This is a genomic window from Herbaspirillum huttiense (assembly GCF_047300815.1).
Classification (GTDB): domain Bacteria; phylum Pseudomonadota; class Gammaproteobacteria; order Burkholderiales; family Burkholderiaceae_D; genus Herbaspirillum; species Herbaspirillum huttiense_A.
In genome coordinates this window covers 2,158,403-2,211,800 of record NZ_CP178608.1, presented here as the reverse complement: position 1 = coordinate 2,211,800, position 53,398 = coordinate 2,158,403, and the positions used below count along the sequence as shown (strand labels likewise).

Here is a 53,398-nt window from a genome sequence, read left to right as displayed (position 1 = left end):
GCGGGGAACGCATGTTCCTGTCCGCCATGTTCAGCTTCTACAACGCGCGCGAGGGCGGTGCCATGCTCAAGCGCTGCCACTTCCAAGGACTGTCGGACTTCGATGGTCTCGATCTGCAACGTCGCCAGGTGATCGCCGACCTGCTGCTGAACTACAGCGGTTGGTGAGCCGGTCCCTGGCACACCTTCATCACTGCGTTCACGGGACCCCATGAGGGACATGCGCCTCGTTCGAGGCCATGTCCCTCGCGTTTTCTCCCCGCCCAGCGCCATCCGGCATCAGGCGGTTTCCCCTGCGGATGCCATCGTCCGCAAGGGCTGGCTCCGTTCATTCATCGAAAGGAGCCTTCATGGCCAACAACTACTACGAAGCCACCGGCGTTCTCGTGCTCGACCGTGTGACGCCCGTCATCCAGGCGCTGTTCGGCGCCTTCGCGCTGGACGAGAGCCACCCCGGCAACGGGCAGGCCTACATCGCCCAGATCGCCGAGACCACCAATCCGCAATGGCCGGACGTGCTCGATGGCCTGGAAGACCTGGCCACGCAACTCGGTATTCCGATGCCGGACGACGAAGGGCTGTCGATCCCGCCGCTGCTCGAACTGCTCGCCGTGCACTTCCGTGCCGATGAGGACGAAGAGCTGGGGAACTTGATCGACCGTCATTCGTTCGAGGACACCGCCGATCTCGACGCATTGTTTCTGATCGCCACCCGGTTCGATGACGGGCACCACCTGACCGCCATCCAGTTCGAGGGCTGCTGGTACTGCAGCAAGCCGCGGCTGTTCGAGTTCGGCGGCAACGGCTGCTACCTGAGCCGCGAGGTCCGCTTCATCAGCTCCTCCTCCCAGGCCCTCCAGCTCGGCGACCAATTGCGCAAGACCATTGTGGCCGCCGACATCGAAGAGGCTTCGGCCCTGATCGCGCTGGAGACCATCAATCTGCTGGCGGGCGTCAGCGACGAGCCATTCCGCATGAATTTGCGCCGGCGCGTCGCCGAGCGATTGGCCCAAACGCCAACGATCAGCGTCACCTGACGCTGTTTCCTTTCTTTCCACCCACCGGGGTCAATTCCCGGTGGCGGGGATTTGCTCCATCATTATTCTGTTGGAGAAATCCCATGTCCCAGAATCCCAATCCCTTTCTACGCGGCTACTGGAATCTGAAAATCGTCCGCACGCTGTCCATCAGCTACGAGGACGGAAGCCCGCATGTTTGGCGAAACATCCACCCGAGCCAGCAGCACCTCTGCGACGCGGCGCTGGTTTCTTCTCCTTGCATCATCACCAGCGACTTCGCGGTGGTCAGGACTGGCACCGAACCTGTCGGCGCCGCACTGATCGCCGAATGCGACGCGGCTGAAGGGGGCAGCGGCGAAGGCATGGTGGGTGCCGTGGTGTACGCGATCCACGGCGACGACTTCGACGGCCGCCCCGTCCACATTGGCGACACCTATTCGGCCGAGGCCGCACGGGAAGTCGTGCAGCGGTTGAGCTTCGAGACCGGCTACTACAGCCGGTGCTGGGAAATCAGCAGCGCGCACATCAGCCGCGAAACCGGCCAGTACCTGGCCAACCTGGCTGACCTCGCGACGCCGGAGGCCTTTTTGTTCATCGCGTTCCGGATTCCCTACAGCCCGGCGATCGGCGTCAAGCTGATCTCCACGCCCTGGACGGACCAGCACCTGCAGGACGTCGAGGGGATCGCCGCCGAGCAGCTTCGGCAGGAGCACCGCAGCAAGGGCATGCCGGACGAGCTGGCACAGATCCTTGAACTGGCCGGCCAGGCCGACGTGCGCATCCTCATCCTCGATGCCGACGCACCCGTGTTGCCGGGCCTATCGCTGGCCGGCGAATAGCTGCCACACACATCCCCGGCCTTCCTTGTCCTCACCGCATGCCGGCCCGGTCTCCCGCCAGAGAGCCGGGCCGGCGCACTTTCACAGGAGCGATCCCATGTTCCCCGACCTCATCACACCCGCATCCGACTTCGAGCACCAACTCGGAGCCTGCGTCAACGCCATGAGCCAGGAAGATGCCATCGGCCAGATCCTGGTATTCGAGCGCATGAGCGGCACGCTGCACATGCGCCATATCGCCAGCGCCGACCTGGTGGACACCGACGTGGACGACTACGAAATGGTCGTCTTCGACGGTGGCAACACAAGCGGCGACACGTGGAAACACGTGTTCTTTCCGCGTCAGCGCGAGCACTACTTCGTGTACCAAGCCTGATTCCTCCAGCCCCTTTCGAGGGGCTTTTTCTTGCCCGCAGCACAGGAAAACGGTTGTGGTGCGGTGCCGTTTCCTGCGGGCAGGCAGACCGCCCCAGGGCCATGCTTGCCCCATGTTCGTCGGCGTTGCCGGCACATGCCCAGGCAGTCGAGACCTTCGAGGCTGCAAGCGCGGGAAACCGTGCTGGTCGTTTCTTCCTACGGACCTACCGCGTCCATCCACGCCACCCACAAGGGACCTCTCCCTTGCGGGCGGGGAATCCCTTGTTTTTCCTCAAGGAGTTTCCCCATGGATCGTTCCCTCATCAAATCCATGATGCCTTCGCTGGTCGCAGGCCATGTGCCCCGCAACGTGCGGTCGTTCAAGTACCGCGTGTTCGATGATCAGCCGCTGTCCTCAACGCTGGGCTTCGCCATCGACCCCCAACCCTTCGACGGCAAGGTGGTCGCCGCGACCGACGATGCCATCGTCGTCAAGCTCAAGCCTTCCGAGTTCGCGGTGCTCGATCCCAGCCTGGTGACCACGGTTCCTGCCGAAGGCGCCAAGGTGCATGTCCAACCCTATGCCCGTCGTCGCTTCGACGGACTGCGCGCGGACACGCCGGAGGTCATCACCGAGGAGACTTCGGACGGCACGCCGTACACCATCACGAGGCACATCCTCGGCTCGGCGCCGGCCAAGCTGCCCATTCCCACGCCGCAGTGCATGGAGTTGGGCCAGCTCATCGAGCAGTTGGAGGAGATGCCGGCCCCCGATCGCTTCCGGCGCATCACCCACATGCTGGTGGATGCCGGTGCCCGCGACTTCACCTGGGTCGATCCCACGCCCTCCAAGATCATCGAGACCCCGCCGGCGATCAGCTTCACGGTCTCGACCGCGAAGTTCGAGGGCCGGGTGACGATCCTCTACGACCGCGGCGGAGACACCTACGTGGTGGAACTGCACCGTCAGAACGGTGAATCGGTCGAACTGGTCGATCGGCACGACGAGGTGTATTTCGACATGCTCGGCGAAGTGCTGGAGAGGCTCATCGACGACGGGCGCTGGCGCCAGATCGACGTGAGCATCCTCGACGCGAAAGCGGCCCGCAAGCGCCAGGCCGTCCCGGCATGACGCCCCGCAGCGAAACCGGGCGGTCCTGCGGCTGACCCGAGGCATCCGCCACGGCGTTCCAGCCGTTCCGGCCGCGTGCACTACAGGCCCTTCATCCCATCGGATGGAGGCCTTTCTCATTCTTCCACACAGGAGATTTCATCCATGTCACTGCGATTCAAAGGCGCTGACCTGCGCCCCGTGCTGACCGAAGCCATCGCCAATCAGGGGTCGTCTCAGAAAACGGAAAAAAATCGTACGCTAAGAGCCGAAGTGGGCCCTTTAGCAGCAATGCAAAGCTGCGATCAACGGGCAGGAAACATTGCCATGGTGCGCGTTGCACTCTCTCACTAGCGTCGACAGGGCCTCTTCCATCCGCGTGAGGTCCGCCATGCGTGCGCGCACATCGGCCAGCCGGTGAGCAGCCAGTTCGGCCGCCTCGCTGCAATGGGTGCCGTCCTCCAGTTTCAGGAGCTGGCCGACTTCATCCAGGCTGAATCCCAGGCGCTGGGCTGACTTCACGAACTTCACCCGCGCCACGTCCGCCTGCCCGTAGCGGCGGATGCGACCGTAGGGCCGCTCCGGCTGGGGTAGCAAGCCCTTGAGCTGATAGAAGCGGATCGTCTCCACGTTGACCCGGGCTGCCTTGGCGAAGGCCCCGATGGTCAGATTCTCTTGAGCGTTCTCCATGGCGCTTGACTCCGTAGTTGACTACGGAAGTAACGTTACAGCATCAAGCGAAGTCCCGGAAGGAGAACCTTATGTCGGAACCCAAGAACGGCTGCGGCGCACTGGCGACCGGCGGCGTCGCGGCCGTCCTCGCCTCGGCCTGCTGCCTCGGCCCCCTTGTCCTGGTCGCGCTCGGCTTCTCTGGCGCGTGGATCGGCAACCTGACCGTGCTGGAGCCGTATCGGCCGATCTTCATCGGCGCAGCGCTCATCGCGCTGTTCTTCGCCTGGCGCAGCATCTTCCGACCAGCCCATGCCTGCAAGCCCGGCGACGTTTGCGCCGTGCCCCAAGTGCGGACTGCCTACAAGGTGATCTTCTGGATCGTGGCCGCCCTGGTTCTGGTTGCCCTCGCGTTTCCCTACGTCCTGCCGCTGTTCTACTGAAAGGAGATCACCATGAAGAAACTCACCACCCTCACCACCCTCATCGCCCTGGCCGCCGCTCTAAGCGCGCCCGCCTGGGCTGCCACCAAGACCGTCACCCTGTCGGTGCCCGGCATGACCTGCGCCGCGTGCCCGATCACGGTCAAGACGGCTCTGTCCAAGGTCGCCGGCGTCGAGAAGGCCGAAGTCAGCTTCGAGAAGCGGGAGGCCGTCGTCACCTTCGACGAGGCCAAGACCAATGCCGACGCCTTGACCAAGGCCACCGCAAACGCGGGTTACCCGTCCAGCGTCAAGCAGTGAGGGCGTAATCATGGCCGAGGCGATCACCCTCCACATCGAAGGCATGACCTGCACGTCGTGCGCCGAGCACGTCCAGCAGGCTTTGACGAACGTGCCCGGCGTGCGCGCGGCCTCGGTGTCCTATCCGCAGCGGCAGGCCGAAATCGAGGCGGATGCAGGCGTGAGCGTGGCCCCGCTGGTTGCCGCAGTGGCCACGCTCGGCTATCGCGCACGGCTTACCGACACGCCGAACAAGCCTGCCGGCCTGCTAGACAAGGCGCTGGGCTGGCTCGGTGGCGAAACGAAGCATGTTGGCGGTGAACAAGCGCTGCACGTGGCTGTGATAGGCAGCGGCGGCGCGGCGATGGCGGCTGCCTTGAAGGCCGTGGAGCAAGGCGCCCGCGTCACGCTGATCGAGCGCGGCACCATCGGCGGCACCTGCGTCAATGTCGGCTGCGTGCCGTCCAAGATCATGATCCGCGCCGCGCACATCGTCCACCTGCGCCGCGAAAGCCCGTTCGATGCTGGCCTGCCGGCCGCAGCGCCCGCTGTACTGCGCGAGCGGCTGCTGGCCCAGCAACAAGGCCGCGTCGAGGAGCTGCGCCATGCCAAGTACGAAGGCATCCTGGCAAGCACTCCGGCCATCACCGTGCTGCGCGGCGAGGCCCGGTTCAGGGACACGCGCACGCTGACCGTGGCGACCGCTGACGGCGGCACGCACGAGGTGAACTTCGACCGCTGCCTGATTGCCACCGGCGCGAGCCCGGCGCTTCCGCCAATCCCGGGCCTTGCGGACACACCCCACTGGACCTCCACCGAGGCGCTGGAAAGCAGCTCGCTCCCCGAGCGGCTGGCCGTGATTGGTTCCTCCGTGGTGGCGGTCGAGTTGGCGCAAGCCTTCGCCCGGCTGGGCAGCCAGGTCACGATCCTGGCGCGCAGCACGCTGTTCTTCCGAGAAGACCCGGCCATCGGGGAAGCCGTAACAGACGCCTTCCGCGCCGAGGGCATCGAGGTGCTGGACCACACCCAGGCGAGCCACGTTGCCTATGCGGGCGGGGAATTCGTGCTCACCACCGGGCAGGGGGAAGTGCGCGCCGACAAGCTGCTGGTCGCCACCGGTCGCGCGCCGAACACGCGCAGCCTGAACCTTGAAGCGGCAGGCGTCGAAGTCAATGCGCAGGGAGCCATCGTCATCGACCGCGCCATGCGCACGAGCGCACCGCACATCTTTGCTGCCGGCGACTGCACCGACCAGCCGCAGTTCGTCTATGTGGCGGCGGCGGCCGGCACGCGCGCCGCGATCAACATGACCGGCGGCGACGCGGCGCTGGACCTGACGGCGATGCCGGCGGTGGTGTTCACCGATCCGCAGGTGGCGACCGTGGGCTACAGCGAGGCGGAAGCGCACCACGACGGCATCGAGACCGACAGCCGGCTGCTGACGCTCGACAACGTGCCGAGGGCGCTCGCCAACTTCGACACGCGCGGCTTCATCAAGCTGGTGGCGGAAGCTGGCTCAGGGCGGCTGATCGGCGTACAGGCGGTCGCGCCGGAAGCGGGCGAACTGATCCAGACGGCCGCGCTGGCGATCCGCCACCGGATGACCGTGCAGGAGCTGGCCGACCAGTTGTTCCCCTACCTGACCATGGTCGAGGGACTGAAGCTCGCGGCGCAGACCTTCAACAAGGACGTGAAGCAACTGTCCTGTTGCGCCGGATGAGGAAAAGGGAGGTGTTCGATGAACGCCTACAGCCGCGCCAACCGCCGCATCTACGCGGCCTTGTCCGATCCCCTGTCGGCCACCCACCGGCACCGCCTCGACGATCTGCTCAAGCGCCACGACAACGGCAAGACGACCTGGCTGGCCTGGCTGCGCCAGTCGCCCGTCAAGCCGAACTCGCGCCACATACTCGAACACATCGAGCGCCTCAAAGCCTGGCAGGCGCTCGACCTGCCTTCCGGCATCGAGCGGTCGGTGCACCAGAACCGCCTGCTCAAGATCGCCCGCGAAGGCGGCCAGATGACGCCCGCCGATCTGGCCAAGTTCGAGGCACAGCGCCGCTACGCGACCCTGGTGCGCTCGCCATCGAGGGCATGGCCACCGTCACCGACGAAATCATCGACCTGCACGACCGCATCCTGGGCAAGCTGTTCAACGCTGCCAAGCACAAGCATCAGCAGCAGTTCCAGGCGTCCGGCAAGGCGATCAACGCCAAGGTGCGGCTGGCCACCTCGATCAAGCAGGGCACGGTGACGGCCTCGCTGATGCTCAGGAAACTCGGCAGCTACCCGCGCCAGAACGGCCTGGCCGTGGCGCTGCGCGAGCTGGGCCGCATCGAGCGAACGCTGTTCATCCTGGACTGGCTGCAAAGCGTCGAGCTGCGCCGCCGCGTGCATGCCGGACTGAACAAGGGCGAAGCCCGCAACGCGCTAGCCCGCGCCGTGTTCTTCAACCGGCTGGGCGAAATCCGCGACCGCAGTTTCGAGCAGCAGCGCTACCGGGCCAGCGGCCTCAACCTGGTGACGGCGGCCATAGTGTTGTGGAACACGGTCTATCTGGAACGGGCCTCAAACGCCTTACGCGGTCACGGCCAGACTGTCGATGACGCCCTGTTGCAGTACCTGTCGCCGCTGGGCTGGGAGCACATCAACCTGACCGGCGATTACCTCTGGCGCAGCAGCGCCAAGATCGGCGCGGGCAAGTTCAGGCCGCTACGACCGCTGCAACCGGCTTAGCGTACGATTTTTTCCGTTTTCTGAGACGTCCCCAATCAGTGCCGCATTGTCCTGGTCAAGGATCAGGGCGTGTACTTCCTCGCCGAGCGTGGGGAGCGTCGCCCGGATGGGCGCCAGGCACTGCTCGCCTACGCCGTCGGATGCAACCCGGACACCGACCCGTTCGATGACTGGTGGCACCTCGCCGGCCGCGAGCTGGGCGGCGATGACTTCGCGGAGTATTTCGACCCGAAGGACGGCCTGTTCACGCGCCTCCAGCACTCGGCGGACGATCTCGTGCTTTCCGCCACCGCCACGCACCTGTCCTTAGCAGTGGTGCCTCCCGCCTGACGCGGCAACCGCCTCGCAGCCCCCGCATCGGGGGCCTTCTTTTGTTCGCACCGCCGCCATCGCCGCGCGTGCGCGTTTGTCTCCAGCCGCCGAGGCACGCCCCGCCGGCCACAACGCCGGCATGCCACCGGAGACAACCGCATGAACACGCCATCGACCTCGCCGAGGCTGCACCTCCTACCGGTGTCGCTGCGCACGGCCAATGCATTCGTTCTGTCGCACCATCGCCACCACCGCCCGGTCCAGGGCGCGAAGTTCGCCCTGGCCGTCACGCTGAGCGACAGCGACCTGATCCACGGCGTGGCCATTGTCGGCCGCCCGGTCGCGCGGCACCTGGACGCTGGAAGTCACGCGGCTGTGCACCGACGGCACACCCAGCGCCTGCAGCAAGCTCTACGGCGCGGCCTGGCAGGCGGCAAGGGCGCTGGGCTACATACGCCTGCTCACCTACACCATGCCCGACGAAGGTGGCGCCAGCCTGCGCGCCGCCGGCTGGCGGCTGATCGGCGCGCGCGGTGGCGGCGCCTGGAGCCGTCCCGGCCGTCCGCGCGCCGATACCCCCGAGCACCTGCGCGGCGCCAAGTGCCTGTGACAGGCGCCGGGTGGCGCGGACAAAGGGAAGCGCCCGGGTGCCGATTGATTGCTGCCGCGCGCGCGAGGCCCCGCCATGCTGGCCCCATGCCTGCTGACGTCGTCAGCGACATGCCAGGCAACCATCGGTCTTCGAGGTTGCGGCGCAGTTCCCACTGCGTGACCGAGCCAGCTCGCACCGCATCCTTCCGCGAGCGGCCACCAGCCTCTGGTGGCGGATGCTTTCGCCTTATCAACCCACCGCGGGGTCACGCACCTTCCCCGCATGCGTGGGCCGGTGTGTCTCCGCTTCATCCCAATGGAGATTCACCATGAACACCACGTCCAACGAGAAATCGTATTTCGACCTCCACACCTCGGGCATCGGCTACATCCAGCGTGTCCGTGAAGTGCCCGTCCGGGGCGGCCGCCGTGCGCAGCCTTTCCTGGCATGCACCATCGCCGCGCTGGTCGGCCCCGCCCGGGACCCCAGCTACCGCTACTTCGACGTCAAGGTCTCGGGTGCCGAGGCCAAGAAGCTCGTTCAGCGCTACATCGGCGTTGACGATCCCAAGCAGCGCCCGCTGGTGCGCTTTCGCCTCGGTGACCTGTGGGGCGATGTGTACATCCGCGACAAGGGTGAGCAGAAGGGTCAGGCCGCCGCGTCCCTCAAGGCGCGACTGCTCAAGGCCGAACTGATCGACCGGGCCGAACTGGCTTCGATCGAGCAGCACGAGTTGATCACCCGCGGCATCGGCTATCTCAATCGTGTGAAGGACGTCACCCCAAAAGCTGGCGACTCGTTCCTCTCTTGCACCGTCGCGGCACTGGCCGGGCCTGTCGATGAACCGGAGTATCGGTACTTCGACACCATCGTCGCCACCCCGGAAGCCGAGCACCTGGTTCGCCGGTGCGTTCAGGCCGTCGAGGGTGACCGCAAGGTGCTGATCGCCTTCCGTCTGAACGACATGAAGATCGATCCGTACATCCGCACCAAGGGTGAGCACGCCGGGGAACCGGCCGCCAGCCTGGAATCGACGCTGGTCCACATCGGTCTCATCAAGATCGACGGCACCCAGGTCTATCCGACGAGCCAGGCGCAAGCCGAGGCGCCGCCGGCCGAAGACGCATCCGCGTCCGAAGCCGACGATGCCATCGACACGGCCACCGAGCCCGCCGAGCGCGAGCCCGAGGCGCAAGTCCAGGAGCAGGAGCCGGCATTGGCTGCTTCGTTCTGATCCGGCACGGCCTCTCACGGGGCCTTGTCGCTTTTCCTCCCCACGTACGCCGCGTCCCCAGGACGCGTGCTTGCGCATTTCATCCCCCGAGTTCCGCGTGGTCTCACGGCCACGCGGTTGTCGAATTTCTCAAAGGAGATCAGCCATGTCTCTGGTATCCCGCTTTGCTCCGCAATCCCCGATCCTGCGCTCTGATCGCCCACTCTCGGACGACCGCATTCGTGCCGTCGTTCCGTCGATCTTCGCCGACGCTCCACATGGGAGCCGGTCCGATCGGTATGCCTACATACCGACCTCGACCGTGCTGACCAAGCTGCGCCAGGAGGGCTTCGAGCCCTTCATGGTGTGTCAGACGCGCGTGCGCAACGAAGACCGGCGCGAGTACACGAAGCACCTCATCCGACTTCGCCATGCAAGCCAGATCAACGGCGACGAGGCGAACGAGATCATCCTGCTCAACAGCCATGACGGCACGAGCAGCTATCAGATGCTCGCCGGCATGTTCCGGTTCGTCTGCCACAACGGCCTGGTTTGCGGTGACACCACCGCAGACATCCGCGTTCCCCACAAGGGCGACGTGGCCAGCCAGGTGATCGAAGGTGCCTACGGAGTCCTCGAAGGTTTCGAGCGCGTGCATAACGCGCGCGATGCGATGCGCACCATCACCCTCGATGAGGGCGAAGCGGAGGTCTTTGCGAACTCTGCGCTCGCACTCAAGTACGACGATCCGGCCAAGTCCACGCCTGTCACCGAGAGCCAACTGCTGGCCCCTCGGCGATGGGACGACCGCAAGAACGACCTGTGGGCCGTCTTCAACCGCGTCCAGGAGAACCTAGTCAAAGGGGGCCTGAACGGACGCACGGCCAACGGCCGCAATCAGCGCACCCGTCCGGTGCAAGGCATCGACCAGAACCTGCGCCTGAACCGGGCGTTGTGGCTGCTGGCCGAAGGCATGCGCCAGCTCAAGGCGTGATGCCACGCGGACCTCGCCCACCTCGGGCGAGGCCATTTCCTCTCATCCACCGGGTGCCGTCGGCGGCCCGTCATTCATCATCAGGAGAACCATCATGGCAACCCCATCGGCTTCCGAGAAATCTGTTGCGCCCATCGTCGTCCCCGGCCAGCTCACGCTGCGTACCATCCGCGGCAAGAACGGCCCGTTCACGGTTGGCCGCCTCGCGACGCACCTCGGTACTTTCGAGGTCAAAGACCCGGAGCTGGAGCAGTACCCCGAAGGCAAGTACGACGGGGAATTCATCATCAGGTACATCTTCCCGAAGTCCTATCCGGTCGGCGGCGGCATGCGGTTCGAGATCCGTGCCAGCCTCGACGGCATGACGCTCAACGGCATCGACAAACTCAGCCGCGACGAAGCCCGCAGCTTCGCCACCCAGGACGTCGATCCGCTCGATGAAGAGCAAGGGGCGCAGCCTGCGGCAACGCCGGCCAAGCCCACCAAAGCGTCCAGGCCCGCCAAGCCCGCACCCGTGCAGGCGTCCGCGGACCCGCTGGTCGATACCACGCCCTTCGGCGTGGATGCGCCACCGCCTGCTACGGCCGCTGCCCCCGGCAGCACCGAAGACGGTGACGCCGCGCTCTTCGGCCTGCTGTGGCCGCTGGGCGAGTCCGTGAAACTGGATTCGACCATCGACCGCCGCACCCTGCGCGCGCAGATCGCCCGCCTGGGCGAGCTGGGCTACGCGCTGGACTTCAAGACGCAGGAGTGGAGCCGCCAGGCCGAACCAAAACCTGCGTGATCGCAGACGCCGCATGCGCGGTGTTCTTCATCCACCCGCCGGGGTTCCTTTCCCATGCGGGGGAGGCCCTGGCCATTTTCTGGAGGTCTCCATCATGTCCACCATCGCTTGCGATACCCCGCGTTCAACGCTGGATGAACCCGCGTGGCGGGACCTTTGCAAAGCGGCCGCCGCACACGCCCAGCGCGGTTGCGGCTTGTCCTACGACCACTACGTGACGCTCTTCAGTTCGGCGATCGACGCACAGGCCAATCGTTTGCCGGATGAGCAACGTGCTCAGGCTCTCGAAATCGCGGCCCAGGAATGGGACTACGCAACACCTGCCGAACGGCAGGAAACCCAGGACTGGAATGCGGAGCATGGCTATTGCTCGCACGGGATCGAGTTCGGCTACTGCCCGGCCGGTTGTGATCGAGACGATGACGACTGGGATTGAGGGCGACGCATAGGTTCCTTCGCCGCAGATGCGGCATTCCATCACCCGCTGGGGGTTCTTCCCCACGGGGAGGCCTTCAGCTCAACTTTTCGAGGAGGCCTCTCATGGGCTGGTATTTCTCAAACCAATCGCGGTCCGAACTGATCGCGGAACTGATCGCACCGCAAGAGACCGAGCGCGCCAGCGTCAAGGTCATCGCTCACACCCTGCGCGGCAACGTGCTGTGGTCCGTCGCCGAAGTGACCGCCAAGGTCGAAGGCGTGCATCGTGATCTCGCACCGGGCCAGTCCCTGCGCTACATCCGCTGCGATCTGCTTGAACGAAGCGGCGGCCAGTGGGGCTACAAGTCCTTGGACGAGTCCATGCACCCGTACTACTACACGTGCCCGCTGTCCTATCTGGACCTCGCACCGGAGCAGTCCGCCGACTGGCGTGCAGGCGTTCGCGCCTACCACGCCCGGCGGCGCACACCCACGGCATCCGCGGCATCCGCCGCGGCGTCGATGGCCTGAGCCAGGAGGAACCGACATGGACCCGATCCTGGCAACGCTTCCGCCCTCGTTGCTGGCACTCGTTGAAGGGAGTTTGTCCAACGACGAAGTGTCCTCCGACGAGGAAATGCTGGCGTACTTCATCGACAACGGCCTCACCGAGGACCAGGCACGGCAGGCACTGACCTACCGCGACCAGTACCTCAACAACATCTACCTGGAAGGCTTCACGCCGATCACTTCGGCGGACGAGCCGCTTCACTTCAACCCGCACACCCGGCAGTTCGAGCCGGACTGAGCGGTTTTCTTCCACCCCCTGGGGCAGTACTTGCCCCAGCGGGCGGTGCTGTTCCCGTTCATCCGAGGACACCACCATGCCCGCAAACACTTCTTCCACGCTGTACCGCATCGACGAATGCCCGGACGTGATGGCCGACGCCTGCGTCGGCGATGACCAGGGCAACCTGATCTTCCTGTCCATCTGGGCGCGGGACACCGCCGTCCAGCAGTTCCTCGCTCGCCTGACCCTCGGGCGCGACGAGCAGGGACTGGACCAGTTCCACGTCATCACCGACCAGGGCGGCAGCGTCCCGGTATTCATCGGCAACGTCGATCGCCTGGAAAAGCGCATCACGCGCGCGTACCGGCGGACGCTGTTCGGCTCGCTGTCCAACGTGTGGCTGTTCGACCGGCGCTGCGTCAAGCCCGACAAGGCCAACGCCAGCGCATTGGCACTGCTGCCACGCGACAGCGCCCACAGGCTTGACCGCCTGTGGATGCTGGTGCGGGACACCTGCCCGTTGCCGCTGCTCGATCACTGGCGCGAGACCGTGCTGGAACTGCTGCAAACCCGCGAGATGCTGGCCCGCCTTCCGTTCGCCCTCGGGCCGCTGGAAGGCCATCGGCTCGCCATCGACGTGCCGGCGCTGACCCTGGCGCTCGGCTCCCTGATCCGCAGCGACGCGCTCACCGCCTATCCGTATCCGGCCAAGATTTGGACGCCGGAAGCGGTAGCGGCTTGACCCACCCTCGGAGGCACGCCTTGGCGTACTTCCGTGTTTCATCCCCGCCAACCAGGAGACTTCCATGGCCCTCATGTTCCCGCGGCTCGCCCGCAATTTCGTCAAGAACGGATATTTCCCGACCGACGAACCCACGCTCGAAAGAGCGCTCAACGCACTGATGCCCAGCGACGGGCCGATGTGCATCCTCGATCCCTGCGCCGGCGAAGGCGTGGCGATCGCCGAAGCCGCCCATGCCCTCGGGCGCGAGCAGGCAAAGGCGTTCGCCGTCGAGTTCGACGCGGAGCGGGCGCGCCATGCCCGCGGCCTGGTCGATCACTGCCTGCACGCGGACCTGATGGACACGATGGTCTCCAAGCAGTCCTTCGGGCTGCTCTGGCTCAACCCGCCGTATGGGGACCTGTCCAAGGACGTCAACGGCAACATCGGCTATCAGGGCCAGGGCCGTGCCCGCCTTGAAAAGCTGTTCTACCAGCGCACGCTCTCGCTGCTGCAATACGGCGGCGTGCTGGTTTTCATCGTCCCCGGCTACGTGCTCGACGCGGAGTTGGTCGGCTGGCTGACGCGCCACTACACGGACCTGCGCATCTACCGAGCGGTGGAGACGCAGTTCAAGCAGGTGGTGATCTTCGGACGCCGGGTGCGCCAGCGCGAGCAGGTGCCCGATGGCGTCAAGGCCGTGCGCAATCTGCTGTTGCAGGTAGGGCAAGGCGAAGTCGAAGCCGAGGAACTGCCGAGCGAGTGGCCGTTCCTGCCGTACATCGTCCCCGCCAGCCCGGCCGAGCCAGAGCATTTCTTCCGCGTGACGATGGAGCCCGAGCAGTTCGCCGATGAGGTTGGCAGGCTGCAAGGCTTGTGGCCATCGCAGGACACGCACCTGGGGGCTGCGCAGCAATCGCTGCGTCCACCGGCGCGGGCCTTGTCCCGCTGGCATCTCGCCCTGGCTCTGGCCGCGGGTGCGATCTCGGGGGTTGTGCGCTCCAAGACCGGGCGCGTGCTCGTCGTCAAAGGTGACACCCACAAGGACAAGACGCTCCAGCGGGAGTTCACCGAACGCGAAGACGGCTCCATCGCCGAGACCCGCATCCTCACCGACAAGTTCGTTCCCGTCATCCGCGCGTGGGACATGACACCTGGCTCCGCGACACGGGGCGAGGTGTTGACCATTCGCTGATCCACCGGACGCGCTGCCGTCCTGCTGTACCAACTCGAAGGAGAAACACCATGATCCCCAATCCGTTCAAGCGGCCTGCGCCGCACAAGCAACCGTTGTTCGCACCGAGTACGTTGAAGTTGAGCGAGAAGGTGCATTGGCTGGCCCGGCGAGGCCTGATCGACCCCTTGGCCTATGTCCAGCGCCATGTGCGCGGGGACTGGGGCGAGATCGATGAGGCCACACGCCAAGCCAACGACGTGGCGATCCAACAGGACAACCTAATGATCTCGCAGTTCAGGATCACGCCGGACCTGGCGCTGATCGTCAAGACCAGCGAGGACCACCAGACCACGGTGGTCCAGCTTCCCGAAGAGCGGGACCTGATCTGAGGCCCCACATCGTCATCCTCATCCACCTGACGGAGCCACTTCACTCCGGCAGGGGTGTCGTGGCTCAATGACTCATCAAGGAGGAGCCCATGGCATCGCATCGCATCGAAACCTACTGCCAGCGGCTGGCGTTCCCCATCGGGGCGCTCATCTTCAGCAGAGGTGTAGACCGCCTGGTCCGCGCGGGTCGCCTGGACCCGATCCCGTACTTCAGGCGCCACACCCGTGGCGACTGGGGCGACGTCAACATCCAGCAATGGCAGACGAACAGCAGCGCGCTTCAATCGGGCGCGTCGCTGGAATCGCACTACGTGATCCATCCGGGGCTCGCCATTCGCATCGTCACCGATTCGCAGCGCTGCGCAACCGTCATCGTGCTTCCGTCCGAAGACTGAGCACGGTTCACCTGCGGGCCGCCCAGGCCAGCACCTTCAACCACCCTCAGCCACGCGTCGATTCTCTTCCCACCACGGGGCATGCCATTGCCCCGCTGGGGGTGGTGCATGCCCCATTTTTCTTTGGAGCATCACCATGTCCCTCGATCTCGAAACCACTGCCGCTGAATCCGCGCCCGTACAGGGCGAACTGCTCGACGCGGAATCTTCCCCTCTGACCCTGAGCCTTCAGGATTTTGTCGGCGAGTTCGGCGACGAACTACTCGACGCCCTCAACAGCGCTAATCCGCCGGTCTATACCGGCCAACCGCAGGCGCACCGGCAACTGGTGGTCGCCAGCCTCAAGCGCAAGCTGTTCCCAGCCCAGGCCGAAGTCGTCCACGCCGCCGCCGAGCTGCTGATCGACCGTGGCGAACGTGCTGCGATCGTCAATGGCGAGATGGGCTGCGGCAAGACGACCGTCGGCATTGCCACGGCCGCCGTGCTCAACGCCGAAGGCTATCGCCGCACTCTGGTGCTGTCGCCGCCCCACCTGGTTTACAAGTGGCGGCGCGAGATCCAGGAGACGGTGGCCGGTGCCAAGGTGTGGGTACTCAACGGGCCGGATACGCTCGTCAAGCTCATCAAGCTGCGCGAGCAGTTGGGCGTGCAGCCCACGGGCCAGGAGTTCTTCGTCCTGGGGCGCGTCAGGATGCGGATGGGCTTTCACTGGAAGCCTGTCTTCACCACGCGGCGCACCCGCCACGGCGACGTGGCGGCCTGCCCGGACTGCGGCACGGTCATCACCGACCTCGACGGCGAGCCGGTCAACCCGATCGCGCTCCAAGCCGAGGAGTGCCGCAGGAAGTGCGGCCACTGCGCCGCGCCCCTGTGGACACTGATCCGCCCGCGCAGTCTGTCCGGCAGCGACCAGTCCTCGGCCGTGCTCAAAGCCTTAAAGCGCATACCGACCATCGGAGAGGTCACCGCGCAGAAGCTGATGCAAAAGTTCGGTGACGGGTTCCTGGCGTCGATGCTCGGCGACAACATCCATGAGTTCATCAACCTCATGGATGGCAACGGCGAGCTGGTGTTTTCCGACCGTCAGGCCACGCGCATGGAACGTGCGATGGCCAACATGGAGTTCGGCTTTGGCGAGGGCGGCTATCAGCCGTCCGAGTTCATCAAACGCTACCTGCCGCAAGGCACGTTCGACCTGCTCATCGCCGATGAGGCACATGAGTACAAGAACGGGGGCAGTGCCCAGGGCCAGGCCATGGGCGTGCTGGCGGCGAAGGCTCGCAAGACCTTGCTGCTGACCGGCACGTTGATGGGCGGCTACGGGGACGACCTGTTCCACCTGCTGTTCCGAGCCCTTCCGGGGCGGATGATCGAAGACGGCTACCGCCCGACCACGAGCGGCAGCATGACCTCGGCTGCGATGGCGTTCATGCGCGATCACGGGGTGTTGAAGGACATCTACTCCGAGAGCACCGGCACGGCGCACAAGACGGCCAAGGGCACCAAGGTATCGGTGCGCACGGTCAAGGCCCCGGGGTTTGGCCCCAAGGGCGTGCTGCGCTGCATCCTGCCGTTCACGATCTTTCTCAAGCTCAAGGACATCGGTGGCAACGTCCTGCCGCCGTATGACGAGGAGTTCCGTGAAGTCGCGATGGACACGGCGCAAGCCGCGGCCTACCGCGATCTGGCGGGTCGGCTGACCGCGGAGCTGAAACAGGCTCTGGCGCGACGCGATACGACCTTGCTGGGTGTGGTCCTCAACGTGCTGCTGGCCTGGCCGGATTGCTGCTTCCGGTCGGAGACCGTGGTGCATCCGCGCACGCGCAACACCTTGGCGTTTGTCCCGGCTCAGTTCAACGAGTTCGAGATCAGCCCCAAGGAGCGTGAGCTGATCGACATCTGCAAAGAGGAGAAGGCGCAGGGCCGCAAGGTCCTGGCCTACACGGTCTATACCGGCACGCGCGACACCACGTCGCGCCTGAAGGTGTTGCTGGAGCAGGAAGGCTTCAAGGTGGCGGTGCTGCGCGCGAGCGTGGATGCCAGCCGCCGCGAAGACTGGATCGCCGAGCAACTGGACCGTGGCATCGACGTGCTCATCACCAACCCCGAGTTGGTCAAGACGGGGCTGGACCTGTTGGAGTTCCCGACGATCGTGTTCATGCAGTCGGGCTACAACGTGTACTCGCTCCAGCAGGCGGCACGCCGCTCCTGGCGCATCGGGCAGAAGCAGCCCGTGCGTGTGATCTACCTCGGCTACGCCGGTTCCTCGCAGATGACCTGCCTGGAGCTGATGGCCAAGAAGATCATGGTCTCGCAGTCCACCTCGGGCGACGTGCCCGAATCCGGGCTCGATGTCCTGAACCAGGACGGTGATTCCGTCGAGGTCGCACTGGCCCGGCAGCTTGTCGCCGCATGACACGTTCCACTTACGGCCCTTCGGGGCCGTTTTTTTTGCCGCTCCCGGTAAATCGGACGCTGCCTGGTTCGCATTGTTTGCTGCCGCTCGCGGCCTGAGCGGCGATGGTGAGGGCTGGATGTTTCAGGACGCCGAGCTATGTGCCCCTCTCCACCGTGGTTTCACTATCCCGAACGCCGCCTTCTGGCGGGATTTCTCGGCCTGCTGTGGTCGGTGCTGGCCGGTGGCTGCGCGACGACGACTGCGCCGGTCGCGCCCGACACCATCGCGGAAGTCTTGGCCGCGCCTGAACCCGAGGCTTCCGAGTACATCCCGGTCGTGCGCTACGCCCGCTACACACTGGTCGAACTGGCACCCATGGCGGCGCAGCGCGACCTGTTGTTGCAGACCATCGACGTGTCCATGCCCGAGGATGCCCGCGCCACGGTCGGGGATGGGCTTCGGCACGTGCTCAAACGCAGCGGCTATGGCCTGTGCCAGACCGCGCATGCCGTGATCGAGCTGTACGCGCTGCCGTTGCCGGCGGTACACCTGCACCTCGGCCCCATGACCTTGCGCGATGCGCTGCTCACGCTGGCTGGCCCGGCCTGGGAACTGCACGCGGATGACCGCGCACGGCAAATCTGCTTCGAGCGGCCCGGCGATCGCGCGGTCGCCGAGTCCCCATCCGAGCCACCCGCCACCGAGGCGGTGCAGACGTTCCCGCTGGCACCCATGGTTTCGGGAGGCCAGCCATGAACGCCCCGCAACCTGCCCAGCGATCGACCGCCGCCGTGGTGGTGCAGAGCCTGATGTGGCTCTGGTTGATCTTCCTCAGCGTCTTGGCGGCCCTGGGCTACCAGGCCCTCAGCGACCAGGCCGACCAGGAGCGGCTGGATTCCCGCCTGCAACGCCTGGAAGCGCAGGCAACTGGCTTGGCCGAGACGATCGAGGCCATCCAGCAGCGCCCGGCCGTCGCGACGGACGCTGACCTCAAAGACACCCGCCAGATTCTGGAAGCACGCGCGGCCCAGGTCGAGAAATCTCTCAGTGGCTACGCAGCGGCCGACGACCTCCAGGCGCTGCGCGCGGAGGTCGAGCAGATCAAGGCGCGCCAAGCCGCCGCGCGTGCCACCGCACCCGCCCAGCGGCGCGCATCGCGCACGTCCGCCGCCTCCAAGACCGAGCTGCCGCCGCTGCCATTCCGCGTCGTCGGCGCCGAACTGCGCGCCGGCCAGCGCAGCGTGTCCGTCGCGCCGAGCATCGGGGACTTCACGCCCGCCCAACTTCAGGTGCTGCTGCCCGGGGATGCGGTCGGCCCGTGGCGCCTGCAGGCGATCGAGGGCAACACCGCAGTGTTCCAGGCCGGCAACCAGACCCGCCGCGTGGCGATTCCCTGACCGGAGCACCCCATGAAGCCGTCGATCCTCCTTTTCGCGGTCCTGGTGGCGTCGTCGCAATGGCCCGCCTGGGCGCAGCAGCCCGCAACGACCTCGGCGCGCAACGCACAGAGCCAGGAGCGCCCGCTGGCCGCCCGCGTGCTGGACGACCGGGTGGCAACCGAATGGGGCTTGCAGCCACAAGAATGGGCACGCTACCGCGAGCTGATGGATGGGCCGCTGGGTATCTACTCGCCCAACCTGGACCCGCTGTCCGCCCTGGGCATCGAAGCTCGCACGGACGAAGAACGGCGCCGCTATGCGGAACTGCAGGTGCAGGTGGAAGCGCGCCGCGTCGAGAAGCTGCTCGCCTACCAGCGCGCCTACGACGAGGCCTGGCAGCGCCTGAATCCGGGGATGCAGCGCGTGAACCTGCCCGACGACAAGCCGGGCGCCGGCCCATCCAGCAGTCCCTTGCGCGGCAGCGGCCGCATGGCGGTGTTCGTCAAGGACGGCTGCGCAGCCTGCGGACAGCTCGTGCAGCGCCTGCAATCCTCGGGCGCGGAGTTCGACCTGTACATGGTGGGCAGCCGCCAGGATGACGCGCGCATCCGCGACTGGGCCAAGCGCGCGCAGATCGACCCGGCGCGCGTGCGCGCCGGCAGCATCACGCTCAACCACGACGGCGGCCGCTGGCTGTCACTGGGCCTGCCCGGCGATCTGCCCGCCGCCGTGCGCGAAGTGAACGGCCAATGGCAGCGCCAGCCGTAGCCATGCCCCTGCGCGCACTGGTGCTCACTGCCGGCCTGTATGCCGTTGCCGCCCTGGCCCAGGAGGTTCCGCCACCGGCTTACCAGCTTGCCGCCCAGCGCGCAGGCATCCCCTCGACCGTGCTCTACGCCGTGGCCTTGCAGGAGAGCGGCATCCGGCGCAACGGGCGCCTGGTGCCGTGGCCGTGGTCCCTCAACGTCGCCGGCCAGTCGCGCCGCTTCGCCACGCGCGCCGACGCCTGCGCTGGCCTGCAGCAGGCGATGCGCGCCACGCCGCACACGCGCATTGATGCGGGCCTGGGCCAGATCAACCTCGGCTACCACAAGCACCGCTTTACCGGCGCGTGCGACCTGCTGGATCCGTATCGCAACCTGGCCGTTGCCGCCGAGATCCTGAAGGAGCAGCACACCCCCGGCGAGGACTGGCTGCTGGCGATCGGCCGCTACCACCGCCCCGCAGGCGGCGAGCCCGCCGCCCGCTATCGGCGCAGCGTGTCGCGCCACCTTGCCCGCGTGCAGGGCACGCGACCAGCCGCCGCGGTCCTCGCGGCGCGCCAGGAGACCTCCCCATGACGAAACCCCATCCCGCCCATCTCGCGTTCACGGGCCTACTCATGCTGCTGTCAGGCCTGCCGCTGGCCTCGCGTGCCGGCGAGCCACTGATCGTTGTCGAGGACCGTGGCGGCACGTCGGCATTGCCGTACTACGAAGCCCTGAATCTCCAGCCGCGCGCCAACGCACCGGCGCGGCCGTCCATCCCGACGCCCCAGGTTCCTGCCACACGGGCGGACGAAGCCGCGATGCTGCCGGTGCGCAGCGCCAAGCTCACGCCCGGCACCGTCGCGCGACGGGTGATCGAAGCGCCCGGCCTGCGGCCGTTCGTGGTCATCGGCGACGACGAGGCTTCCCGGGCCTGGTTGCAGCGCCGCGCCGCCGCTTTGCGCGAACGTGGCGCGGTCGGCCTGGTCGTCAACGTCGAGACCGCGCAGGGCCTGGCGCGGCTGCGCGCCCTGGTGCCGGGCGTGCCGCTCGCGCCCGTGGCCGGCGACGACCTGGCCGATCGCCTGGGCCTGCGGCACTACCCGGCGCTGATCACGGCCACCGGCATCGAGCAATGAAGCCATGTCGGGCAAACAGCCGGTCGAGGTTCTGCTACGCCCAGCGGTGGAGCTATACACCGTCGCGGCGTGTGCAGGCGCCGCGTTTCTGTGCCTGGTGGCCCCATGGTCGCTCGCGCTGAGCCCGGCCATGGGCATCGGCAGCGCCTTGGCGTTCGGCGCCTACGGCGCGATCCGCTACCGCGATGCCCGCATCATCCTGCGCTACCGGCGCAACATCCGCCGTCTGCCGCGTTACGTGATGACCAGCAAGGACGTGCCGGTCAGCCAGCAGCGCCTATTCGTGGGGCGCGGCTTTCTCTGGGAGCAGAAGCACACGCATCGGCTGATGCAGACGTACCGGCCCGAGTTCCGCCGCTACGTCGAGCCGACGCCGGCCTACCGGCTGACCAGGCGCCTGGAGGAACGGCTGGAGTTCGCGCCATTGCCGCTCTCGCGCCTGCCGAAGCTCACCGGCTGGGACGCGCCTTTCAACCCCGTGCGCCCGTTGCCGCCTGTCGGCGGCCTGCCAAGGCTGCACGGCATCGAGCCCGACGAAGTGGACGTCAGCCTGCCGCTGGGCGAGCGCGTCGGGCACTCGCTGGTGCTGGGCACCACGCGGGTGGGCAAGACGCGCCTGGCCGAGTTGTTCGTCACGCAGGACATCCGTCGCAGGAATGCTGCCGGCGAGCATGAGGTCGTCATCGTCATCGACCCCAAGGGGGATGCCGATCTCTTGAAACGGATGTACGTCGAAGCCCAGCGCGCTGGCCGCGAAGGCGAGTTCTACATCTTCCACTTGGGCTGGCCGGAAATCAGCGCCCGCTACAACGCCGTGGGCCGCTTCGGTCGGATCTCGGAAGTGGCGACACGCATCGCGGGGCAGCTCTCCGGCGAAGGCAACAGCGCGGCGTTCCGCGAGTTCGCATGGCGCTTCGTGAACATCATCGCCCGCGCCCTGGTGGAACTGGGGCAGCGCCCGGACTACATGCTGATCCAGCGCCACGTCATCAACATCGACGCGCTGTTCATTGAGTACGCCCAGCACTACTTTGCCAAGACGGAGCCCAAGGCCTGGGAGGTGATCGTCCAGATCGAGGCCAAGCTCAACGAGAAGAACATCCCAAGGAACATGATCGGGCGCGAGAAGCGTGTGGTGGCGCTGGAGCAATACCTCTCCCAGGCGCGCAACTACGACCCTGTGCTCGATGGCCTGCGCTCGGCGGTGCGCTACGACAAGACCTACTTCGACAAGATCGTTGCATCGCTGCTGCCGCTGCTGGAAAAGCTCACGAGCGGCAAGATCGCCCAGCTCCTGGCGCCGAACTACTCCGACCTGGCCGACCCGCGCCCGATCTTCGACTGGATGCAGGTGATCAGGAAGCGCGCCGTCGTCTATGTCGGCTTGGACGCGCTGTCCGATGCGGAGGTCGCCGCAGCGGTCGGCAACTCGATGTTCAGCGATCTCGTCTCGGTGGCTGGGCACATCTACAAGCACGGAATCGACGATGGCCTGCCGGGCGCATCGGCTGGTGCGCGCGTGCCGATCAACGTGCATGCGGACGAGTTCAATGAATTGATGGGTGACGAGTTCATTCCGCTCATCAACAAGGGCGGTGGCGCGGGCCTGCAAGTCACCGCCTACACGCAAACGCTTTCGGACATCGAGGCCCGCATCGGCAACCGCGCGAAGGCCGGCCAAGTGATCGGGAATTTCAACAATTTATTCATGTTGCGCGTGCGCGAGACGGCCACCGCGGAACTGCTGACGAGGCAGTTGCCGAAGGTCGAGGTCTATACGACCACCATCGTCTCGGGCGCGACGGACAGCTCAGACATCCGCGGCGCGACGGACTTCACGTCGAACACCCAGGACCGCATCAGCATGGCCAGCGTGCCGATGATCGAGCCGTCACACGTCGTCGGTCTGCCCAAGGGCCAATGCTTCGCGCTGCTGCAGGGCGGCCAGCTTTGGAAGGTGCGCATGCCGCTTCCGGCGCCAGACCCCGATGAAGTGATGCCGACGGACTTGCAGCAACTGGCCGGGTATATGCGCCAGAGCTACAGCGAGGCCACGCAGTGGTGGGAGTTCACCAGTTCCGCAGCCTTGCCGCATGCAGCCTTGCCCGACGACCTGCTGGATGACGCCGCTCCAGCCGAGCCTGACGCGGTGGCCACCGGCGCCGACGACAGCACCGGCGAGGCCGCACCATGAAGGATGCCGCCTCGACCGCGCAGCGGGAGCAGAACCAGCGCCAGGGGCTGATCGTCGGCACCATCACCTTGCCGTTCCGGCTGCTCGGGGTGCTCATCGGCTCGCTGCTGTTCTCGATCGTGGTGGAGTGCGTCGGCATGCACCTGTTCTGGAAGGACCAGGGCTGGCGCCACTCCCAGCAGATGCTGCAGTACGAACTCGGGCACCTGTCCAACCACTTCACGCGCAGCGTGGTGGTGCAGGAGCCCGGGCGCACGGCGCACGAGCTGGTGGATACCGGGTACGAGTGGGTGTTCGTGCGCTCGGGGTTGCTGGAGCGCATGAGCCAGACCGCCGAGCGCGCCCGCGCGGCCAGCCACGGGCAGAGCCGCAACTTCCGCTACTACATCAGCCAAGTCTATGTCTGGGCCGAAAGCTACCTGATCGCTGCGGCCTTCACGACGCTCACCTTCCTGGTGCGCCTGCTGGTCCTGGTACTCACGCTGCCGCTGATCCTCACTGCAGCATTCGTCGGCCTGATCGACGGCCTGGTGCGACGGGATGTGCGCCGGTTCGGCGCGGGCCGCGAATCCGGCTTCATCTACCACCGCGCGAAGGCCAGCCTGATGCCGTTGGCCGTGCTGCCTTGGGTCACCTATCTCGCACTGCCCATAGCGGTGCATCCTCTGGTCATCCTGCTGCCCAGCGCGGCGTTGCTGGGGATGGCAGTCAGCCTGACCGCAGGCAGCTTCAAGAAGTACTTATGAGGTGACACGGGCGGCACTGCTCTGCAAAGCCGTGTGCCGTTCATCGGTTCTGCAGGGTATCAAGAGCAGCATCCAACGCCGTAACCGCCTCGACGACCGTTCTTACCGTCGCCCGATCGAACTCATGATCGCGCTGAGCGTCGTGCACACCGCTATTGAGGTAACCCCATTCAATACTCGTACCGCTGACATTGAGCAGCCTGACCAACGCCCCTACGGCATCCGGCGCACCCGCATGTTGCGCCGCGATACGCTCGACGGCCGACCGCAACTTGGTGCATTTATTGTTCAGCTCCCAAGGCGCGCGGGGCCCGCTCAGCTTGATGTCGATCCGGCCGTCCGCCCGCCGACCCAGCCACGTCCACAGGCGGTCCGTCAGACTCTCCAGCGCCGGCCGGGCCTGGCGCAGTGCCTCGCGTTTCTCGTCAGCCGCCAACGCCTGCTGGGCCAGAAGAACATAGTTCTTCGCTGGCGGGTCGCTGTCGACCCGCAGTTCGTGCTCTCCCTGATGCGGGAGAAACTTGTAGCGCTTGATGGCCGCGGCGCGGCGCACGCCCAACTCCTGCTGGATGCGGTGCAGGAACTCCTCTGCGTGCGAGGTGAGGATAACCTGCTTGCCGTGGAGCAAACCGTCCTCGAAGAAGGTACGCCAGATGCCATCGCGATGGTCGTCGTCTATCGCATTGACGACGTCATCGAAGATGACCACGGGGCAGCCCTGCGCGAGGTTCTTGGCAAGCAGAATCGCCAGACCCAAGCATTTGATGTGCCCTTCGCTGAAGACGATCAACGCGTCGTAGCGCACGCCCGGCTCGCCGGCGAACTCCACCTCGATCTTGCCGTTCTCGGCCACGGGCAACCACAGCGCGTGCAGCAGATCGCCGGGCGGATCGGCCCGGTTGAATGCGTTGTAGAGATGGCGGGCTTGGTCTCCCAGCCCCTGTAGCAGAACCCCCGGCAGAGCGGTCAGGTATGCCTGAATCTCGGGTAGGAAGCCGTCGTAGGCGGCCTTGACCCGCTGATGGTGCACCACCACCGGCATTTCGTCCGTGGCCGCCTGGATCAGGCCGCGGTTCGCGTCGTCGAATTGGGCCACGGTTTGGCGGGCGGCCGCCAGCTCCTGATCCGCAGTCGTGCGCATGGTCCGCAGCCGTTCGATCTCCAGCTGATGCTGTTGCAGGCGGTCCCGCTCCTGGGCCATCGCGCCGCGCTGGGCATGCACGTCGCGCGCCTGCGCGTCGAAGCCTTCGATGATCTGTGCGATCCGTAAGAGGGCTTGCCAGGCGCGCTGGTCCCCATTCACCCAGCCGCCGAGCCAATTGCCCGCCGACGTGGGAGGCAGCAGTGGCAGGCCCGCGGCCTGCGATTCGGCAGGACAAGCGACCCCAGCCGCCGCCACCACGCGGCGCATTTCGTCCCACAGCGCTCGGACCGCCTCGCTCAACTGCGTCCGATGCCCGGCCTCTTGCTGCTGCAGGACGGCCAGTTGCGCGAGCTGCTCCAGGCCCATTCGCGCCCTGGCGAACGGGTCCTGTGCCACAGCGGCCAGTCCGGTTCCACATGCCGGACACGCGGTCGCCCCGTCCGCCAACGCTTGCACGGCCTCGTAGAGCTTCGCGTACGACACCTCGCCCGCGCGGGCCGCGAGTTGCGCGGAAGACGCTTGCCACAGTCCCTGGACGCGGTAGGCCTCTGCCAGCAACGCTTGCAGGCGGGCCTGGGTCACCTCGTGAATGGCAGGCGGGTTGGCGTCCAGCTGAGCCTGGACATACGGTAGCCGTCCTTGCTGCTGCGGCGTACCCAGCAGCCAGTCCACGCAGGCTTGATAGGTCGCGCCAGGTGACATGCGCTGCGCCAAAGCTTGTTCCAGGCCCTCGACCGCTGCGATCTTCTGCGGGTAGGCGGCGATGGTCTGTTCGGAGTTCGCCAACCGCAGGCGACGCTGCGCCAGCTGCGCCGCCTGCACGCCGGCAAGCATCAGGTCCTGATCGAGCGAGGGGTTGAAGCCGCGCACGAACTCGCTGAACTGGTCCACGCCGAACAGGGTGGCGATGAGCTGGCGCTGATCGCTCGGGGTCCGCGCGGCGATTCGGGCGAAATCGTCGAGGCGGTTCTTCTCGATGAAGCAGAAGCGATACTCAGCTTCGTCGGGCTGGACGGCCTGCGCTTCGCCCGCCGCCGTAGACGACAGGACTGGCGCGACGTGGCGGCGCAGGCGAGCGTTGTTGCAGTACGTCCGCTGGTCGACCCGCTTGGCCTGCGCTTCGCTGATCGAACCGAGCATCGCCACTTCCAAGGCTTCGCAGAAGCTGCTCTTGCCGGTGCCGTTGGCACCGTAGACCAAGGTGATGTCATGGCTGAGGTCGAACGTCTCCTGCCGCATGAATCCTCGAAACGGCCCGACTTCGAGCTGGTGCAGTCGCCCGAGCGCCGGCCCGTTTTCGGGGCCGCGCGCGTCCCCGTCGTAGGCGACAGGCATCTGCGCCAGATGCGCGATGGCCAGCGGCGCCAAGCGCGTGGAGCGCCCCCGGCGTGCAGCACCGACCTCGGCCAGTGGCTGCAGGTGATCGAGCACCAGGTGCGCCAGCCGGCGCACGTCGTCGTGCACGTGCCGCTGCGCCAAGTGCGCCAGGAACCGGTGGTACTCCGAACGTATGCTTGCCACAGCGCCCCCTCACTTGGTCAACCACTGACCGTAAGCCTCCACATCGATCATGGGGACCGTTCCACTGAACTGAAGCTGCGCGATCAGCTTGAAAAGAAACGCGGTCGCCGGCTTGTTTTCGTTGGTGTAGCTGTACGCGCCGCTGGCTTGGTCATAGAAAAAGTGCCCGTGGGCGGCAACGCATCCGATGTCCAGACGCCCCTCGGTGAGGTTTGCGTTCAGCGCCTTGTCCATGGATGGACCCAATGCAGGACTCCATTCGCTCTCGAAGGTGAGCAAGCCACCCAGAATCGGAATCAACGGCTTCGCTGGGTAGGTCCCGCCAGCGTGCGGGATCGGCAGGCTCGTGCGGTGCAGCCTGCGCACACTGGCGACCTTCTCCTGGGCATAGGCCACAAGCCCCGCGTCAGCCGTCTGCTTGGCCTCGAAAACGGCGTACACGCTTTCGGCTGGAATGATCGTCTCGTTCTCGTAGGTGAAGATAAAAGGCGAATATTGCCGATCAAACACCACCACATCGATCTGCTGGCTGAAGTTCCCCAGGCTGTCCACCACATGCGCCTTGGCCGCCTGGTACCGTTTGGGCAGATAGGTATCCAGCATGTCGATCCAGACGTTCTCGCTCGCATCCCCCTTCGTACCCGGGTGACCGAAGGTCTTGCGTACTACGGACAAGCGCTGCTGGATGTCCTCATGCAGGGACGACAGGAGCTGGGAAAGCGACCACTGGGACATGCTGTACCTCGATGGGACGTGTATGGAAGCCGATGGAATCAGGACAGTGGGAACTTGGGGCCAAACAGTGCGCGCCAGGCGCGAAGCGCTTCGATATTGCGACCACGACGCGCGTGGTCGATGGCGATGCTTGCGTCTTGGCTCGCCTGGAACAGCAGCTGCTGCGCGCGCTGCTTGCGCGCGGCATCCATATCGTTGCTGATCGCCGGGCCAAGTCCGGCGGGATCCGGCCACTCGTCATGAACTCGATCGGCAAGCGTGGCAAAGAACGACTGGATCTCGCGATCGAACGATCCTCCCCAGCCGCCGTAAAGACACTCAAGGGCCATTACCTCGATCAGGAACGAGGGCTTCACCGGCTTCAGATCGCCGTGCTTGGGATTGTTGTTCCAGTACTTCACCATGCGCACGAGACCTTTCCACTCATTGCCATAGGCTTGGTGCGCTGCGGTCGCCTTGTCCTTATGGATCTCCGGGTCCGTCTTGATCCACTTTCCGGACGCCGTATCGGGGATCTCATACTGGTCGCCGGTATCGAATGCGGGCACCGCATCCACGCTGACCACCCGGTAGTCCGTGTTGTCCTCCGCGTCGATGTGAACACCGAAATCCACGTTGATCGAGCGCGCCTGTTTGCGCACGGCCGCCGAACCGTATTTCTCCACCAATGCAGAGTGGAAATCATCCAGCACTACCGATGCGGCCTTGCCGTGGTAATGCTTCTCCGAGTCCTTCAGCACGAAGAAGATGTCGATATCCTTGAGCGGCTTCGTCTTCGTGTATCGAGCATAGGAACCGGTCAGGAAGCTGCGCGCAATGCCGAACTTGGTCTGCAGGTAGTCCCGCACTTCGTTCTGGCGTTGCGAGGCATTCTTCTGTTCGCGTTCGTTGAGTTCCAGACGCGACTTGAACTTGCGAAAAGCTTCATCGATCGACAGCATCAGCGTTGCCTCCAATATCCGGCCTGACCCGCCAGGCCGCTGTGTTCGACAGTCGAGCCTAGGCTCTGCTTGACCATTCCATCCGTCGAGCGATAACTTCCTTTGCTCCATCCCTCCACATCAGGTCGCCCTGGCTTTGTATCGAGCATTAACTTGTACTTGGCCTGCGATGGCAGCAGCCCAGCTTTCTTGATCGCGTACTTCAACTGCTCGGTATCTGTCCAGAAGCTGCCGTCGCCATCGGACCACCCATACACGATGTCGATATCCCATCGGGTCACGAGCTTGTCGGTTGCCGGGTTGTAGATCTCCAGAATCACCTTGCGCAGATCACCGGTCCCGAGCCACGTCTTGATGGCTCGGGTATTGCTCTCCCAGCGATCCGCAAAGTGCTCAGGGTCCAGCCCACTGAGCAGGATGATGTCTTTCAAGCTCTTGAGGATGTTGTCGGTCACATAGGTAACCGAGTGCGTGTACGAGTAGGTGGCGACGGTGCTCATGACTTGAGGAAACCTCCGAGGTCGAGCGACAGCGCTTGCCCAGCATCGGCCTGCGCCTGCGTGGCAATTCCTTGGCTCAAGTCCCGTGCAATGATGCGAGAACTGTGCTTTTTGAGCGCGCTTTGCACCCAGCCGAGCTGCTCCTTCGGACACGGCAGCGAGACTCCCCAGTCTCCCTTCAACGGCTCGAACCCCAAGACTTCTTCGTTGGCATCATCACCATAGATCGCGTCTTCGTCGAAGAGGCAGTAGATCCTGGTCCGTGGTCCATCGCATGTCGCAACGATGGGCGCGCTCTTGGGTGCCTGGTCGGCGATCAAGCTGGCGGCCACGCCCGTCACGGCCCTGAGTTCAGAGCGAGCCGTGCCGTCCTTGCCCTGAGTGAGCAGTTCGACAATGGCATCCCATGTCTGCAACGCATCGCGGTGCGGCGAGCTGCGAAACGTCCGGCTGACAACGGTGGTCATTTTTGCTTCCCTCCTTGAAGGCGCATTTGCTTTGCCTGTCGTATCGCACTGCGCAAGTGCTCTACGGAAAGCTTGTTCGGATCGATAGCCACTTGCGGGTCGGCCGCGAGGGCGTTGGCTACGACCTTGCGAATGGCCCGACCATCCAATCCGACGCACTCGCCAGCGCACGCGTCGAACTGGTGAGCCGAGGAAAGCTTGCCAATCCCCGGAAATGTCTTTGCCAGGCCATTCAGGCAGTCCACTAGGATCTGCTTGCAGGCATCCTTGCCGGGCAGTGGCACCTCCATCACCATGTCGCAACGAGATAGGAAGGCACTGTCGACGGCCTGTGGGAAGTTGCTGGTGGCCACGAACAGCAGATGCGGGTTGCGTTCGGCCAACATGTCCAACTGCACCAACACCGCGTCGGTGGCCCGGTGCACATCAACCGGGTTGGCTTCCAGGCTGAGCTTCGCTCGATCAGCCGCAAGCGTTTCGACCTCGTCCAGAAGGACGATCGTCGGGCCCGCCGCTGCGGATTCTGCGATCGATTGCGAGAACAGGTCTGCCACGGCGCGTTGAGTCTTTCCCATTGCAGAGCTCGTCAGCGTGTGAGGCTCCACTTCCAGCAATCGAAACTTCGCAGAAGAAAAAGATTCGGCCACACGATGCGCCAAGCCCCGTGCCAAGGAGGTCTTCCCAGTCCCCGGCGGGCCGACCAACAAGATCACGCCGTGCAGGGGGAGTACCGTGCGCTCCACCTTGGGGCGCACCGTGAAGTTGACGATCGCTTGTGACAGCAACTGTTTTTTGATGGCTTCGTCCATCACGATCGAATCCCACAAGTCACCCAGCGACTTATCCGGCAGCTTCCAGCTTCGATGGATGCCTTTCGGCAAAGTGGCGTCTGATGAAGGATTCTTGGTCATCCGTGGCTCTCGGCGGGTCAGAGAATGGTGCGATAGGTCGCCAGCACCTTGGTCGTTTGCACAAGGCCTTGGCGCAGCAGGATTTCGAGATAGCGGTCCACATCGATCGGCGGATGCTTGAGTTGGGCACGCTGGCGCTGCGCAGCCGACACTACGGCGGCCGCATCCAGATCCAGCAGGTTGTCCACAAACTCATCGGGGTGCTGCGATTCGATGCCGTACGGAGCCAGCAGATCGTTCGGGAAATCACGTTCGTTGAACGTCACAATCACGCTCGCACCGCAGCGAATCGCCGCAGCCAGGACGTGCCGATCGTTCGGATCGGGTAATGTCAGGCCTGCCACGAGCGCTTCGTAGCCCTCCACCAAGCCGTCCGGAATGGCCCTGTCCATGAGATCCGACGTCCTGTCGACCTGAACCCGGGTGAGATCGGGGCGGTTGATCAACAGATTGCGTTTCCACTCCTCATGAATGGCTTGGCTCCACCGCGCCCGGAAGCGGCCAGACAGGCCGAGCCACATCAGGAAATCCCGCAGTGGCGCGGGATATAGAACGCACGCGTCGTAGACGGCGGTGAATGGGGAATGCCTCATTCGTATCCCATTCCCAACTCTTGCGACTGCTGAGCGAGTTCGGCCATCGCCTGCTCACTGGCGCGCTCGCGCGCTTCCTTGTACTGCATCAGATCGGCGAACCTCACCCTGCGGTGCTTGCCGGTGCGATGAAATGCCAACACCCCATCTTCTAGCAGCTTGACGAAATGGGGACGGGACACGTTGAGCAAGTCCGCCGCCTCTTGGGTCGTCAGCTCTGCATGGACGGGCACCACCTTTACTGCATTGCCATCGGCCAACTCGGCCAGGATGTCGACCAGCAGGCGTAAAGCCGAGGTAGGCAGTTCCACCTGATGAGCCTGTTTGTGGTCATCAAAGATCTGGATGTGCTGCGTCTCGAACTGGGTTGCGAGGTAAGCCGCCAAGGCACGTTGACCCTGGACGGCTGCCTTAACCTCTCCCGCGGCGGGAAGGGTCATCTTGGATTGGGCAGTGGCGGTGGTCATGGGTAGCTCCTAAGCGAAAACGGTTGCAGAGCCGATCATATTCGAAACACTCGAAAAACGCAATAATCGAAACTCCACCCGGGCTTTTGTAGGTTCGCTCGCGGTATGCCCAATCCGGTCGTCCGCCAGTTCCTATTGTTTGCGGCCTAAAACAGCCCTGATCTCCACGATCACCCCATTGCTGATCACACAGGAATGGCGCGATGGTGGCTTCGATCTGGCTGCGCGCCGCGCATCGCGGCGTGCCCACTTTTCTCGTGACGGCCCTCCTGCTGGGTCAGTCCCAGATGGCCTTGGCCGAGTCTCCGGCACAGCGCCAGGAGCTGGTCGCCGCACTGCGCCAGCTCGACGCGCTGGAGCGCACCGTCGCGGACAGCGCCGCGCATGCCCCCATCCAGCCGGGCGAGCGCTACCACTTCGACTACCCGCGGCTGCTGGCTGACCTGGCGCGCGTTCGCGCCGGCATCCAGTTTCACCTGACGCCATCGCGCGCTCAGCCGCGCGACCCCTCCGAACTGGCCGGCGACTACCGCACCGAGCGGGCGGCCGAGCCGCTGCCGGCGACGACTGCGGGGGGCAAGCAATGAACGGCGCCCAGGTCTCGGCATTTCAAGCCAACAGCGGCATCGCGCCTTCCGCAATGGCGACCGTCCTGGTCGGCGTCGTGTTCGCGGTCCTGCTCGTGTGGGGCGTCTGGGCCATCCGAACGGCCTACGTGGGGTGGTCCGAGAGCCGCCTCAACCAGCGCCAGTTCCTCGGCGTCTGCATCCGCTTCGTCGCGATGTACCTCGTCCTGAGTTTCTTCCTTCTGTCCTGACCTGAAAGGCCCGACCATGCACAACCGCATCCTCACTTCCCGTCTCGCCCAGCGCGCCGCCATGGCCCTGGGCGCCGCCGCGCTGCCCGCGCTGTCGTTCGCGCAAGGCCTGCCGCAGTTGGAGAACCCGACCCGCGGCACCGGCAACGGCATCATGGAAACGATCAGGAACTACGGCTACGACATCATCATGCTCGTAGCCCTCCTGGTCGTGGCGTCGATGTTCATCGGCGTCTGCTACCACGCCTACGGCACCTACGCGGAAATCCACACCGGCCGCAAGACCTGGGGCCAGTTTGGCCTCACCGTCGCGATCGGTGCCGTGCTGCTCGTGATCGGCATCTGGCTGCTCACCGAAGCCACCGGCATCCTGTAAGGCGAGGCCGGTATGTCCGAGCAGCAGCACGTCCGTGCGGACGGGACGGTCACGTTCCTTCCGCATCGGCTCAACCGCCACCCTGTTGTCGTGCGCGGCCTCACCGCCGACGAACTGTGGATCTGCTGCGGCCTGTCCGGCGCCGCCGGCCTGCTGGTCGGCGCGCCGCTGTCCTGGGTGTTCCGCACGATCGCCATCGCGCCGACGTTCGTCGTCCTGGGCGTGGCCCTGGGCGTCTTCATCGGCGGCGGCATCCTGCGCCGGCTCAAGCGCGGGCGCCCCGACACCTGGCTGTACCGGCAACTGCAATGGCGCATCGCCACGCGCCATCCACTGATGGCGGGATGGGTAGGCGGCCACGTGCTGATCTCGCGCTCCGGCTTCTGGTCCACCCGAAGGTCCGTTGCAAGGGGGGCACGATGAGCCGCTTCAAGAACGAGATCACCCACCTGCAGGCGCACATCAAGACCTTGCGCCTGGGCGCGGGCGCGCTGGTCATTGTCGCCCTGGTCATGGGCGGCGGCTGGTGGAGCGCGCCGCGCGACCTGACCATCCACGTCCCGCCCGACCTGCGCTCTGGCAGTACCCGCAAGTGGTGGGAAGTGCCGCCCGAATCGGTCTATGCGTTCACGTTCTACGTGTTCCAGACGCTGAACCGCTGGCCGACCAATGGCGAAGAAGACTACTCGCGCAACCTCCACACGCTCTCGCCGTACCTCACCCCGTCCTGCCAGGCCTTCCTTCGCGCGGACTACGACTACCGCCGCTCCACCGGCGAGCTACGCCAGCGCGTGCGCGGCATCTACGAGATTCCCGGCCGCGGCTATGGCGACGACCCCACGGCGCGCGTGCGCACCGTGTCCGATCGCGACTGGGTGGTGACGCTGGACATCACGGCGGACGAGTACTACGGCGCCGAGCAGGTCAAGCGCGCCCTGGTGCGTTATCCGATCAAGGTCACGCGGGTGGACGTCGATCCCGCCCGCAACCCGTTCGGCCTGGCGCTGGACTGCTACGAAGGCGCGCCCCAGCGCATCAGTGCACCGGAGCCGGCGCGCCCGGCGTCGAGTGGCCTGTCTCCGCAAGCGCCTCAAGGAGGAAACACCCCATGAAGCATCCTGTACTCGCGCTGCTGGGGCTACTGGCCGTGGCCGCGGCACCCGTCGCCCAGGCGGTGGAGATCCTGCGTTGGGAACGCATGCCACTGGCAGTGCCGCTGAAGGTCGGTCAGGAACGCATCGTGTTCATCGACCGGAACGTGCGCGTGGGCGTGCCCGCGGGCGTGGGCGAACGCCTGCGCGTGCAGAGTGCGGGTGGCGCGGTGTACCTGCGCGCCAGCGAGCCGATCGAGCCCACGCGGTTGCAACTGCAGGACGCCGACACGGGCGCGCTGATCCTGCTGGACATCGCAGCCGAACCGCCCAAGGACGGGGAAGCCGAGCTGGAGCCGGTGCGCATCGTCGAGGGTGACAGCGCACCGGGACGCTATGGCGAGCAGGCCGACAGTGCCGAGGCCCCGGCACGCGCCCAGGGCCAGGCAGGTGCGCGGACCGCGCGGCGCGAAACTCCGGTCCCTGTCGTGCTGACGCGCTTCGCCGCGCAGAACCTCTACGCACCGCTGCGCACCGTCGAGCCGCTTCCGGGCGTCATGCGGGTCAACCTGCCCCGCGACCTCGACCTGGACACACTGATGCCAACGCTGCCGGTGCGCGCGGTCGCGCTCGCGTCGTGGCGCCTGGAAGACCAATGGGTGACTGCCGTGCGCCTTACCAACACCGGCGCCGACTGGGTCGCGCTCGACCCGCGCGTGCTGCAAGGCGATTTCCTCACCGCCACCTTCCAGCACGAGGCGCTGGGCCCGCGCGGCACGCCCGAGGACACGACCGTCCTCTACCTGGTCACGGGCGGCCGCGGCCTCGCGCAGTCGCTGCTGCCGGCGATTCACCGCTTCGACCCTGCCGTGCATCTGCCGCAGCCGGACGGCGACGAGAACGCCAAGGAGGCCCGCCATGCGCAGTAACGGCCTGCTCAAGTGGCTGATGATCCCTGTCGCCATCCTGGTGCTGTTCGTCGGTATCCGGCTGTTCTCGGGTGGAGGCAGCACGGCGCCACCCGCGGCGGACAACGGCGCCCAGCTCACGCCCGAGGAAATGAAGGCGCTGGGCATCGAAGGCGACACCCCGCGCGACACCGTGGCGACGCTCGTTGCCCAAGTGAAGCAGTTGCGCACCGAGCTTCAGACCGCGCTCTCGGACAACAAGTCGCAGCGTGAAGAGAACCAGCGACTGCGCCAGCGCGAGAACTCCATCGACCAGCGCATCAACTCGGCGCTCGAATCCGAGCGGTCCAACCTGCGCCGCGACCAGGAGCAGGCGGCCAGCGCGCGCCAGCAGACCGAAGGGCTGCTCGCCGACCTGCAGCGGCGCCTGGACAGCATCGGCGGGCGCGGCGGCGGCCATGCGGACCTGCCCGTGGGCCTGGGGCTGCAGGGCGGCGACGAGGCCGGCATGGAGGGCGGCGTGCGGTGGGTCGAGCCGGACGACGCAAAGCCCGCCGAGGGGCGCAACGGCGGTCGTGGCGCGAGCGGCGGAATGAGCTTCCCCACGAGCTTCGGCCCGGCGCAGAGCACGCTCGAAACCACCGCGGAAACCGTGGCCAACGCGGGCGCCCGCGCCTCTGGGGTCAAGAGTGCCAAGCCGGTCTATACCGTGCCGACCAACTCCACGCTCATGGGTTCGGTCGCCATGACCGCGCTGATCGGCCGCGTGCCGATCGACGGCACGGTCAACGATCCCTATCCGTTCAAAGTCCTGGTCGGGCCGGACAACCTGACCGCCAATGGCATCGACATTCCCGACGTGGCCGGCGCCGTGTTCAGCGGCACCGCATCGGGCGACTGGACGCTTTCGTGCGTGCGCGGCCAGGTGCGCAGCATCACGTTCGTCTTCAACGACGGCACGATCCGCACGATCCCCGAAGACCGCGAGGGCAACCAGCAGAACAACCAGCAACGCGACGGCTTGGGCTGGATCAGCGACCCGCACGGCATCCCCTGCGTCAGCGGCGAGCGGCGCAGCAACGCCCAGCAGTACCTCGGCTCGCAGGCCCTGATCACCGCGGCCGGTGCCGGCGTGGCCTCGCTCATCGAGAGCGACAGCGGCCGCATGTCCTATGTCGGCTCGGACGGCTCCATCGGCACCGTGGGCATCACCGGCCAGGAAGCGGTCGGCCAGATTCTCGCGGGCGGTGTCCGGGACATGTCGGCCTGGGTCAACAAGCTCTACGGCCAGGCGTTCGCCGCCGTCTATGTGCAGCCCGGCGCCAAGGTCGCCGTCCACCTCGAAAAACCGCTCGCCATCGACTTCGATCCCGAAGGCCGCAAGGTCGATCACCGCGCAGGAGAAAGCCATGCTCTCGAACTCGATTAAGGGCCTGGTGCTGGCCCTCGCCGTCGCGGTGCTCGGCGGCTGCGCCACCAGCAAGGAAAAGCTGCTGACCCACGGTGACCGCACGATGATGGACATCTGGCAGCAGGAGGCCGGCGACGGCGGTGGCGCAGCCGGACGGAACGCCGGCCGCCAGCTGCTCGATGCGCGCCAGAGCCTGCGTCGGCCCCTGACCGACGCCGACGTGCAGGCCGCACCTGTCGAGCAGATGCGCTACACGCGCACCGCGCGCAATGAGGTCCACCGCCAGTTCCAGCGCCTGCCCAATCCCGATCTCGTGATGTACGTGTACCCGCATCTGGCCGGCACCGATCCCGTGCCGGTGCCCGGCTACACGACCGTCTTCCCGCTCTACCAGCGCATCCAGTACGCGATGCCGGGCGAGCGCGTGGAGGACTACTGATGCGGTGGAAACTCCCATGGCCGAAGCTGGCCGGCGCCGGCTCCAGTAGCCCGGCTAGCGATGAGCAGCCGGACAGCTGGCAGCGCCACGTCGAGGCCTTGCGCCAGGCCGGCATCCCCGAACCCGGTTCGGCAGTCCACGGCCGCAAGCCAGCGACCGTGGCCGACGAGCAGGCGCTGTACGACGTTGCGCCGTCCTTCGTGGAACTGCTGCCCTGGGTGGAGTTCTTGCCCGGGTCGAAATCGATGCTCCTGGAGGATGGCCAATCGGTGGCGGCGTTCTACGAACTGGTGCCGCTGGGCACCGAAGGCCGGGAACCCGGCTGGCTCGCGCATGCCCGCGACGCCCTGGAAAACGCGCTTCAGGACAGTTTCGATGAACTGGACGAGAACCCGTGGGTGCTCCAGCTCTATGCCCAGGACGAACCGAGCTTCGACCAGTACATGCAGACCTTGCGCGATTACGTGCAGCCACGTGCGCGCGGCTCGGCGTTCACCGAGTTCTACTTGCGCTTCTTCGGCCACCACCTGCGCGCTGTGGCCAAGCCCGGCGGCCTGTTCGAGGACACGGTGGTCACGCGGCTGCGCTGGCGCGGCCAGACGCGGCGGGTGCGCATGGTGATCTATCGCCGTGCAACTGGGCAGGCAAGCCGCCGCGGCCAGACGCCCGAGCAGATGCTGAACATCGTCTGCGACCGCCTGTGCGGCGGCCTGGCGAACGCCGGCATCCAGGCACGGCGCATGGTCGCAGCCGACGTCCACGACTGGCTGCTGCGGTGGTTCAATCCGCGCCCGGCGATGCTTGGACCGAGTGCAGAGGACCGGGAGCGCTTCTACGCGCTGGCGCGCTACCCCGACAGCACCGAAGAAAGCGAGGCCGGCGAAATCGAGCTGGCGAGCGGGCGGGATTTCAGCCAGCGGCTGTTCTTCGGCCAGCCACGCTCCGACGTGGAGCACGGCACCTGGTATTTCGACGGCATGCCGCACCGCGTGCTGATCACCGACCGGCTGCGCATGCCGCCCGGCACCGGACACCTGACCGGCGAGACCCGCAAAGGGGATGCCATCAACACGCTGTTCGACCAGATGCCGGAAGACACCTTGCTGTGTCTCACGATGGTCGCCACGCCGCAGGATGTCCTGGAAGCGGATCTCAACCACCTGGCGAAGAAGGCCGTGGGCGAGACGCTGGCGTCGGAGCAGACGTTGAAGGACGTGCAGGAAGCCCGCTCCCTCATCGGCAGCGCACACAAGCTCTACCGGGGGACGCTGGCATTCTACCTGCGCGGACGCGACGAAGCGGAACTGGACCGGCGCGGCCTGGACCTGGCGAACGTGATGCTCAATGCTGGCTTGCAGCCGGTGCGCGAGGACGACGAGGTGGCGCCGCTCAACAGCTACTTGCGGTGGCTGCCATGCTGCTACAACCCCGGCCAGGATCGGCGCAAGTGGTACACCCAACTGATGTTCGCTCAGCACGCGGCGAACCTGTCGCCGGTGTGGGGCCGCGCTCAAGGTACGGGGCACCCGGGCATCACGATGTTCAACCGCGGTGGCGGGCCGATCACCTTCGACCCGCTCAGCCGCCTGGATCGGCAGATGAACGCCCATCTGTTCCTGTTCGGCCCCACCGGCTCCGGCAAGAGCGCCACGCTCAACAACCTCTTGAATCAGGTCACGGCCATCTACCGACCGCGGCTGTTCATCGTGGAGGCTGGCAACAGCTTCGGCCTGTTCAGCGACTTCGCACGCATGCTCGGGCTGACGGTAAACCGGGTCAAGCTGGCCCCAGGTTCGGGCATCAGCCTCGCGCCATTCGCAGACGCGCGTCGGCTGATCGAGACGCCCAGCGACGTGCAGACGCTCGACGCCGACGCGCTGGATGAAGACCCGCCACCAGATGCCTCGGCCATGGAGGCGGACGAGCAGCGCGACGTGCTCGGCGAACTGGAGATCACGGCGCGGCTGATGATCACGGGCGGAGAGGACAAGGAGGAAGCCCGGATGACGCGGGCTGACCGCTCGCTGATCCGTCAGTGCATCCTCGACGCCGCCGAGCACTGCGTGGCCGACAAACGCACGGTGCTTACGCGCGACGTGCGCAACGCGTTGCGCGCCCGCGGCCAGGACCCGACGCTGCCCGAAATGCGCCGCGTGCGGCTGCTGGAGATGGCGGATGCGATGGACATGTTCTGTCAAGGCACGGACGGCGAAATGTTCGACCGCGACGGCACGCCGTGGCCCGAAGCCGACATCACCTTGGTTGACCTCGCGACATACGCCCGCGAGGGCTACAACGCGCAGCTCTCCATCGCTTACATCAGCCTGATCAGCACGGTGAACAACATCGCCGAGCGCGACCAATACCTGGGACGCCCGATCATCAACGTCACCGACGAAGGCCACATCATCACGAAGAACCCGCTGCTCGCGCCCTACGTCGTGAAAATTACAAAGATGTGGAGGAAATTGGGGGCCTGGTTCTGGCTCGCGACGCAGAACATCGACGACCTGCCGCGCGCCGCGGAGCCCATGCTCAACATGATCGAGTGGTGGATCTGTCTCAGCATGCCGCCCGATGAAGTTGAGAAGATCGCGCGGTTCCGCGAACTCTCGCCCGCGCAGAAGGCGCTGATGCTTTCGGCGCGCAAGGAAGCGGGGAAATTCACCGAAGGCGTCATCCTCTCCAAGAGCATGGAAGTGCTGTTCCGCGCCGTGCCGCCGTCCCTGTACCTCGCCCTCGCGCAGACAGAACCCGAGGAGAAGGCCGAACGCTACCAGCTCATGCAGCAGTACGGCTGCACCGAACTGGAAGCGGCTTTCAAGGTGGCCGAGAAGATCGACCAGGCCCGCGGCATCGAGTCGCCGGCCCTGGAACTGTCGTAAACCGGAGAACGCCATGGAACAGAAACGTCCTTCCATTCCGATGCAGGTCCAGGCGTTCCGCCGTCGCCGCTGGCGGCCTCGCTGGCCCTGGGTATTGGCTGCTGCGCTGGTCGCGCTGCTGCTGATCTGGCTGGTGTCCCGGACGCCCGGCGAATCCTCAGCGCCGTCGCGCGCGCCGGTCAGCACGGCGCAGGTCGCTGGGCCACCCTGGCAGATGGGCAACCCGGAAGGCCGTTTCACGCTGACGCTCTATGCCGACCTGGAATGCCCGTTCTGCCGGGAGTATTTCCCGCAGCTCAAGCGCTGGGTCGGCAACAACACCGACGTGGCGCTGCAATGGCATCACCAGCCGCTGGCCGCGCACGAGCCTGCCGCGTCGGCCGAGGCACGTCTGGCCGAGTGCGCCGCCGAAGCGGGCGGGCATGCGGCGTTCTGGCAGGCGGTCGAATGGGTCTATGCCCACACGCGCAGCGACGGCCAGGGCTTGCCCGATGGCTTGCGTTACCCCGAAACAACGTCAGCCATCGAACAGTGCATGGCTAGCGAGCGCCCCAACGTGGCCATCCGCGCGCAGGCCGCGGAAGCCACCAAGAGCGGCGTGACCGCCACGCCGTCGCTGCGACTGCTCGATCGCCAGACGGGCCAGGCCATCCTGTTGCAGGGGCCGATCGAGGGCGATGCCTTGCTCTCGGCCATGGACCTGCTGGCGGCCGGGGAAATGGCCAGCGACGCGCCGGGTTCGCCCGCCACCCCCACATCCGAAATGCCTGCCGACGTTGTCGGCGACATGCCCAGGTAGCCCTCGGTCTTGAAGGCTACGGCGCGGCTCGCCGCGCTGACCGCTACCCGTTCGCTTTCGCATCCTGGCCGCGAACAATCACCGCCGCGCGGTGATGGATGCACCTTGTTCCGCTGTTTCCATCCCCAGGAGGGCTTGCCCTCCCAGGGTGGCGCCCTCCGCTCACTTTCTGGAGGTCCGCCATGTCTCTCGTCGCCAACGACTCCTGCGTGGAGCCACGTTTTGCCCCCATGTCCCAATCCGATGACTGGATCATCCGGCAAGCCATCGCGCTGCTGGAGCAGCGGGTCTTCAAGAAGGGGCCATCCCTGGAGAGGCCTGCCGCCGTCAAGGACTACCTGCGCCTGAAACTGGCCGCCGAGCCCAATGAAGTCTTCGCCATCGTGTTCCTCAACAGCATGCACGAGGTGCTGGCCTACGAGCCGATGTTCAGAGGCACGATCCATTCGACCTCGGTGCATGCGCGTCCGATCGTGCAGCGTGCCTTGGAACTGAATGCGGCAGCGGTCATTTTTTCTCACCAACACCCTTCGGGCTGCACGGAGCCGTCGAGCGCGGACCGTGCGTTGACCCAAACGCTGAGGGCCGCGTTGTCGCTGATCGACGTGAGGGTGCTGGATCACCTCATCGTCGGCCAGGGCACGCCGTACTCGTTCGCGGAATCCGGCCTGCTGTAGCGACGGCATCGGCTCCCTGATCCACGCGGAGGCTTCGGCCTCCGCTTTTTCATGGGCGCGAGACAAGCAGGTATGCGGGCAGTGCGCGATGCGCATTGTTTGTTGGGGCCGCGTCGGCTTCGCGTTTGACTACTGCTCTGATCAACTTCAAGGGCACGCGACATGACAGCATCCCTTTCCAGGTTCGCGCCGGGCTGGCGAACCCTCGGCCGGGCCGTGGCGCTGCCGGCAGCCCTGGCCGTTTTCAGCCCGGCCACCTTCGCCGCCGACGTGGTGGTCGTCACCGACAGCCGCCACCCGGTCAAGACCATGGGCGGCGAGCGGCTGATCGAGCTGGACGAAGCCCACAGGATTGAAGCGGAGCTTTCCGCGGGACTGCCCACCGACCCCGAACAGGCGACGGCCATCGTCAAGCGCCGGCTGAATGGCGGCGGTGCCGATCTGCAGCGACGCATCGCTTCCGCATACCAAGGCGTTACCGACGCATGGAGCCTCGGCATCACCAGCCTCCCGGCCGTGGTGGTGGACAGGCGCTATGTGGTCTATGGCGAGCCGGATGTGGCTCGCGCTGTCGCGCGCATCGAGCAGCACCGGAGGACCCAGCCGTGACCCGACCATTCGACCTGATGCGCCGCCTGCGCGCTGGCGTGGCTTCGTTGCTGCTGCTCAGCGCCACGGGCAGCTACGCCCTCAATACAGCGACCATCATCGGCTCGGTGGCATCGCCCGATTGCCTCGAATACCGCGTCGTCGGCATCTGCTACTGGCTCTACTGCACATGGACGGGCTGCACCGTGCGCACGTCGATCAAGGTGCGCCACTACATCCCCGATGCAGTGGTGTCGTCGTACTCGAATACCGGAGAAAACCCCTGGGTCGAAGTCCAGGCAATGAGCACGCCCAACCCGTCCGCCCAAGCTGGCGGCGACGGAACGACGAACGAGGATCACGAAAACAGCCTCGCCAAATTCAAGAACGCGGATGTCATCGGTCACCCCGGCGCAGAGGTGTTCAACCAGTTCGTCTCTTCGTCAGGCTACTTCTGTGAGGGCGCGGGCACGGCGTTTATGCCGTACTTGCTCAGCACCCTGGATACGCTGGCCTGGCGCTACAACGTGCCCGAGATGGCCTACCCGGAAGCGCTGATTCCGGGCCGGCGCGAAGTCGGTGCCCGTACCACGATGAATCTCTGGGGCAACGTGTATCCCCGTGGCGGCTTCCTGCACCAGACCGACGACTTCAAGGCCGGCGCAGTGGTGGCCCAGCGTGCGGGCGATGTGGTCACGCGCCGCGGGCAGATCCACGTCTATCAGCCGTTGCTTGCCAACTCCCGTGACGGCTACTGGCCGGCCGGCGCGCTGATGGAGGGCGATGCCTCGACCGGCAAGTGGCAAGAACTCACGCCCGTCCTGTCCTCGTCCTGCACGGTCTTCCCGCGCAGCGGCTTCCTTACCCAGGCCCAGCAAGGCGACTACGCATGGGCGCTGTGGCGGCCGTATGCCTGCTGCGAGCGCCGGGGCCAGGTGTTCCTGGGCAGCGTCGATTTCCTCTGAGGGGGTGCCATGAAGTTCCGTCCTGCATTCAATCCGTTCTCCCGCCGGGTACGTCGCACGGAGATCGTCCTGGCACTGGCCGGCGCGCTCGCGCTGGGCAGCGGCGTGGCCTGGGGTCAACTGGGATACCAGACCAGCGGCAGCGTCATCGGCGATGACGTCATGTACTCGATCGGTGGCGGCAACGCCGTGTCGATGGGACGTGCAGCCGGCATGCGCTCCATCGGTGTCGGCGTGGGTTGGAACAGCAACTTGATCTGCGGCGACATGAGCATCCAGACCACGTTGAAGAACCAACTTAACGGCATTACCAACGGCTTCCAGCAAATCATGTCGTCGGTGATCCAGAGTGCCACCAGTGCGGTGGCATCGTTGCCCGCACTGATCATCCAGCGGGCCGATCCCGGTCTGTACAACCTGCTCACCAATGGCGTGCTGCAGGCGCGGCTGGATTTCGACCGCAGCAAGCTGACGTGCCGTGCCATGGCCGAGAAGATGGCCGAAACGGCGGGCGGCCAACTCGGCTGGAGCCAGATGGCCGAAGGGCTGGCGCTGCGCGATGCCGTGTCGAGCACGGATGCGGTCTCGGCCATCGAGCAGGCCGAGACGCGCCGCGGCAATGACGGCGTGCCGTGGGTCGGGGGCAGCAACGCGGGCGGCTCCGGCCAGCCCGCGATCAAGGTCGTCGGCGATGTCACCCGCGCTGGCTACAACCTGGTCAACGGCCGCGGCGTGACCGACACCTCGTCCATTGCGCCGGCCAGTTGCAGCAGTCTCTCGTGCCAGACCTGGACCTCGCCGCAGGCTGCCGTCGAGTGGGCCACGCGCGTGCTCGGCGAGAAGGAGCAGCGCACGTGCGATGCCTGCACCAAGACCGAGACGACGCCGGGCGTCGGGCTCACGCCGCTGATCCAGGAGGAGTACGACGCCAAGCTGCAGGCGCTCCAGGACCTGGTAACCAAGGCCAAGAACACGACGCCGGAGAACCTGCGCGAAGCTGGCAGTGCGTCGCTGCCGATCACGCGCGGCGTGATCGAGGCGCTGCGCGACGAGCCCGACCAGCACCTGCTGTCGCAGCGCCTCGCGTCCGAGGTCGCGCTGGCATCCGTGCTGGAGAAAGCGCTGCTGCTGCAGCGCACGCTGCTCACGGGCAAGAAGGAGCCCAACGTCGCGGCGAACGAACTTGCCGTGGAGGCGGTGAACCACGAGAGCGACACGCTCGACCGTGAGATTCGCAACCTCAAGACCGAACTGGAGCTGCGGCGCGAACTGGCGAACAACTCGCCCATGGCGATCATCCAGCGCCACGGCGCGCGCGCGGCCGGTTCGCGCGGCATCTACGAGGGCGATCCTGTGCCGGACCGTCTCGACCAGCTCCAGAAGGGCAATCCGGGGAGTCGGCCATGAGCCCGGCGCGCATGGCCTGGCGGCCGCTGCGCTGGTTGTTCAGCCGGCGCGCGGCGAAGACGCTGCTGTGGCTGGTGCTTATCGTTGCCGCCGCAGTGGGGGCGAACGTCGCGGGCATCAACCTGGTCGGCAGCGTTGCAGGCTGGGAACGGTGGCTGGCGGCCTCCGCAGGGTATTTCTTCATCTGGCGGCTGTGCGTGTACGCGGCAACGGCCTATGGATGGTTCTGGATGCGCCGCCGGGTGCTGGCCCGCGAAGACCAAAGCGGGACAGATGGGCAGGCGCGGCGCCGGCTGATCCGTACCGAGGTCGCCGGCGTCGTCGCCATCGTCGCGCTGGAAGCCAGCCTGTTGATGCAGGCCGCTTGAGGGGAGATCGGGGCCATGACGCTCTTCACGACCGACTATCTGGAGTACTACCTCACCCTCGTGTCCTGGATCGTCAACAACGGTATCTGGGCCGTGCTGGTGTCCAGCGGGGTGTTCGCGCTGCCTTTCGTCGCCATCGTCGTGCAGGAGTGGCTGAAGGCCCGCGCGGAAGGCGCTGACGAGGGCAACAAAGGCGTTCTGAGTGCCGCCCGTATCGAGAACCGGGTGTTCGTCGCGATCGTGGTGGTGATGTTCGCGGGCATTCCGTTCATCGACGTGGACCTCAGCACCATCCAGTACGACAGCTCGCGCTCGGCGCAGTGCCAGGTCAGCGTGCCGCAGCCCACGGAAACCGGCTGGTCGCAGTCCTTCAGCACCATCAACAACCAGTCGGCGAAGGTGCCGGTCTGGTGGGCTTTCATGCACGCGCTCTCGCGCGCCGTCACGAGCGCCTCGGTAGCGGCGATCCCGTGCGGTACGGACCTGCGGCAGATGAGGATGGAGATCGACGCGACCCGCATTGACGACCCGGTACTGGCTCAGGAGGTCGCGGACTTCTCGCGGGATTGCTATGGGCCTGCGCGGGCCAAATTGTTCATGCAGCGCCCGGATCTCGATGAGCAGCAGATGCACGACGTAACCTGGATCGGCTCGCGCTTTTTCACGGACACGGGTGGCTACTACGACAGCTACCGCTCCAGCACGGCGCGCGAGGCATGGCCCTATGACGACACCCGCGATGCAGGCCTCGCGCAGGTTGCCAATGGTGGCGGCTACCCGACCTGCAGGCAGTGGTGGTCAGACGGCAGCAACGGCCTGCGCGCGCGGCTGCTGGGGCAAGTGGACCCGACCCTGCTGAATCGCCTGGCGGGCTGGGCCGGGTTCCTCAGCCGGGCCGAGGTGGACGATTCGGTGATCCGCGCCATCGCGTCACCGCGGCAGCAGAAACTGAACCAGGGCAGCGTCTATACGGACTACAGCGGCCAGATCGACAAGACCCTGCCGAACATCGTGACGCGCGCCACGGGCGACGTGGGGATGGCAGTCGGCGCGATTGCCGCGTTTCCTGCCATGGATGTCGTGCGCCAATCCCTGCCCATGATCCTCGCCTTACTGAAGATGGCGCTGGTCATCTGCATCCCGCTCGTGCTGGTTGTGGGCACCTACGACCTGAAGACGGTCGTCACCGTCAGCGTCGTGCAGTTCGCGCTGTTCTTCACGGACTTCTGGTTCCAGCTCGCACGCTGGATCGATTCAACGATTCTGGACGCGCTTTATGGCTGGGGCTTTGGCTGGAACCGGCCGCACACCAACTTTGACCCGCTGGTAGGGTTGAACAACGCCTTCGGCGACATGCTCCTGATGTTCGTCATGGGCACGATGTTCCTGGTTCTGCCGGGATTCTGGCTGGCGAGCCTTACCTGGGTTGGGATTCGGGCCGGGCACGTCATCCAGGGACTTTCCGATGGCAGCAAGAGCGCCGGCCAAGCTGGCGGCAAGGGTGCCGGGGCGCTCACCGGAGGAAAACTGAAATAGCGCGAGGCCGGTCAGTCGTCGGTGTACAACTCGTGCGACGTGTCGTTGTACAGGTTGGGATCGTAGCCCGGCGTCTTGCGCAGCTCGGTGAGGTCGGTGAAAGGCCACTCGTCCTCATCCGAAGTATTTGCAGCAGCAGCCCATCCCGCCGCCGCAACGCCCAGCATCACGAGTGCAAACCAAAACGCAACGTAGAGCAGCACCCCCAGTACAGCCAGCTTGGCTACCCACACGAGCGCGGTAGCGCCAGCTCGCGGCATGCCCTTGGACACCAACCAGTTCGACGCCCGCCGTTCGCGTCGCGCATAGGCACGCCATCCGCGGCCAAAGGCGCGGCCGAGGCGTTCTGCGGTGCTGGTGCGGGTCGTCGTGTTCATGGTCGTCTCCTGCTGTTGAGGAATGCCTATTCCAGTTTGCTCCACTTCATTCGGTTTGCGGCTTCAATGTGTTTTCTTGCTGCTTCAGGACGCTTCGTCATCCGGCCCCACCGGGCCGGGGTCGGGTTCAACGCCGATGCGGTAGGTAACAACGAAACGCGGCCAGTCCACATGGTCCACCAGGTCGATGTCCTCGATGACGCCAACCTTCGCTCCCGCACGCTCGAACAGGGCGATGCTCTTGGCGGGATAGTTGTTGCGCGACGGATAGAGCACCCCGTCGAACAGCGCCTGGCCATCATCTCCGAGCATCGCATGCACCTGGGCGGACACCCGCTGCGTGTGCGTGTAGTCGCGGCTGGCCAACTGCTCCAGGTTCAGGCCGAAGTAGCCCGCCATGACGCCCTGCGCCGTGAGATCGGCCAGAAACACGTCGTCCATCACGCCTACTGCGCGCACCATCCGGGCTTGGACTTCTTTCAGCGCGATCGAGCGTTGCGTGTCCGCAAGCCACTGGTGCTTGTGAAACACCGACTCCATCAGCGCCGTGGGCAGGTCGCGCCCCAGGTAGAGCACGCCGTAGGCCCCCGCTGGGTCATCGTAGCGATTCGTGCTGCTGCGGCCATAGTACAGCGGGCTGCCCCGATAGACGACGCGGCTCACATGCTGGAGCAGTTCACCGGCATCGATCAGGAACGAAGGCAGCTCGTGGCTCATGGCGGTCTCGCTTCAATGCACCTGGACGCCCAGCACGTTGAACACGGCCTCGGCCACGTCATCGATCGTGCCATGCGTCACCGCATCCACGGGCGAGCGACCACCCAGGCCTTCGAGGGGTTCGGACAGCGCGCGGTAGATCGTCCAGTGGTCGATGCCCTCGACCTCCTGGAGCACGGTTTGGGTCAACTGCTGCTTCACCGGGTCGAGCTGCCAGTCGGGCAGCTTCTGGCCGCGCGGCCCCACGTTCAGCGCCAGCAGCCGACGGGCGAGGATGTCCTTGTAGATTTGCTGGCGCGACTTGTCCGCCAGCTTGGCGAACTCGGCAGGCGGCAGGTTGTCCGGCTGGTTGAAGGCTTCCAGCAGCAAGGCGCGGCCTCGCTGGACATCGGTTTCAGCCGGTGTCCAGCGCGTGTCGGAGCGCAACGCGGCCGCCTTGCGCTGCAAGGCCTGCGCCACCGTTTCACCTTCCAGGTTGGCGGGCAGCGTCACCGCCTCCACGCGCTCGTGGATGAACGCCTGCAACTCAGCCGCGAACGCCGGTGCATCCCGGATTTCGACGGTATCGGCGAAGCGTCGCACATCCTCCACCGTGACTCGCGGCAGCCGGTCGGCAATGAATTCGATCGCAGTGGGCATGGTCAGCTCCCAGGTAGGTTTGAGACAGGATTCACTCTAGTCTCCTTTGTCGCATTTGTCAACTTAGTCGCCCGGGTGGGAGCCTACCTGGCGGTGTTGCGCCCCGGCAGCATAGGCCGGGGCCCAGCGCCAGGTCGCCGTCTAATCCATTCGTGCGGGTTCCGCATTGACGCTGGAGCCGCAGCCCAGGCCCCGCTATACCGAAACGGTTAAAGGCCAAAGGGTCGAAACGGCAAGGGAATGGGGTGCAAGGGGAAAGGCCCTACCTTGAAAAGGCCAAAAGGCCTCCCGCCCGGCCCGCCATCAGGACACCGACATGCTCTCCCTGTTCCAGCGAAAACGGCCCCCGGTCGCTGCCGCGCCGTCGCCAGCACCCGCCACCGACCTCCCGAAAGGGTTGATGCGGCCGGAGTCGGCCGCATCGTTGCTCGCCACCCCGCGCCGGCAGAAGCTGCTGGAACACATCTGGCAGCGCACCTCGCTTTCGCGCAAGCAGTTCGCCTCCCTGTACCGCGCGCCGCTGGAGCGCTACGCCGAGCTGGTCCAGGCCTTCCCGGCTTCCGAAGCGCATCACCATGCCTACCCGGGCGGCATGCTCGACCATGGCCTCGAAATCGTCGCCTACAGCCTAAAGCTGCGGCAGTCCCATCTGCTGCCCATCGGGGCCAGCCCCGAAGACCAGGCGGCGCAGGCCGAAGCCTGGACTGCGGCCGTCGCCTATGCCGCACTGCTCCATGACATCGGCAAGGTGGCCGTCGATCTGCACGTCGAGCTGGCCGACGGCAGCACCTGGCACCCATGGCACGGCCCGCTGCGCCAACCGTACCGCTTCCGCTACCGCGACGACCGCGAGTACCGGCTTCATAGCGCCGCGACAGGCTTGCTGTACCAGCAATTGCTCAATCGCGATCTGCTGGACTGGCTCAGTGGCTATCCATCCTTGTGGGCGCCGCTGCTCTACGTCTTGGCTGGGCAGTACGAGCACGCCGGGGTTCTGGGCGAGCTTGTCGTGCAGGCCGACCGCGCCTCCGTCGCCCAGGAGCTGGGCGGCGATCCCGCGCGCGCCATGGCCGCGCCCAAGCACTCGCTCCAACGCAAGCTGGTCAACGGGCTGCGCTACCTGCTCAAGGAAGAGCTGAAACTGAACCAGCCGGAGGCCTCCGATGGCTGGCTCACCGAGGACGCGCTGTGGCTGGTGAGCAAGACAGTCTCGGACAAGCTGCGCGCGCACCTGCTGTCCCAGGGGGTCGATGGCATCCCCGCGAACAACACGGCCGTGTTCAACGTGCTACAGGATCATGCCATGTTGCAGCCCACCGCCTCCGGCAAGGCCATCTGGCGCGCAACTATTACCAGTGAGAGTGGCTGGTCCCATGCCTTCACGCTCCTGCGCCTGGCCCCGGCGCTGATCTGGGAGCCCTCGGAGCGACCCAGCCCATTTGCGGGAACCGTGACCGTGGACAACGCCGGCGAGGCCGAGGACGGGCCGCGCCCGTCCGCACCCGACGCTGCATTGCTACCTGGAGCAGCGGTGGCAACGGAGAAGGAGCCCGCAGCAAGCAGCCGTCCAGATCAGTCGGGCGGAAGTCACGCCATACCTCCCAGCACGCAGCGCAATCCGGCCGACCCACTGGAAAGCATGCTGGCGATGTTCGAGACAACGCCTGAGCCGGAGCAGTCCGTCGAAGCCCCGCCAGAGGGTGCCGACGATGCAGCGGTGCCGCTCGACCCTCCCGCATCGGCCCCAGGTCCTTCGGCGCCGACCGCCGCGCCTGCGCCGCACGATTTCGCCTCATTTACCGGGCGGCCATCGGGCGAGCATTTCATGGCCTGGCTGAAACAGGCCGTCCAGACCCGCAAGCTCATCATCAATGACGCCAAGGCCCTGGTACATACCGTGTCCGACACGGTTTACCTGATCAGCCCTGGTGTTTTCCAGCGCTACGCACAAGAGCATCCAACCATTGGGCCGCTTGCGAAGGACGCGGCCCTGCAGGACTGGCAGTGGGTGCAGAAGCGCTTTGAAAAACTCGGACTCCACAGGAAACAGCCATCGGGTCTGAACATCAGGACGTGCGAGGTCATGGGACCGCGCAAAACGCGCCAGGTGCATGGCTATTTGCTCGAAGACCCATCGCACATATTCGATGCCGTTCCACCGAACAATCCTTATCTGTCGCTCAAATAGCCGACTAAGAGGGGAAGTGCCACACGTTCTGTTTGAACGGGTGGCAAGCTTCAGTCGATCCGAAGAGGCTCGAACGACTTGACGAGTTGGTCCACCGCCTTGACCTGCCGCAGCAGCGGTTCGAGCGTGTCCAGTGGCAGAGCGCTGGGTCCGTCACAACGTGCATGCGCCGGGTCGGCGTGTGCTTCGAGGAACAAACCGCCAATGCCGACCGCCATGCCGGCCCGCGCGAGTTCGGGCAACTGTTGGCGACGCCCACCCGAAGCCAACGCATCCGCTTCTCGCCGCTGCAGGCTATGGGTTACGTCGAACACCAGTGGCAGGCCACTGCTGGCAACGCTCATTTCGCGGAAGCCCAACATGTCCACGACGAGATTGTCGTAGCCGAACTGCGTGCCACGCTCGCACAGCAGGACGCGCGGGTTGCCAGCCTCGTGCAGTTTGTGGACGACATGCCTGATCTGGCCCGGGCTGAGGAACTGCGGCTTCTTGACATTCACTACCCGACCGGTGCGGGCAATGGCGGCCACCAGATCGGTCTGCCGGGCCAGGAAGGCCGGAACTTGCAGTACGTCGGCAACGGCAGCGACCTGCATGGCCTGCTCAACCTCATGCACGTCGGTCAAGACTGGGCATCCGAACCGCGACTTGACCGCATCGAGGACCCGCAGCCCTTCCTCCAGGCCGACACCTCGGAAAGAATGGATCGACGAGCGATTGGCCTTGTCGAACGACGCCTTGAAAACGAAGGGTATCCCCAGCTTGCGCGTCACCTCCGCGAAGTGCTCAGCCGCAGCCAGGGTCGTATCGAGATCCTCGATGACGTTGATGCCGCCGAACAGCACGAACGGCAGGTCGTTGGCGACTGTGATGCCCTCGGAAATGGCGACGTGCAGGGAGGTGGCTGATGATGTCGATCGCATAAAAATTCCTCTCGTGATGTCAACGACCGCAGGCGAAAGCGCCGAGCGTCGTCGGCGAAGAATGCCTCACGGTCTTGAGCTTTGCGTGCAGACGCGTCCACAACAGCGCTTACAGGGTCCGACCGGGGTCCGCACCGGCGACTCCGCCCGTGACCACGGTCTTCCTTCAGCGGCTCACTGAAGACCGAGCGCCTTCATCAGCCTCGGCTTCTGGCTCGCGAAGGTGCCATAGAAGACCTCGTCGCCGACGATCGTGATCGGGGCCACGCGCACGCCGGTTCGTGACTTGGCCTCCGCGGAAATCTTCGGGTCGGTCAGGTCGCGCTCTTCAAACGCGATGCCCTGCTGGGACAACCACTCCTTTAGTGCCCGGCAGTCCGGGCAAGTTGGAGTGCTATAGATGAGGATGCGCGGGGTGTTGGCTTGGTTCATGGTCGTGCCTTCACTTGCCCCGAGCGACAAGCCAACTCTTCATCATGGCGATCTCGCCTTCCTGCGCGGAGATGACCTCCTGAGCCAACTTGCGGACCTCCGGGTTCTTGCCGTACTGCAGCGCCACCTTGGCCATGTCGATCGCACCCTGGTGGTGCGGGATCATGCCGCGCATGAAGTCCACATCGGCGTCGCCGCTGAAGTCGATCATCATGTCCGCATGCATGCGGTCGTTGCCGGCACGGTAGGCGGCCGTCGAGGCATCGCCCGAGCTGCCGGCCGCCGCCTGCTGGCCGTTGTCGCCCAGCCACTTGTTCATCATGGCGATCTCGCCTTCCTGCACGGTGATGACCTCCTGGGCCAGCTTGTGAACCTCCGGGTCCTTGCCGTACTGCAGCGCCACCTTGGCCATGTCGATCGCGCCCTGGTGGTGCGGGATCATGCCACGCATGAAATCGACGTCGGCGTTGCCAGTGAACTGCGCTCCCATCCCGGCGTGCATCTGGTCGTTCACGGCGCGATACGCGGTCGTGGAAGGACTGTCATTGGCCGAGGCGCTGGAGGGCATCGCGTGCCCTTGGTGACCTCCGCCCGCACTGGCCTGCATCGCTTCACCCGACGGGACGACCACCTTCTTCTGGACGGCCATCAGGCCGGCGGCGACCACGACGGCGCCCGCAATGAACAAGAGGCTGAACTTGTTGACCTTCATGAAAAAACTCCTTGAATGAGGTTGATGGGTTCACTGTAGGGCCTCCCATTGTTGGAAGGTCAAGCCCTTATTTCGCCCGTCACTTGGCGCTGCACGGCGGTGTGCCCATGCCCATTTCAGTTGCAAGTAATTCTCAACAAAGGTAGGATGTTAGGACGTTAATAGCGAGAGTCCAGGATCATGTCCCAGCAACCGAAAGTTCACGACACCAGCGATTTCCCCATCGTCCGCTTCGACGGCGCAAGCATCTACAACGGATACAGCAGCGCCTGGTGCGCGGAAATGGATGAACTCGTCGCCTGCGGAAAGCCCTTCGTGCTTATCTACGTCGCGGGAGGGCCAGAAGAGACTCTCGACGATCGCGCTCAGCGCGGCGTCTGGCTGAAGACTCACAAGGAGACGCTTGGCGGCACATTGCTCGCGCTCATCCACGTCGAACCGGATTCGGATAAGCGAGCCCAGTTGGAGGCCATGCTGCCAAAGCTCGTCCAGGCTTTCGGTACACCGCAGTCCACCCGGGCCACCCACGCCGATGCCGAGGCGCTGGCCCGGTATGTCCTGGCGGGTGGTCGCGTCGAAGATTCGATATGAACAGCACCGTCCGGTCGCTGTAGCGCACCAAGGGCCTATCCATGAGGACCGGCTACCGCGTGCTCTCCGGGAAACAACCCGCGTTCCGATCAACGGGGCCGGCGACCGGCTGCTCGATGGAAAGCGGCATTGCCAGCGCGGGAGTCGCGCTCGGATCAACCCGATTTCTCAAGTGCCGCAATCAGCGGAGCGACCACGTTCCGCACAGCCGCCGCAGCTGCTTCTCCATCCTGGCGCTCGATAGCATCCACGATCGCCTCATGGGTCGCGAGACCCGGCTCGGGCAGTTCCTTGTCCTTCAGCGCAGTCAGCGTGTTCATGCGGACCGAGTTCGCGAAGTAGCGGTACAGCTCAGCCAGCGCGCCGTTGCCGCACATCCCGGCGATCGCGCAGTGGAAAGCCGTATCGGCCTCGGCAAAGGCCGCGCTCGATGCGTGTTGCTCCTGCTCGCCGCGGGCCTTCAACAGTCGGCGCAGCAGCCCAACGTCCGCCTTGGACCGATGCACCGCGGCCAACCTGGCCGCCTCGGTTTCCAGCATGCAGCGCAACGCGAAGTGCTCTCGCAAGCCGGAACGCCCGACACGGCGCATGACCTCGGCCGGATCGATATTGGTTCGCACGTAGGTGCCATCACCCTGGCGGACTTCCAGGACCTGGCCGTGCGAGAGCACGCGAATGGCTTCCCGCACCGTGTTGCGGCCAACCTCCAGCATCTCGGCCAGTTCCTGCTCCCTGGGGATGCGCTCGCCGACCTTCCAGGCGCCTCCCTCGATCTGGCCGCGGATCAGCTCAATCGTCGAATCGACGAGCGAACGCCGCGGCGCCTGTGGGAGTGTGAAGCGGTTATTCATCGCGGTTCTCAAATGACGTAGAGACGGGAGCCCATCGGACCTCGATTGTAGCAACTCAGGCCTTATACATAGGATGATTCTATGTATTTGACAAAAGAGCAATTGCCGACGGCCTGTGCTTCGTTGCGCGCGACATGCGATTTTCCACCACGCCCGTGCGAGCGGGATTTTTTTCAACACCTTTTGGAGTATTTCGACCATGAACAACATGCAGCACGCCCTGTCATTCAGGCCCCTTCGTTCTTCAGACGGCTTGCGCTGCCGTCCGGTGCAGGCTTTGGGAGCGATATTCCTCGGGCTGGCTTCACTCGCCTATAGCGTCACGTCGCAGGCGGCAGATGAGCCAGAGAACGTGAAGGTGGTCCGGCAATACCTTGACGCCTGGAATGGCGGGCGAACCGACGCGATGGAAAAAGTGCTCGATTCCAACGTCGTCTATTTCAATACCAGCAATGAAGCGTCCCGCACTGGGCCTCAAGCCATTACCGAAGTCTCGCAGTTTCTGATGAAAATCCTGCCCGACCGAAAAATGAAAATCCGTTCGCAGCCGGTTGCCTCCGGCGATGGTGTGGCGATCGAGTGGG

At 65.5% G+C, this 53,398-nt stretch carries 62 protein-coding genes and 3 pseudogenes (2 of these 65 cut by a window edge); 49 read left to right on the top strand and 16 right to left on the bottom strand.

Going from position 1 to position 53,398, the window contains the following annotated elements; translation table 11 throughout:
* The 5 genes from ACLRDN_RS10220 to ACLRDN_RS10200 form a co-directional block, all read left to right on the top strand.
* Nucleotides 1-167: the 3' portion of a hypothetical protein gene (locus ACLRDN_RS10220; RefSeq protein ID WP_003116832.1), read on the top strand. The gene continues 226 nt to the left of window position 1, outside the view; 167 of the gene's 393 nt are visible here — the last part of the coding sequence; its start codon lies off the left edge, out of view; its stop codon occupies nucleotides 165-167.
* A 182-nt stretch (nucleotides 168-349) separates the two neighbouring features.
* Nucleotides 350-1,036 carry a hypothetical protein gene (locus ACLRDN_RS10215; protein ID WP_003116830.1) on the top strand — a complete coding sequence of 229 codons (687 nt, stop codon included), beginning with the start codon at nucleotides 350-352 and terminating at the stop codon, nucleotides 1,034-1,036.
* 83 nt (nucleotides 1,037-1,119) lie between these two features.
* Nucleotides 1,120-1,857 (top strand): hypothetical protein, encoded by a 738-nt coding sequence (locus ACLRDN_RS10210; protein ID WP_003116829.1) that lies wholly within the window; start codon nucleotides 1,120-1,122, stop codon nucleotides 1,855-1,857.
* 97 nt (nucleotides 1,858-1,954) lie between these two features.
* Nucleotides 1,955-2,233: a hypothetical protein gene (locus ACLRDN_RS10205; RefSeq protein WP_003116828.1), complete on the top strand. Its 279-nt coding sequence runs from the start codon at nucleotides 1,955-1,957 to the stop codon at nucleotides 2,231-2,233.
* A gap of 288 nt (nucleotides 2,234-2,521) precedes the next feature.
* Entirely contained in the window at nucleotides 2,522-3,346 is an 825-nt protein-coding gene (locus ACLRDN_RS10200; RefSeq protein WP_003098941.1) for a hypothetical protein, read from the top strand.
* Between the two features lie 261 nt (nucleotides 3,347-3,607).
* On the opposite strand, the gene merR is transcribed toward ACLRDN_RS10200, so the two are convergent.
* Entirely contained in the window at nucleotides 3,608-4,015 is a 408-nt protein-coding gene (merR, locus tag ACLRDN_RS10195; protein ID WP_003098939.1) for an Hg(II)-responsive transcriptional regulator, read from the bottom strand.
* Between the two features lie 71 nt (nucleotides 4,016-4,086).
* Here merR and merT point away from each other — a divergent pair, with 71 nt between their 5' ends.
* From merT to ACLRDN_RS10070, 25 genes and pseudogenes are all read left to right on the top strand, one after another.
* Nucleotides 4,087-4,437 carry a mercuric ion transporter MerT gene (gene merT / locus ACLRDN_RS10190; RefSeq protein ID WP_003116827.1) on the top strand — a complete coding sequence of 117 codons (351 nt, stop codon included), beginning with the start codon at nucleotides 4,087-4,089 and terminating at the stop codon, nucleotides 4,435-4,437.
* A 12-nt stretch (nucleotides 4,438-4,449) separates the two neighbouring features.
* Nucleotides 4,450-4,737 carry a mercury resistance system periplasmic binding protein MerP gene (merP, locus tag ACLRDN_RS10185; RefSeq protein ID WP_003116826.1) on the top strand — a complete coding sequence of 96 codons (288 nt, stop codon included), beginning with the start codon at nucleotides 4,450-4,452 and terminating at the stop codon, nucleotides 4,735-4,737.
* Between the two features lie 10 nt (nucleotides 4,738-4,747).
* Nucleotides 4,748-6,436, top strand: coding sequence for a mercury(II) reductase (gene merA / locus ACLRDN_RS10180; RefSeq protein ID WP_003098932.1), 1,689 nt, complete (start codon nucleotides 4,748-4,750; stop codon nucleotides 6,434-6,436).
* A gap of 18 nt (nucleotides 6,437-6,454) precedes the next feature.
* Complete coding sequence (locus ACLRDN_RS10175; RefSeq protein ID WP_003098931.1) at nucleotides 6,455-6,970, top strand: Tn3 family transposase; 516 nt, start codon at nucleotides 6,455-6,457, stop codon at nucleotides 6,968-6,970.
* Nucleotides 6,934-7,452, top strand: a pseudogene (locus tag ACLRDN_RS10170) (Tn3 family transposase); the annotation flags it as partial. The gene ACLRDN_RS10175 and the pseudogene ACLRDN_RS10170, both read left to right, overlap by 37 nt.
* A gap of 27 nt (nucleotides 7,453-7,479) precedes the next feature.
* Nucleotides 7,480-7,782 (top strand): annotated as a pseudogene (locus ACLRDN_RS10165) (DUF3085 domain-containing protein); the annotation flags it as partial.
* A gap of 141 nt (nucleotides 7,783-7,923) precedes the next feature.
* A pseudogene (locus tag ACLRDN_RS10160) lies at nucleotides 7,924-8,287 on the top strand (XF1762 family protein); the annotation flags it as partial.
* A 397-nt stretch (nucleotides 8,288-8,684) separates the two neighbouring features.
* Entirely contained in the window at nucleotides 8,685-9,590 is a 906-nt protein-coding gene (locus tag ACLRDN_RS10155; RefSeq protein ID WP_003116825.1) for a DUF3577 domain-containing protein, read from the top strand.
* Between the two features lie 145 nt (nucleotides 9,591-9,735).
* Complete coding sequence (locus tag ACLRDN_RS10150; protein WP_003116824.1) at nucleotides 9,736-10,563, top strand: DUF932 domain-containing protein; 828 nt, start codon at nucleotides 9,736-9,738, stop codon at nucleotides 10,561-10,563.
* A gap of 94 nt (nucleotides 10,564-10,657) precedes the next feature.
* Complete coding sequence (locus tag ACLRDN_RS10145) at nucleotides 10,658-11,347, top strand: DUF3275 family protein (RefSeq protein ID WP_003116823.1); 690 nt, start codon at nucleotides 10,658-10,660, stop codon at nucleotides 11,345-11,347.
* Nucleotides 11,348-11,441: 94 nt separating this feature from the next.
* Nucleotides 11,442-11,783: a hypothetical protein gene (locus ACLRDN_RS10140; protein ID WP_003116822.1), complete on the top strand. Its 342-nt coding sequence runs from the start codon at nucleotides 11,442-11,444 to the stop codon at nucleotides 11,781-11,783.
* A 104-nt stretch (nucleotides 11,784-11,887) separates the two neighbouring features.
* Nucleotides 11,888-12,295, top strand: coding sequence for a hypothetical protein (locus tag ACLRDN_RS10135; RefSeq protein WP_003116821.1), 408 nt, complete (start codon nucleotides 11,888-11,890; stop codon nucleotides 12,293-12,295).
* Nucleotides 12,296-12,311: 16 nt separating this feature from the next.
* Nucleotides 12,312-12,572 carry a hypothetical protein gene (locus ACLRDN_RS10130; RefSeq protein ID WP_003090124.1) on the top strand — a complete coding sequence of 87 codons (261 nt, stop codon included), beginning with the start codon at nucleotides 12,312-12,314 and terminating at the stop codon, nucleotides 12,570-12,572.
* A 76-nt stretch (nucleotides 12,573-12,648) separates the two neighbouring features.
* The gene (locus tag ACLRDN_RS10125) at nucleotides 12,649-13,296 is read left to right on the top strand and encodes a hypothetical protein (RefSeq protein WP_003116820.1); all 648 of its coding nucleotides are present in this window, start codon (nucleotides 12,649-12,651) and stop codon (nucleotides 13,294-13,296) included.
* Nucleotides 13,297-13,336: 40 nt separating this feature from the next.
* Nucleotides 13,337-14,470, top strand: coding sequence for a DUF6094 domain-containing protein (locus ACLRDN_RS10120; RefSeq protein ID WP_223224654.1), 1,134 nt, complete (start codon nucleotides 13,337-13,339; stop codon nucleotides 14,468-14,470).
* A gap of 50 nt (nucleotides 14,471-14,520) precedes the next feature.
* The gene (locus tag ACLRDN_RS10115; RefSeq protein WP_003116818.1) at nucleotides 14,521-14,841 is read left to right on the top strand and encodes a hypothetical protein; all 321 of its coding nucleotides are present in this window, start codon (nucleotides 14,521-14,523) and stop codon (nucleotides 14,839-14,841) included.
* Between the two features lie 89 nt (nucleotides 14,842-14,930).
* Nucleotides 14,931-15,236: a hypothetical protein gene (locus tag ACLRDN_RS10110; protein WP_003116817.1), complete on the top strand. Its 306-nt coding sequence runs from the start codon at nucleotides 14,931-14,933 to the stop codon at nucleotides 15,234-15,236.
* Between the two features lie 136 nt (nucleotides 15,237-15,372).
* The gene (locus ACLRDN_RS10105; RefSeq protein ID WP_004350563.1) at nucleotides 15,373-17,652 is read left to right on the top strand and encodes a helicase-related protein; all 2,280 of its coding nucleotides are present in this window, start codon (nucleotides 15,373-15,375) and stop codon (nucleotides 17,650-17,652) included.
* A 138-nt stretch (nucleotides 17,653-17,790) separates the two neighbouring features.
* Nucleotides 17,791-18,390 (top strand): PilL N-terminal domain-containing protein, encoded by a 600-nt coding sequence (locus tag ACLRDN_RS10100; RefSeq protein WP_003098890.1) that lies wholly within the window; start codon nucleotides 17,791-17,793, stop codon nucleotides 18,388-18,390.
* Complete coding sequence (locus tag ACLRDN_RS10095) at nucleotides 18,387-19,031, top strand: hypothetical protein (protein WP_003098888.1); 645 nt, start codon at nucleotides 18,387-18,389, stop codon at nucleotides 19,029-19,031. Before ACLRDN_RS10100 ends, ACLRDN_RS10095 begins: the two co-directional genes overlap by 4 nt.
* Nucleotides 19,032-19,043: 12 nt before the next feature.
* A complete protein-coding gene (locus ACLRDN_RS10090) occupies nucleotides 19,044-19,781 on the top strand; it encodes a TIGR03759 family integrating conjugative element protein (RefSeq protein ID WP_003098886.1) in 738 nt (245 codons plus the stop codon).
* Complete coding sequence (locus tag ACLRDN_RS10085) at nucleotides 19,763-20,353, top strand: transglycosylase SLT domain-containing protein (RefSeq protein ID WP_003109780.1); 591 nt, start codon at nucleotides 19,763-19,765, stop codon at nucleotides 20,351-20,353. Before ACLRDN_RS10090 ends, ACLRDN_RS10085 begins: the two co-directional genes overlap by 19 nt.
* The gene (locus ACLRDN_RS10080) at nucleotides 20,350-20,898 is read left to right on the top strand and encodes an integrating conjugative element protein (protein WP_003109779.1); all 549 of its coding nucleotides are present in this window, start codon (nucleotides 20,350-20,352) and stop codon (nucleotides 20,896-20,898) included. Before ACLRDN_RS10085 ends, ACLRDN_RS10080 begins: the two co-directional genes overlap by 4 nt.
* Before the next feature lie 4 nt (nucleotides 20,899-20,902).
* Nucleotides 20,903-23,092, top strand: coding sequence for a type IV conjugative transfer system coupling protein TraD (gene traD, locus ACLRDN_RS10075; protein WP_004350569.1), 2,190 nt, complete (start codon nucleotides 20,903-20,905; stop codon nucleotides 23,090-23,092).
* Complete coding sequence (locus ACLRDN_RS10070) at nucleotides 23,089-23,838, top strand: TIGR03747 family integrating conjugative element membrane protein (protein WP_003153644.1); 750 nt, start codon at nucleotides 23,089-23,091, stop codon at nucleotides 23,836-23,838. The genes traD and ACLRDN_RS10070 overlap by 4 nt, the downstream gene beginning before the upstream one ends.
* Nucleotides 23,839-23,878: 40 nt before the next feature.
* Here ACLRDN_RS10070 and ACLRDN_RS10065 read toward each other — a convergent pair whose 3' ends face one another.
* From ACLRDN_RS10065 to ACLRDN_RS10030, 8 genes are read right to left on the bottom strand one after another with little or no spacing between them, the layout of a single operon-like run.
* The gene (locus tag ACLRDN_RS10065; RefSeq protein WP_003153642.1) at nucleotides 23,879-26,503 is read right to left on the bottom strand and encodes an AAA family ATPase; all 2,625 of its coding nucleotides are present in this window, start codon (nucleotides 26,501-26,503) and stop codon (nucleotides 23,879-23,881) included.
* A gap of 9 nt (nucleotides 26,504-26,512) precedes the next feature.
* Complete coding sequence (gene nucC, locus ACLRDN_RS10060) at nucleotides 26,513-27,238, bottom strand: CBASS effector endonuclease NucC (RefSeq protein WP_003050273.1); 726 nt, start codon at nucleotides 27,236-27,238, stop codon at nucleotides 26,513-26,515.
* A gap of 38 nt (nucleotides 27,239-27,276) precedes the next feature.
* Nucleotides 27,277-28,179 (bottom strand): CBASS oligonucleotide cyclase, encoded by a 903-nt coding sequence (locus ACLRDN_RS10055; protein WP_003153640.1) that lies wholly within the window; start codon nucleotides 28,177-28,179, stop codon nucleotides 27,277-27,279.
* Nucleotides 28,179-28,679: a type III CBASS phage resistance system CD-NTase-associated protein Cap7 gene (cap7, locus tag ACLRDN_RS10050; protein ID WP_003090159.1), complete on the bottom strand. Its 501-nt coding sequence runs from the start codon at nucleotides 28,677-28,679 to the stop codon at nucleotides 28,179-28,181. The genes ACLRDN_RS10055 and cap7 overlap by 1 nt, the downstream gene beginning before the upstream one ends.
* Complete coding sequence (cap8, locus tag ACLRDN_RS10045) at nucleotides 28,676-29,146, bottom strand: type III CBASS phage resistance system CD-NTase-associated protein Cap8 (RefSeq protein ID WP_003153638.1); 471 nt, start codon at nucleotides 29,144-29,146, stop codon at nucleotides 28,676-28,678. Before cap8 ends, cap7 begins: the two co-directional genes overlap by 4 nt.
* Complete coding sequence (locus ACLRDN_RS10040; RefSeq protein ID WP_003050256.1) at nucleotides 29,143-30,057, bottom strand: AAA family ATPase; 915 nt, start codon at nucleotides 30,055-30,057, stop codon at nucleotides 29,143-29,145. The genes cap8 and ACLRDN_RS10040 overlap by 4 nt, the downstream gene beginning before the upstream one ends.
* 17 nt (nucleotides 30,058-30,074) lie before the next feature.
* A complete protein-coding gene (locus tag ACLRDN_RS10035; protein ID WP_003153636.1) occupies nucleotides 30,075-30,650 on the bottom strand; it encodes a PIN domain-containing protein in 576 nt (191 codons plus the stop codon).
* The gene (locus ACLRDN_RS10030) at nucleotides 30,647-31,117 is read right to left on the bottom strand and encodes a helix-turn-helix domain-containing protein (protein ID WP_003050245.1); all 471 of its coding nucleotides are present in this window, start codon (nucleotides 31,115-31,117) and stop codon (nucleotides 30,647-30,649) included. Before ACLRDN_RS10030 ends, ACLRDN_RS10035 begins: the two co-directional genes overlap by 4 nt.
* Nucleotides 31,118-31,320: 203 nt before the next feature.
* Between ACLRDN_RS10030 and ACLRDN_RS10025 the strand changes: the two genes are divergently transcribed.
* The 16 genes from ACLRDN_RS10025 to ACLRDN_RS09950 all read left to right on the top strand — a co-directional run bounded on the left by ACLRDN_RS10025 (nucleotide 31,321) and on the right by ACLRDN_RS09950 (nucleotide 45,384).
* The gene (locus tag ACLRDN_RS10025; protein ID WP_003090167.1) at nucleotides 31,321-31,704 is read left to right on the top strand and encodes an RAQPRD family integrative conjugative element protein; all 384 of its coding nucleotides are present in this window, start codon (nucleotides 31,321-31,323) and stop codon (nucleotides 31,702-31,704) included.
* A complete protein-coding gene (locus ACLRDN_RS10020) occupies nucleotides 31,701-31,934 on the top strand; it encodes a TIGR03758 family integrating conjugative element protein (protein WP_003050225.1) in 234 nt (77 codons plus the stop codon). Before ACLRDN_RS10025 ends, ACLRDN_RS10020 begins: the two co-directional genes overlap by 4 nt.
* A 16-nt stretch (nucleotides 31,935-31,950) precedes the next feature.
* Nucleotides 31,951-32,310, top strand: coding sequence for a TIGR03745 family integrating conjugative element membrane protein (locus ACLRDN_RS10015; RefSeq protein WP_003153634.1), 360 nt, complete (start codon nucleotides 31,951-31,953; stop codon nucleotides 32,308-32,310).
* A 12-nt stretch (nucleotides 32,311-32,322) separates the two neighbouring features.
* Nucleotides 32,323-32,733, top strand: a complete 411-nt coding sequence (locus ACLRDN_RS10010; protein WP_003821108.1) for a TIGR03750 family conjugal transfer protein — start codon at nucleotides 32,323-32,325, stop codon at nucleotides 32,731-32,733.
* Nucleotides 32,730-33,422 (top strand): PFL_4703 family integrating conjugative element protein, encoded by a 693-nt coding sequence (locus ACLRDN_RS10005; protein WP_012614071.1) that lies wholly within the window; start codon nucleotides 32,730-32,732, stop codon nucleotides 33,420-33,422. Before ACLRDN_RS10010 ends, ACLRDN_RS10005 begins: the two co-directional genes overlap by 4 nt.
* Nucleotides 33,419-34,330: a TIGR03749 family integrating conjugative element protein gene (locus tag ACLRDN_RS10000; RefSeq protein WP_004350604.1), complete on the top strand. Its 912-nt coding sequence runs from the start codon at nucleotides 33,419-33,421 to the stop codon at nucleotides 34,328-34,330. The genes ACLRDN_RS10005 and ACLRDN_RS10000 overlap by 4 nt, the downstream gene beginning before the upstream one ends.
* The gene (locus ACLRDN_RS09995) at nucleotides 34,320-35,738 is read left to right on the top strand and encodes a TIGR03752 family integrating conjugative element protein (RefSeq protein WP_004350605.1); all 1,419 of its coding nucleotides are present in this window, start codon (nucleotides 34,320-34,322) and stop codon (nucleotides 35,736-35,738) included. The genes ACLRDN_RS10000 and ACLRDN_RS09995 overlap by 11 nt, the downstream gene beginning before the upstream one ends.
* On the top strand, nucleotides 35,719-36,159 hold the full coding sequence (locus ACLRDN_RS09990) for a TIGR03751 family conjugal transfer lipoprotein (protein WP_003149753.1): 441 nt from the start codon (nucleotides 35,719-35,721) through the stop codon (nucleotides 36,157-36,159). Before ACLRDN_RS09995 ends, ACLRDN_RS09990 begins: the two co-directional genes overlap by 20 nt.
* Complete coding sequence (locus tag ACLRDN_RS09985; RefSeq protein WP_012614070.1) at nucleotides 36,159-39,044, top strand: conjugative transfer ATPase; 2,886 nt, start codon at nucleotides 36,159-36,161, stop codon at nucleotides 39,042-39,044. Before ACLRDN_RS09990 ends, ACLRDN_RS09985 begins: the two co-directional genes overlap by 1 nt.
* 13 nt (nucleotides 39,045-39,057) lie before the next feature.
* Nucleotides 39,058-39,843 (top strand): DsbA family protein, encoded by a 786-nt coding sequence (locus ACLRDN_RS09980; RefSeq protein WP_012614069.1) that lies wholly within the window; start codon nucleotides 39,058-39,060, stop codon nucleotides 39,841-39,843.
* Nucleotides 39,844-40,025: 182 nt separating this feature from the next.
* Nucleotides 40,026-40,520: a JAB domain-containing protein gene (locus ACLRDN_RS09975; protein ID WP_003821118.1), complete on the top strand. Its 495-nt coding sequence runs from the start codon at nucleotides 40,026-40,028 to the stop codon at nucleotides 40,518-40,520.
* Between the two features lie 162 nt (nucleotides 40,521-40,682).
* Nucleotides 40,683-41,129, top strand: a complete 447-nt coding sequence (locus ACLRDN_RS09970; RefSeq protein WP_003821119.1) for a TIGR03757 family integrating conjugative element protein — start codon at nucleotides 40,683-40,685, stop codon at nucleotides 41,127-41,129.
* Nucleotides 41,126-42,073 (top strand): TIGR03756 family integrating conjugative element protein, encoded by a 948-nt coding sequence (locus tag ACLRDN_RS09965; protein WP_012614067.1) that lies wholly within the window; start codon nucleotides 41,126-41,128, stop codon nucleotides 42,071-42,073. Before ACLRDN_RS09970 ends, ACLRDN_RS09965 begins: the two co-directional genes overlap by 4 nt.
* A 9-nt stretch (nucleotides 42,074-42,082) precedes the next feature.
* Nucleotides 42,083-43,480: an integrating conjugative element protein gene (locus tag ACLRDN_RS09960; protein ID WP_003821123.1), complete on the top strand. Its 1,398-nt coding sequence runs from the start codon at nucleotides 42,083-42,085 to the stop codon at nucleotides 43,478-43,480.
* Nucleotides 43,477-43,848 (top strand): hypothetical protein, encoded by a 372-nt coding sequence (locus ACLRDN_RS09955; RefSeq protein WP_003821125.1) that lies wholly within the window; start codon nucleotides 43,477-43,479, stop codon nucleotides 43,846-43,848. The genes ACLRDN_RS09960 and ACLRDN_RS09955 overlap by 4 nt, the downstream gene beginning before the upstream one ends.
* Before the next feature lie 15 nt (nucleotides 43,849-43,863).
* Nucleotides 43,864-45,384: a conjugal transfer protein TraG N-terminal domain-containing protein gene (locus tag ACLRDN_RS09950; protein ID WP_413459947.1), complete on the top strand. Its 1,521-nt coding sequence runs from the start codon at nucleotides 43,864-43,866 to the stop codon at nucleotides 45,382-45,384.
* 11 nt (nucleotides 45,385-45,395) lie between these two features.
* On the opposite strand, the gene ACLRDN_RS09945 is transcribed toward ACLRDN_RS09950, so the two are convergent.
* From ACLRDN_RS09945 to ACLRDN_RS09935, 3 genes are all read right to left on the bottom strand, one after another.
* Nucleotides 45,396-45,761, bottom strand: coding sequence for a DUF3742 family protein (locus ACLRDN_RS09945; RefSeq protein WP_003821127.1), 366 nt, complete (start codon nucleotides 45,759-45,761; stop codon nucleotides 45,396-45,398).
* An 84-nt stretch (nucleotides 45,762-45,845) separates the two neighbouring features.
* Nucleotides 45,846-46,478 (bottom strand): RES family NAD+ phosphorylase, encoded by a 633-nt coding sequence (locus ACLRDN_RS09940; protein WP_012614066.1) that lies wholly within the window; start codon nucleotides 46,476-46,478, stop codon nucleotides 45,846-45,848.
* A 12-nt stretch (nucleotides 46,479-46,490) separates the two neighbouring features.
* Nucleotides 46,491-47,117, bottom strand: coding sequence for an integrase (locus tag ACLRDN_RS09935; protein ID WP_003821129.1), 627 nt, complete (start codon nucleotides 47,115-47,117; stop codon nucleotides 46,491-46,493).
* Nucleotides 47,118-47,433: 316 nt separating this feature from the next.
* Between ACLRDN_RS09935 and mobH the strand changes: the two genes are divergently transcribed.
* Nucleotides 47,434-49,305, top strand: coding sequence for a MobH family relaxase (gene mobH, locus ACLRDN_RS09930; RefSeq protein WP_003821130.1), 1,872 nt, complete (start codon nucleotides 47,434-47,436; stop codon nucleotides 49,303-49,305).
* 50 nt (nucleotides 49,306-49,355) lie between these two features.
* On the opposite strand, the gene kdsA is transcribed toward mobH, so the two are convergent.
* The 3 genes from kdsA to ACLRDN_RS09915 all read right to left on the bottom strand — a co-directional run bounded on the left by kdsA (nucleotide 49,356) and on the right by ACLRDN_RS09915 (nucleotide 51,372).
* Nucleotides 49,356-50,201 (bottom strand): 3-deoxy-8-phosphooctulonate synthase, encoded by an 846-nt coding sequence (kdsA, locus tag ACLRDN_RS09925; RefSeq protein WP_024082531.1) that lies wholly within the window; start codon nucleotides 50,199-50,201, stop codon nucleotides 49,356-49,358.
* A 201-nt stretch (nucleotides 50,202-50,402) separates the two neighbouring features.
* A complete protein-coding gene (locus tag ACLRDN_RS09920; RefSeq protein WP_003821132.1) occupies nucleotides 50,403-50,660 on the bottom strand; it encodes a glutaredoxin family protein in 258 nt (85 codons plus the stop codon).
* Nucleotides 50,661-50,670: 10 nt separating this feature from the next.
* Nucleotides 50,671-51,372: a DUF305 domain-containing protein gene (locus ACLRDN_RS09915; protein ID WP_003821133.1), complete on the bottom strand. Its 702-nt coding sequence runs from the start codon at nucleotides 51,370-51,372 to the stop codon at nucleotides 50,671-50,673.
* A gap of 180 nt (nucleotides 51,373-51,552) precedes the next feature.
* Here ACLRDN_RS09915 and ACLRDN_RS09910 point away from each other — a divergent pair, with 180 nt between their 5' ends.
* Nucleotides 51,553-51,963, top strand: a complete 411-nt coding sequence (locus ACLRDN_RS09910) for a hypothetical protein (protein WP_012614065.1) — start codon at nucleotides 51,553-51,555, stop codon at nucleotides 51,961-51,963.
* A gap of 155 nt (nucleotides 51,964-52,118) precedes the next feature.
* On the opposite strand, the gene ACLRDN_RS09905 is transcribed toward ACLRDN_RS09910, so the two are convergent.
* The gene (locus ACLRDN_RS09905; protein ID WP_003821135.1) at nucleotides 52,119-52,814 is read right to left on the bottom strand and encodes a FadR/GntR family transcriptional regulator; all 696 of its coding nucleotides are present in this window, start codon (nucleotides 52,812-52,814) and stop codon (nucleotides 52,119-52,121) included.
* A gap of 199 nt (nucleotides 52,815-53,013) precedes the next feature.
* Between ACLRDN_RS09905 and ACLRDN_RS09900 the strand changes: the two genes are divergently transcribed.
* Nucleotides 53,014-53,398, top strand: partial view of a nuclear transport factor 2 family protein gene (locus tag ACLRDN_RS09900; RefSeq protein WP_015912832.1) — the 5' portion only. It continues 158 nt past the right edge of the window; only the first 385 of its 543 coding nucleotides appear in the window; it begins with the start codon at nucleotides 53,014-53,016; its stop codon lies off the right edge, out of view.

Bases quoted from the DNA above. Each gene is read 5' to 3' on its own strand.
- ACLRDN_RS10135 (WP_003116821.1), top strand. From the start codon at position 11,888: ATGGGCTGGTATTTCTCAAACCAATCGCGGTCCGAACTGATCGCGGAA.
- ACLRDN_RS09990 (WP_003149753.1), top strand. From the start codon at position 35,719: ATGCTCTCGAACTCGATTAAGGGCCTGGTGCTGGCCCTCGCCGTCGCG.
- ACLRDN_RS09905 (WP_003821135.1), bottom strand. From the start codon at position 52,814: ATGAATAACCGCTTCACACTCCCACAGGCGCCGCGGCGTTCGCTCGTC.
- ACLRDN_RS10105 (WP_004350563.1), top strand. From the start codon at position 15,373: ATGTCCCTCGATCTCGAAACCACTGCCGCTGAATCCGCGCCCGTACAG.
- ACLRDN_RS10210 (WP_003116829.1), top strand. From the start codon at position 1,120: ATGTCCCAGAATCCCAATCCCTTTCTACGCGGCTACTGGAATCTGAAA.
- cap7 (WP_003090159.1), bottom strand. From the start codon at position 28,679: ATGAGCACCGTCGCCACCTACTCGTACACGCACTCGGTTACCTATGTG.
- ACLRDN_RS09995 (WP_004350605.1), top strand. From the start codon at position 34,320: ATGCGCAGTAACGGCCTGCTCAAGTGGCTGATGATCCCTGTCGCCATC.
- ACLRDN_RS10055 (WP_003153640.1), bottom strand. From the start codon at position 28,179: ATGCTGTCGATCGATGAAGCTTTTCGCAAGTTCAAGTCGCGTCTGGAA.
- ACLRDN_RS10100 (WP_003098890.1), top strand. From the start codon at position 17,791: ATGTGCCCCTCTCCACCGTGGTTTCACTATCCCGAACGCCGCCTTCTG.
- merR (WP_003098939.1), bottom strand. From the start codon at position 4,015: ATGGAGAACGCTCAAGAGAATCTGACCATCGGGGCCTTCGCCAAGGCA.
- ACLRDN_RS10090 (WP_003098886.1), top strand. From the start codon at position 19,044: ATGAAGCCGTCGATCCTCCTTTTCGCGGTCCTGGTGGCGTCGTCGCAA.
- ACLRDN_RS10175 (WP_003098931.1), top strand. From the start codon at position 6,455: ATGAACGCCTACAGCCGCGCCAACCGCCGCATCTACGCGGCCTTGTCC.
- nucC (WP_003050273.1), bottom strand. From the start codon at position 27,238: ATGTCCCAGTGGTCGCTTTCCCAGCTCCTGTCGTCCCTGCATGAGGAC.
- ACLRDN_RS10030 (WP_003050245.1), bottom strand. From the start codon at position 31,117: ATGACCACCGCCACTGCCCAATCCAAGATGACCCTTCCCGCCGCGGGA.
- ACLRDN_RS10080 (WP_003109779.1), top strand. From the start codon at position 20,350: ATGACGAAACCCCATCCCGCCCATCTCGCGTTCACGGGCCTACTCATG.
- ACLRDN_RS09945 (WP_003821127.1), bottom strand. From the start codon at position 45,761: ATGAACACGACGACCCGCACCAGCACCGCAGAACGCCTCGGCCGCGCC.
- ACLRDN_RS10070 (WP_003153644.1), top strand. From the start codon at position 23,089: ATGAAGGATGCCGCCTCGACCGCGCAGCGGGAGCAGAACCAGCGCCAG.
- ACLRDN_RS09975 (WP_003821118.1), top strand. From the start codon at position 40,026: ATGTCTCTCGTCGCCAACGACTCCTGCGTGGAGCCACGTTTTGCCCCC.
- ACLRDN_RS09960 (WP_003821123.1), top strand. From the start codon at position 42,083: ATGAAGTTCCGTCCTGCATTCAATCCGTTCTCCCGCCGGGTACGTCGC.
- merA (WP_003098932.1), top strand. From the start codon at position 4,748: ATGGCCGAGGCGATCACCCTCCACATCGAAGGCATGACCTGCACGTCG.
- ACLRDN_RS10095 (WP_003098888.1), top strand. From the start codon at position 18,387: ATGAACGCCCCGCAACCTGCCCAGCGATCGACCGCCGCCGTGGTGGTG.
- ACLRDN_RS09950 (WP_413459947.1), top strand. From the start codon at position 43,864: ATGACGCTCTTCACGACCGACTATCTGGAGTACTACCTCACCCTCGTG.
- ACLRDN_RS10155 (WP_003116825.1), top strand. From the start codon at position 8,685: ATGAACACCACGTCCAACGAGAAATCGTATTTCGACCTCCACACCTCG.
- traD (WP_004350569.1), top strand. From the start codon at position 20,903: ATGTCGGGCAAACAGCCGGTCGAGGTTCTGCTACGCCCAGCGGTGGAG.
- ACLRDN_RS10025 (WP_003090167.1), top strand. From the start codon at position 31,321: ATGGTGGCTTCGATCTGGCTGCGCGCCGCGCATCGCGGCGTGCCCACT.
- mobH (WP_003821130.1), top strand. From the start codon at position 47,434: ATGCTCTCCCTGTTCCAGCGAAAACGGCCCCCGGTCGCTGCCGCGCCG.
- ACLRDN_RS10205 (WP_003116828.1), top strand. From the start codon at position 1,955: ATGTTCCCCGACCTCATCACACCCGCATCCGACTTCGAGCACCAACTC.
- ACLRDN_RS10125 (WP_003116820.1), top strand. From the start codon at position 12,649: ATGCCCGCAAACACTTCTTCCACGCTGTACCGCATCGACGAATGCCCG.
- ACLRDN_RS09910 (WP_012614065.1), top strand. From the start codon at position 51,553: ATGTCCCAGCAACCGAAAGTTCACGACACCAGCGATTTCCCCATCGTC.
- ACLRDN_RS10150 (WP_003116824.1), top strand. From the start codon at position 9,736: ATGTCTCTGGTATCCCGCTTTGCTCCGCAATCCCCGATCCTGCGCTCT.
- ACLRDN_RS09935 (WP_003821129.1), bottom strand. From the start codon at position 47,117: ATGCCCACTGCGATCGAATTCATTGCCGACCGGCTGCCGCGAGTCACG.
- ACLRDN_RS10020 (WP_003050225.1), top strand. From the start codon at position 31,701: ATGAACGGCGCCCAGGTCTCGGCATTTCAAGCCAACAGCGGCATCGCG.
- ACLRDN_RS10110 (WP_003116817.1), top strand. From the start codon at position 14,931: ATGGCATCGCATCGCATCGAAACCTACTGCCAGCGGCTGGCGTTCCCC.
- ACLRDN_RS10005 (WP_012614071.1), top strand. From the start codon at position 32,730: ATGAGCCGCTTCAAGAACGAGATCACCCACCTGCAGGCGCACATCAAG.
- ACLRDN_RS09940 (WP_012614066.1), bottom strand. From the start codon at position 46,478: ATGAGCCACGAGCTGCCTTCGTTCCTGATCGATGCCGGTGAACTGCTC.
- ACLRDN_RS10040 (WP_003050256.1), bottom strand. From the start codon at position 30,057: ATGACCAAGAATCCTTCATCAGACGCCACTTTGCCGAAAGGCATCCAT.
- ACLRDN_RS10145 (WP_003116823.1), top strand. From the start codon at position 10,658: ATGGCAACCCCATCGGCTTCCGAGAAATCTGTTGCGCCCATCGTCGTC.
- ACLRDN_RS10130 (WP_003090124.1), top strand. From the start codon at position 12,312: ATGGACCCGATCCTGGCAACGCTTCCGCCCTCGTTGCTGGCACTCGTT.
- merT (WP_003116827.1), top strand. From the start codon at position 4,087: ATGTCGGAACCCAAGAACGGCTGCGGCGCACTGGCGACCGGCGGCGTC.
- ACLRDN_RS09980 (WP_012614069.1), top strand. From the start codon at position 39,058: ATGGAACAGAAACGTCCTTCCATTCCGATGCAGGTCCAGGCGTTCCGC.
- ACLRDN_RS10010 (WP_003821108.1), top strand. From the start codon at position 32,323: ATGTCCGAGCAGCAGCACGTCCGTGCGGACGGGACGGTCACGTTCCTT.
- ACLRDN_RS09915 (WP_003821133.1), bottom strand. From the start codon at position 51,372: ATGAAGGTCAACAAGTTCAGCCTCTTGTTCATTGCGGGCGCCGTCGTG.
- ACLRDN_RS10215 (WP_003116830.1), top strand. From the start codon at position 350: ATGGCCAACAACTACTACGAAGCCACCGGCGTTCTCGTGCTCGACCGT.
- ACLRDN_RS10035 (WP_003153636.1), bottom strand. From the start codon at position 30,650: ATGAGGCATTCCCCATTCACCGCCGTCTACGACGCGTGCGTTCTATAT.
- cap8 (WP_003153638.1), bottom strand. From the start codon at position 29,146: ATGACCACCGTTGTCAGCCGGACGTTTCGCAGCTCGCCGCACCGCGAT.
- ACLRDN_RS09955 (WP_003821125.1), top strand. From the start codon at position 43,477: ATGAGCCCGGCGCGCATGGCCTGGCGGCCGCTGCGCTGGTTGTTCAGC.
- ACLRDN_RS10200 (WP_003098941.1), top strand. From the start codon at position 2,522: ATGGATCGTTCCCTCATCAAATCCATGATGCCTTCGCTGGTCGCAGGC.
- ACLRDN_RS10015 (WP_003153634.1), top strand. From the start codon at position 31,951: ATGCACAACCGCATCCTCACTTCCCGTCTCGCCCAGCGCGCCGCCATG.
- ACLRDN_RS09985 (WP_012614070.1), top strand. From the start codon at position 36,159: ATGCGGTGGAAACTCCCATGGCCGAAGCTGGCCGGCGCCGGCTCCAGT.
- merP (WP_003116826.1), top strand. From the start codon at position 4,450: ATGAAGAAACTCACCACCCTCACCACCCTCATCGCCCTGGCCGCCGCT.
- ACLRDN_RS09920 (WP_003821132.1), bottom strand. From the start codon at position 50,660: ATGAACCAAGCCAACACCCCGCGCATCCTCATCTATAGCACTCCAACT.
- ACLRDN_RS10085 (WP_003109780.1), top strand. From the start codon at position 19,763: ATGGCAGCGCCAGCCGTAGCCATGCCCCTGCGCGCACTGGTGCTCACT.
- ACLRDN_RS10115 (WP_003116818.1), top strand. From the start codon at position 14,521: ATGATCCCCAATCCGTTCAAGCGGCCTGCGCCGCACAAGCAACCGTTG.
- ACLRDN_RS10140 (WP_003116822.1), top strand. From the start codon at position 11,442: ATGTCCACCATCGCTTGCGATACCCCGCGTTCAACGCTGGATGAACCC.
- ACLRDN_RS09970 (WP_003821119.1), top strand. From the start codon at position 40,683: ATGACAGCATCCCTTTCCAGGTTCGCGCCGGGCTGGCGAACCCTCGGC.
- ACLRDN_RS10000 (WP_004350604.1), top strand. From the start codon at position 33,419: ATGAAGCATCCTGTACTCGCGCTGCTGGGGCTACTGGCCGTGGCCGCG.